The sequence below is a fragment of the Helicobacter canis genome (assembly GCF_008693005.1).
Taxonomy (GTDB): Bacteria; Campylobacterota; Campylobacteria; order Campylobacterales; family Helicobacteraceae; genus Helicobacter_B; species Helicobacter_B canis.
Map to the genome: position 1 here is coordinate 1 of NZ_VXKE01000004.1, position 50,165 is coordinate 50,165.

General features: G+C 45.0%; 51 protein-coding genes. 4 read left to right on the plus strand and 47 right to left on the minus strand.

The genetic code is table 11. The annotated features are described in order from the left end of the window. Nucleotides 1–92: 92 nt before the first annotated feature. The 5 genes from F4V45_RS01150 to F4V45_RS09650 form a co-directional block, all read right to left on the minus strand. Nucleotides 93–2,036 (minus strand): hypothetical protein, encoded by a 1,944-nt coding sequence (locus F4V45_RS01150; protein WP_150336688.1) that lies wholly within the window; start codon nucleotides 2,034–2,036, stop codon nucleotides 93–95. 10 nt (nucleotides 2,037–2,046) lie between these two features. After that, nucleotides 2,047–2,706, minus strand: a complete 660-nt coding sequence (locus F4V45_RS01155) for an HI_1402-related protein (protein WP_150336689.1) — start codon at nucleotides 2,704–2,706, stop codon at nucleotides 2,047–2,049. A gap of 13 nt (nucleotides 2,707–2,719) precedes the next feature. Next, nucleotides 2,720–4,078: a coiled-coil domain-containing protein gene (locus tag F4V45_RS01160; RefSeq protein ID WP_150336690.1), complete on the minus strand. Its 1,359-nt coding sequence runs from the start codon at nucleotides 4,076–4,078 to the stop codon at nucleotides 2,720–2,722. A gap of 245 nt (nucleotides 4,079–4,323) precedes the next feature. Continuing rightward, nucleotides 4,324–5,085 (minus strand): hypothetical protein, encoded by a 762-nt coding sequence (locus F4V45_RS01165; RefSeq protein WP_150336691.1) that lies wholly within the window; start codon nucleotides 5,083–5,085, stop codon nucleotides 4,324–4,326. A 421-nt stretch (nucleotides 5,086–5,506) separates the two neighbouring features. Continuing rightward, on the minus strand, nucleotides 5,507–9,769 hold the full coding sequence (locus F4V45_RS09650) for a putative barnase/colicin E5 family endoribonuclease (protein WP_246144971.1): 4,263 nt from the start codon (nucleotides 9,767–9,769) through the stop codon (nucleotides 5,507–5,509). Between the two features lie 64 nt (nucleotides 9,770–9,833). Between F4V45_RS09650 and F4V45_RS01175 the strand changes: the two genes are divergently transcribed. From F4V45_RS01175 to F4V45_RS01180, 3 genes are all read left to right on the plus strand, one after another. Further along, complete coding sequence (locus tag F4V45_RS01175) at nucleotides 9,834–10,085, plus strand: hypothetical protein (RefSeq protein ID WP_150336692.1); 252 nt, start codon at nucleotides 9,834–9,836, stop codon at nucleotides 10,083–10,085. A 153-nt stretch (nucleotides 10,086–10,238) separates the two neighbouring features. Beyond that, nucleotides 10,239–10,373, plus strand: a complete 135-nt coding sequence (locus F4V45_RS09870; RefSeq protein WP_281292464.1) for a hypothetical protein — start codon at nucleotides 10,239–10,241, stop codon at nucleotides 10,371–10,373. A gap of 160 nt (nucleotides 10,374–10,533) precedes the next feature. Further along, a complete protein-coding gene (locus F4V45_RS01180; protein ID WP_150336693.1) occupies nucleotides 10,534–10,833 on the plus strand; it encodes a hypothetical protein in 300 nt (99 codons plus the stop codon). Between the two features lie 134 nt (nucleotides 10,834–10,967). On the opposite strand, the gene F4V45_RS01185 is transcribed toward F4V45_RS01180, so the two are convergent. The 41 genes from F4V45_RS01185 to F4V45_RS01365 all read right to left on the minus strand — a co-directional run bounded on the left by F4V45_RS01185 (nucleotide 10,968) and on the right by F4V45_RS01365 (nucleotide 49,134). After that, nucleotides 10,968–12,755, minus strand: a complete 1,788-nt coding sequence (locus tag F4V45_RS01185) for a portal protein (protein ID WP_246144972.1) — start codon at nucleotides 12,753–12,755, stop codon at nucleotides 10,968–10,970. Continuing rightward, complete coding sequence (locus tag F4V45_RS09875) at nucleotides 12,752–12,874, minus strand: hypothetical protein (protein WP_281292465.1); 123 nt, start codon at nucleotides 12,872–12,874, stop codon at nucleotides 12,752–12,754. Before F4V45_RS09875 ends, F4V45_RS01185 begins: the two co-directional genes overlap by 4 nt. 208 nt (nucleotides 12,875–13,082) lie before the next feature. Then, nucleotides 13,083–13,349 carry a hypothetical protein gene (locus F4V45_RS01190; RefSeq protein WP_150336694.1) on the minus strand — a complete coding sequence of 89 codons (267 nt, stop codon included), beginning with the start codon at nucleotides 13,347–13,349 and terminating at the stop codon, nucleotides 13,083–13,085. Nucleotides 13,350–13,369: 20 nt separating this feature from the next. After that, a complete protein-coding gene (locus F4V45_RS01195; RefSeq protein WP_150336695.1) occupies nucleotides 13,370–14,416 on the minus strand; it encodes a hypothetical protein in 1,047 nt (348 codons plus the stop codon). Next, nucleotides 14,398–15,381: a hypothetical protein gene (locus F4V45_RS01200; RefSeq protein ID WP_150336696.1), complete on the minus strand. Its 984-nt coding sequence runs from the start codon at nucleotides 15,379–15,381 to the stop codon at nucleotides 14,398–14,400. The genes F4V45_RS01195 and F4V45_RS01200 overlap by 19 nt, the downstream gene beginning before the upstream one ends. A 225-nt stretch (nucleotides 15,382–15,606) precedes the next feature. Continuing rightward, on the minus strand, nucleotides 15,607–16,788 hold the full coding sequence (locus tag F4V45_RS01205; RefSeq protein ID WP_150336697.1) for a phage capsid family protein: 1,182 nt from the start codon (nucleotides 16,786–16,788) through the stop codon (nucleotides 15,607–15,609). A 9-nt stretch (nucleotides 16,789–16,797) separates the two neighbouring features. Next, the gene (locus F4V45_RS01210) at nucleotides 16,798–17,388 is read right to left on the minus strand and encodes a hypothetical protein (RefSeq protein WP_150336698.1); all 591 of its coding nucleotides are present in this window, start codon (nucleotides 17,386–17,388) and stop codon (nucleotides 16,798–16,800) included. A 9-nt stretch (nucleotides 17,389–17,397) separates the two neighbouring features. Further along, on the minus strand, nucleotides 17,398–17,763 hold the full coding sequence (locus F4V45_RS01215; RefSeq protein ID WP_150336699.1) for a hypothetical protein: 366 nt from the start codon (nucleotides 17,761–17,763) through the stop codon (nucleotides 17,398–17,400). 403 nt (nucleotides 17,764–18,166) lie between these two features. Further along, nucleotides 18,167–18,757: a hypothetical protein gene (locus tag F4V45_RS01220; protein WP_150336700.1), complete on the minus strand. Its 591-nt coding sequence runs from the start codon at nucleotides 18,755–18,757 to the stop codon at nucleotides 18,167–18,169. 250 nt (nucleotides 18,758–19,007) lie between these two features. After that, on the minus strand, nucleotides 19,008–20,960 hold the full coding sequence (locus F4V45_RS01225; protein ID WP_150336701.1) for a DNA primase: 1,953 nt from the start codon (nucleotides 20,958–20,960) through the stop codon (nucleotides 19,008–19,010). A 12-nt stretch (nucleotides 20,961–20,972) separates the two neighbouring features. Continuing rightward, nucleotides 20,973–21,167, minus strand: coding sequence for a hypothetical protein (locus F4V45_RS01230; RefSeq protein WP_150336702.1), 195 nt, complete (start codon nucleotides 21,165–21,167; stop codon nucleotides 20,973–20,975). Between the two features lie 199 nt (nucleotides 21,168–21,366). Next, complete coding sequence (locus tag F4V45_RS01235) at nucleotides 21,367–22,545, minus strand: ATPase domain-containing protein (protein WP_150336703.1); 1,179 nt, start codon at nucleotides 22,543–22,545, stop codon at nucleotides 21,367–21,369. Then, nucleotides 22,533–22,868, minus strand: a complete 336-nt coding sequence (locus F4V45_RS01240; protein ID WP_150336704.1) for a hypothetical protein — start codon at nucleotides 22,866–22,868, stop codon at nucleotides 22,533–22,535. Before F4V45_RS01240 ends, F4V45_RS01235 begins: the two co-directional genes overlap by 13 nt. Beyond that, nucleotides 22,865–23,362, minus strand: coding sequence for a DUF3310 domain-containing protein (locus F4V45_RS01245; RefSeq protein ID WP_150336705.1), 498 nt, complete (start codon nucleotides 23,360–23,362; stop codon nucleotides 22,865–22,867). The genes F4V45_RS01240 and F4V45_RS01245 overlap by 4 nt, the downstream gene beginning before the upstream one ends. Further along, nucleotides 23,362–23,691, minus strand: a complete 330-nt coding sequence (locus F4V45_RS01250) for a hypothetical protein (RefSeq protein ID WP_150336706.1) — start codon at nucleotides 23,689–23,691, stop codon at nucleotides 23,362–23,364. The genes F4V45_RS01245 and F4V45_RS01250 overlap by 1 nt, the downstream gene beginning before the upstream one ends. Then, complete coding sequence (locus tag F4V45_RS01255) at nucleotides 23,684–24,088, minus strand: YopX family phage-derived protein (RefSeq protein WP_150336707.1); 405 nt, start codon at nucleotides 24,086–24,088, stop codon at nucleotides 23,684–23,686. The genes F4V45_RS01250 and F4V45_RS01255 overlap by 8 nt, the downstream gene beginning before the upstream one ends. Further along, the gene (locus F4V45_RS01260; protein WP_150336708.1) at nucleotides 24,078–24,365 is read right to left on the minus strand and encodes a hypothetical protein; all 288 of its coding nucleotides are present in this window, start codon (nucleotides 24,363–24,365) and stop codon (nucleotides 24,078–24,080) included. The genes F4V45_RS01255 and F4V45_RS01260 overlap by 11 nt, the downstream gene beginning before the upstream one ends. Nucleotides 24,366–24,558: 193 nt before the next feature. Further along, the gene (locus tag F4V45_RS01265) at nucleotides 24,559–24,855 is read right to left on the minus strand and encodes a hypothetical protein (RefSeq protein WP_150336709.1); all 297 of its coding nucleotides are present in this window, start codon (nucleotides 24,853–24,855) and stop codon (nucleotides 24,559–24,561) included. Next, a complete protein-coding gene (locus F4V45_RS01270) occupies nucleotides 24,848–25,078 on the minus strand; it encodes a hypothetical protein (RefSeq protein WP_150336710.1) in 231 nt (76 codons plus the stop codon). Before F4V45_RS01270 ends, F4V45_RS01265 begins: the two co-directional genes overlap by 8 nt. Continuing rightward, nucleotides 25,071–26,357 carry a phage replication initiator YdaU family protein gene (locus tag F4V45_RS01275; RefSeq protein ID WP_150336711.1) on the minus strand — a complete coding sequence of 429 codons (1,287 nt, stop codon included), beginning with the start codon at nucleotides 26,355–26,357 and terminating at the stop codon, nucleotides 25,071–25,073. Before F4V45_RS01275 ends, F4V45_RS01270 begins: the two co-directional genes overlap by 8 nt. Nucleotides 26,358–26,360: 3 nt before the next feature. Next, a complete protein-coding gene (locus tag F4V45_RS09265; RefSeq protein WP_170235113.1) occupies nucleotides 26,361–26,531 on the minus strand; it encodes a hypothetical protein in 171 nt (56 codons plus the stop codon). Nucleotides 26,532–26,690: 159 nt separating this feature from the next. Further along, nucleotides 26,691–27,785: a tyrosine-type recombinase/integrase gene (locus F4V45_RS01280; RefSeq protein WP_150336712.1), complete on the minus strand. Its 1,095-nt coding sequence runs from the start codon at nucleotides 27,783–27,785 to the stop codon at nucleotides 26,691–26,693. Between the two features lie 234 nt (nucleotides 27,786–28,019). Next, nucleotides 28,020–28,331 (minus strand): hypothetical protein, encoded by a 312-nt coding sequence (locus tag F4V45_RS01285; protein ID WP_150336713.1) that lies wholly within the window; start codon nucleotides 28,329–28,331, stop codon nucleotides 28,020–28,022. A 391-nt stretch (nucleotides 28,332–28,722) separates the two neighbouring features. Beyond that, nucleotides 28,723–28,890 carry a hypothetical protein gene (locus F4V45_RS09270; protein ID WP_170235114.1) on the minus strand — a complete coding sequence of 56 codons (168 nt, stop codon included), beginning with the start codon at nucleotides 28,888–28,890 and terminating at the stop codon, nucleotides 28,723–28,725. Nucleotides 28,891–29,380: 490 nt separating this feature from the next. Next, entirely contained in the window at nucleotides 29,381–29,515 is a 135-nt protein-coding gene (locus F4V45_RS09880) for a hypothetical protein (RefSeq protein WP_281292466.1), read from the minus strand. Nucleotides 29,516–29,836: 321 nt separating this feature from the next. Then, nucleotides 29,837–30,430: a hypothetical protein gene (locus F4V45_RS01290; protein WP_150336714.1), complete on the minus strand. Its 594-nt coding sequence runs from the start codon at nucleotides 30,428–30,430 to the stop codon at nucleotides 29,837–29,839. After that, nucleotides 30,409–30,843, minus strand: a complete 435-nt coding sequence (locus F4V45_RS01295; protein ID WP_150336715.1) for a hypothetical protein — start codon at nucleotides 30,841–30,843, stop codon at nucleotides 30,409–30,411. Before F4V45_RS01295 ends, F4V45_RS01290 begins: the two co-directional genes overlap by 22 nt. Then, nucleotides 30,843–31,685 (minus strand): coiled-coil domain-containing protein, encoded by an 843-nt coding sequence (locus F4V45_RS01300; RefSeq protein ID WP_150336716.1) that lies wholly within the window; start codon nucleotides 31,683–31,685, stop codon nucleotides 30,843–30,845. The genes F4V45_RS01295 and F4V45_RS01300 overlap by 1 nt, the downstream gene beginning before the upstream one ends. 9 nt (nucleotides 31,686–31,694) lie before the next feature. Continuing rightward, nucleotides 31,695–32,423 (minus strand): hypothetical protein, encoded by a 729-nt coding sequence (locus F4V45_RS01305; protein ID WP_150336717.1) that lies wholly within the window; start codon nucleotides 32,421–32,423, stop codon nucleotides 31,695–31,697. A 388-nt stretch (nucleotides 32,424–32,811) separates the two neighbouring features. Continuing rightward, the gene (locus F4V45_RS01310; RefSeq protein ID WP_150336718.1) at nucleotides 32,812–34,416 is read right to left on the minus strand and encodes a terminase family protein; all 1,605 of its coding nucleotides are present in this window, start codon (nucleotides 34,414–34,416) and stop codon (nucleotides 32,812–32,814) included. Further along, on the minus strand, nucleotides 34,409–34,909 hold the full coding sequence (locus F4V45_RS01315) for a hypothetical protein (protein WP_150336719.1): 501 nt from the start codon (nucleotides 34,907–34,909) through the stop codon (nucleotides 34,409–34,411). The genes F4V45_RS01310 and F4V45_RS01315 overlap by 8 nt, the downstream gene beginning before the upstream one ends. After that, nucleotides 34,909–35,097, minus strand: a complete 189-nt coding sequence (locus F4V45_RS01320; RefSeq protein ID WP_150336720.1) for a hypothetical protein — start codon at nucleotides 35,095–35,097, stop codon at nucleotides 34,909–34,911. Before F4V45_RS01320 ends, F4V45_RS01315 begins: the two co-directional genes overlap by 1 nt. A gap of 19 nt (nucleotides 35,098–35,116) precedes the next feature. Further along, on the minus strand, nucleotides 35,117–35,596 hold the full coding sequence (locus F4V45_RS01325; protein ID WP_150336721.1) for a hypothetical protein: 480 nt from the start codon (nucleotides 35,594–35,596) through the stop codon (nucleotides 35,117–35,119). Between the two features lie 67 nt (nucleotides 35,597–35,663). Next, nucleotides 35,664–35,891, minus strand: a complete 228-nt coding sequence (locus F4V45_RS01330; RefSeq protein WP_150336722.1) for a hypothetical protein — start codon at nucleotides 35,889–35,891, stop codon at nucleotides 35,664–35,666. Between the two features lie 182 nt (nucleotides 35,892–36,073). Further along, nucleotides 36,074–36,577 carry a DUF5675 family protein gene (locus tag F4V45_RS01335; protein ID WP_150336723.1) on the minus strand — a complete coding sequence of 168 codons (504 nt, stop codon included), beginning with the start codon at nucleotides 36,575–36,577 and terminating at the stop codon, nucleotides 36,074–36,076. Between the two features lie 167 nt (nucleotides 36,578–36,744). Continuing rightward, nucleotides 36,745–37,491: a hypothetical protein gene (locus F4V45_RS01340; protein ID WP_150336724.1), complete on the minus strand. Its 747-nt coding sequence runs from the start codon at nucleotides 37,489–37,491 to the stop codon at nucleotides 36,745–36,747. Nucleotides 37,492–37,537: 46 nt separating this feature from the next. After that, nucleotides 37,538–37,774 (minus strand): hypothetical protein, encoded by a 237-nt coding sequence (locus F4V45_RS01345; protein ID WP_150336725.1) that lies wholly within the window; start codon nucleotides 37,772–37,774, stop codon nucleotides 37,538–37,540. Between the two features lie 83 nt (nucleotides 37,775–37,857). Continuing rightward, nucleotides 37,858–45,315, minus strand: a complete 7,458-nt coding sequence (locus F4V45_RS01350; RefSeq protein WP_150336726.1) for an LPD3 domain-containing protein — start codon at nucleotides 45,313–45,315, stop codon at nucleotides 37,858–37,860. A 222-nt stretch (nucleotides 45,316–45,537) separates the two neighbouring features. Continuing rightward, nucleotides 45,538–47,640, minus strand: coding sequence for a divalent metal cation transporter (locus F4V45_RS01355; RefSeq protein ID WP_150336727.1), 2,103 nt, complete (start codon nucleotides 47,638–47,640; stop codon nucleotides 45,538–45,540). Continuing rightward, a complete protein-coding gene (locus tag F4V45_RS01360) occupies nucleotides 47,640–48,032 on the minus strand; it encodes a DUF1353 domain-containing protein (RefSeq protein ID WP_150336728.1) in 393 nt (130 codons plus the stop codon). Before F4V45_RS01360 ends, F4V45_RS01355 begins: the two co-directional genes overlap by 1 nt. A 55-nt stretch (nucleotides 48,033–48,087) precedes the next feature. Then, nucleotides 48,088–49,134, minus strand: coding sequence for a reverse transcriptase domain-containing protein (locus F4V45_RS01365; RefSeq protein WP_150336729.1), 1,047 nt, complete (start codon nucleotides 49,132–49,134; stop codon nucleotides 48,088–48,090). Between the two features lie 319 nt (nucleotides 49,135–49,453). Here F4V45_RS01365 and F4V45_RS01370 point away from each other — a divergent pair, with 319 nt between their 5' ends. Continuing rightward, nucleotides 49,454–49,645: a hypothetical protein gene (locus F4V45_RS01370; protein WP_150336730.1), complete on the plus strand. Its 192-nt coding sequence runs from the start codon at nucleotides 49,454–49,456 to the stop codon at nucleotides 49,643–49,645. Between the two features lie 80 nt (nucleotides 49,646–49,725). On the opposite strand, the gene F4V45_RS09275 is transcribed toward F4V45_RS01370, so the two are convergent. Next, entirely contained in the window at nucleotides 49,726–50,061 is a 336-nt protein-coding gene (locus tag F4V45_RS09275) for a hypothetical protein (protein WP_170235112.1), read from the minus strand. Nucleotides 50,062–50,165 lie beyond the last annotated feature (104 nt).

Below are 50,165 nucleotides of genomic sequence, written 5' to 3' on the forward strand. Positions count from 1 at the left end.
TGCGGTTGTCCCAAAATCCACAAAATCACTGCTATGATTACCCAAAGCTGAATCTCTGCGTGGGCGTGCTCGCTCGCGCTTGCACGCAGCCTTTAGGTAGGGTCTTTGAAACAAGGGCGGGAGCCGAGGTCCCAATCCGCGCGAGAAAAGGCATTAGCACCAAGCCAGCACAAAACGCCCGCGTGGGCGGAGTCGCGCAGGCTGCCGCCGTGTAACACTAGCCTAACTCCATCAGCGATCCAGCCTCCGTCCGTGGTGCCATTGGTGCTAGTGCCGCCATCGGTGCTTTTGGGGATCATCGTGCCAGCAAAGACTCTTTTGACCTGCTGTCCAGAAGTGATATTGACCACTTTGCCTGTGTTGGTGTATTTGCTGCTGCTTGTCTCATCGCTGTAGTCTTGCTCGTGGGTGGCAAGGTATAGAAGCTTGTCGTTCAAAAAGCAGCCGTCTAAAAACTCCCAAACATTGCCCGCCAAGTTGCAAATGCCGCGATAGATGTGCGCTTGTGCTCGCTTGTCGCTGTCGCTTACAGGGATTGAAATGGTCTTGTTGCCCTGTCCAAAGTGCGCGGCGGGGTATAAAGAGTTGGCATTTTGCGCGGAAGTGTTCCAGCTGTGGATCGCCCACTTGCTTTGATCTGTGGTTTTAGAGTCGGCAGTGCTGCCCATATAGCCTCTTTCAATGCAGTAGAGCAGTGCGATCGCCTCTCGCTCGTGGTGGTTTTGGATTTTAATGCCCCGTGTGAAGCTCTGCGTGCGAGATCTAAACCACTCGCGAGTTTGGTTGTTTGTGGGTCTTGGGTTTGAGCGGACAAAGAAGCTGCCCTCCATACCCCCTAGGGGTATGCTCTCCCAGCTCCCTAGGTAGAATCCCTCCACTTTCACGCTAGAGACTATGCCAGCTTTGTCTGTGCCGCGCCCTTGTAGGTTGGTGTAGCCTTGGTAGCCTGCTTTGTTTAGATCATAGCTAAAGGGTGCTAGGCTTGTAAGCTTTAGTAAGTAGCTTTGCGCATTAAACTCAAACTCTATATCGATCACATAGTGATCTGGGATTTTGCTTACACATTGATAAGTGGCGTTGTCAAGGTATTTTTGCATAGAGTCGCTCTCTAAAGTCGCGTCCTCTGGGAGTAGCTCTAGAGTGCCGTCATTTTTCAAAGCGTAGCGTTTGATGTGGGAGTGGGGCATATCTGCGCGGTCGAAAAATTTGGTTACAGGATCATCGTTGCTCTTTTCATTGAGTCGCTCTTGCACTTTGTCTAGCCAGAGTGTGTCCTCTGTCGTGCCTGTGTTTATGCGCTTAGATTTGTTGGTGTCGATGTTTTCGATAAAGCCAGCAAACACGGCGGCTTTGATTGTGAGAGTGATCGGCTCGCTCCACGCACTCGCCGCGCCTGTGGGGCTTATGGCGCGCACCTTTATGGTGGCTTGCGTGTCGCGGCTTGCGTCTATGGCTGTGAGTGTGTATGTGCCAGCTTGGAGGTCTTTAGTCTTCTCTGCGCTTAGGTTTTCTAGATTTAGCTCATAGGTGAGATTACTTCCGTGTGTGTCGCTGTGAGATGGGCTTATGGTGATCTCTCCGCTTGCTAGCTTTAGCAGCTCTTTGTGGCTGAAGCTTATGGCTGGTGTGGTTGGGGGGTTTTCCCCTAGGGTTTGGGTGTATTTGCCTAGTAGGTATAAATCGCGTGGGCTTGTGGCAAGGCTTGCTAGCTCTTTTGCCTTTTGAAGCAGGGTGGCTTTGGCTTGGGCGACTCGCTCTAGGCGGTCGGTGTTAAGCTCAAAAAAGCTCTTTAAAATGTAGGCTAGATCCTCTGCGCTCTTTGCACTTGCGCCTAGCTCTTTAAGCTTGTCTAAGATCTCTTGGCGGTGGGTGATGTTGGTCGCACTTGCTTGGGTGTCTTGCTCGCTTGGCACTTGGGGGGTGTCGGTGCTAGATTCTGGTGCGCCCTTTTGCTCTGGGCTTGCTTGCGGGCTGTCGCTGGACTCTGGCGATGAGATCTCGTGGCTGTGCTCTTGTTCGGTGAAATTTGTATCCATTTTTGCTCCTTTAGATTGAGTAGTAAAGCGTGATAGAATCTAGCGTGCTTATGTCGCGTGCGGCTTGGATCTCGTCCTCGCACTTCTGTCTGCGCCCTGTGAGCTTGGCTATCTCTGTGGTGTAGGCTTTTGCCTTATCGAGCACATTGAGTGCTAGGGTGCGCTTCTCTATGCCGCGGCTTTTGGCTAGCTGGGTGAGAAAGGGCGTTTTGGCTTCGTTGTCTGCTTGCCACTCTTTGGCTTCTTTCTCCTGCATACTCCAAGTCTGCGCCTCGCTTGGTGGATATTGGCTTACTAAAATCGCTTGCGCGGTGTTTTCATAGTGTGCGTTGATCTCGGCTTTTTTGATCGCTTTTAGTGTCTCTAGGTCAAAACCTTCAAGCTTTGCTTTAGCATAGATCGTGGCTATAAGAGATTTGATGTTTTGCTCTGCTAAATCTGTGCCATCATAGAGATAGCTTAGGTATTTATACTCCGCTGGGCTTGCTTGCTGGGGTGTGCTTGGCATAACAGGCACGCTAGTCATACCGCTTGAGCCTACTTGTGGGATAAAGTCATAGTCGCTAAAGCTTGGGTCGTATTCTGGTGTGTAGCTTAGTAGGATATTGACGCAGTTGCGTGCTAGGTCTTTGCTCTCTAGGGGGGTGTGGCTTGTTTGGATAAAAATCATTGTGTTGCTCCTTTTAAAGTGTGGCTTCTAGCTCATAGTCTGCTAGCCTTGCATAGAGTCCGCTAGGTCTTTGCTCTGGGCTAGGTGCTGGCGTGGCGTCTTGGATCTGCTCTAGGGCTTCTTGCAGGGCTTGGCTTATGCTGGTTGCACTCTCTTGGGTTTGGGTCTCTATGGATTCTAGGGCTTGGGTTTTGCCCTGCTCTATGGCTTGCAGTGCCTCTGTCTTTGCCTGCTCGATTTCTGGCGTGCTAGGCTGTGTGGTCGGCGGTGTGGTGGTGGGGGGTAGTGTGCCGCCATTATCTTGGATAAGCTGCTCTAGCTCTTGCTTTAGGGCTTGCTGGTGGGTGGTGAGCTCGCCTTTTGATTGTGTGGTGGCTTGCTCTAGCTCTTGCAGGGCTTGCGTCTTTGCCTGCTCGATTTCTTGGCTGGCTTGGCTTTGTGCCTGCTCTAGCTCTTGGAGCTTAGATTCTAGCTCGCCGAGCTTTTGCCTAAAGTCTGCAAGTCTCGTGTCAATCTCGCTTAGGGCTTGACTCTTGTGGCTCTCGATTTCGCGCTCGTATTGCTCTTTATCGCTTAGAAGTTGTGTGCGCATTTCATTTAGGATATTTGGTGCTAGGGCTTCAATCTGCTCTTTCATACTTTGGGCTAGGTTTAGCTGGGCTTGTATCTCTAGCTTGGCACTCTCAAGCTTTGCAAGGTTAGATTCTAGCTCTTGGCTGATTTCTAGCATTTTCTGCACGGCTTCTAGGTCTGCTTTAGCTCCTTGGGCTAGGGCTTTGGCTTCATCAAGCAGGGCTTCTGTGGTAGTAAAAAGCTCTAGGTTGCTCTTGTGTGTGGCGGCGATTTGCTTAAGGCTTTCGTTGATGTAGCTAGTGATCGCCTTTAGGTTTGCTTGCAAATTTTCTAGCTGCTCGCTGCTAAGTTTTATACTCTCTGCATAGTAGCGGTAGAATCTAAAGAGATCATCGCTGATGTTTAGCAGCTCGGCTATGCCTTGTAGGGTGTAGTGGGTGTTAGCGATCACGCCTGCGTTGTCTTTGATCGCTTGGGCGATTTCTTGCTTTAGGGCTTCTAGCTTCTGGCCATCATCTTGGGGGAGCTCTGGGGGCTGGGTGTCGCCTGTGTCAAGCTCGGGCAAAAGTGGGGGTGTGGGTGGGGTCGCTTCTGCGCTTGGGTCGTCTTGGTCGCTTGTGTTTGGTGTGTTTTCTTGTGTGCTTTCTTGGCTCTGCTCTTGCGTGTTGGAGCTGGACTCTGGCTCTGGCATTGGTGCTTGCGCGCTTTCTTGTGCGCTTGTGTCTGGGGTTTGCGCGCTCTCTTGTGCGCTTGGGGTTAGGTCTTTGCTCTCTTCTGCGCTTGGGATTTGGTTTTTCATTTTTTCCCCTTTTTGCTTGGCATTGTGCTACAAACTTCCCGCGATAAAAAAGGGGTAAAATCGCGCGCTTAAAGTTTAAAAGCTAGATTTTGTGTATGGCGTGGTGAAGCCTGCTTGGTCTTGGGTCTTGTGCGCTACGCTTGTTTTCTAAAGAAACATCGGCTAACGCCGAGCGGTGTCCCTTGTTTTCTAAAGAAACATCGGCTAACGCCGAGCGGTGTCCCTTGTTTTCTAAAGAAACTGCGCTACGCTTGTTTTGCTATTTTTTCCTTATAGTTATATGCTCTATAAGTTTTGATTCTGTCGTTTTCATCTTTATACACTTCTAAATCTACTAAAAACTCGTAGTGATATGGATTCTCTAGCATTTCTTGTTTTAGTCGATCATCGTCTATAAAAATATTTTTCGCACTTTTGCTTAGGTTGTAGCAGTAGGCTTTGTAAGCTTTTGGCTTTTGCGTGTTTGTTGTTTGGTAAAATTCTATAAGCATATTTTCAAATATTGTTTTTGCTTCTATTTTTTCATCAAAGCCTTTTATTTTGGCGATACATTCTAAGTTGTCGCTGTATATTTTAAAGGTGTTTTGATTGATTGTTATATGCGTGTTATTGAAATTATTTGTGATTTGCGCGTCTGCTCCTATGTTGTGGAGACTGATGATATTTGCTAAATCTTTTGCCATTGCTTTATCGATATATTTTTCTTGGCTTATTTGCTCTATACTTTGCTGTTTTATGGTTTTTAGATTATGCCATAGCTCAAAATACGCGTTAATCGCGCTTATACATTCATTGGGAGGGAGAAGCGAGCCTATATGCACTAAAAAGTTAAAGACATCGCTGCCCTTCTCCACGCTTTTAAGTTGTAGCTCCACACCGCCCAAGCCCTTATCCATCTCTACAAAGTTACTTAAGCTGTGATGAAGTGATAAAATCGCATTGCTTAAAGTCTCTAAGCGCAAAGCCTGCTGCTTTTGTATTTTTAGTGTTATGATAATCTCTTGCATTTTCCGCTTCCTTGAAAAAATCTTTAGCATTATAAAACCTTTTTTTTATTTATGTGCTATACTTCCACTACTAAAAAGCTAAACGCAGGATTCGTGAGACCTGCCACCACCTGACTGAGCCTTAAGGCGTAGCTAACCTTACCGCTTACCAGAAATGGAAGATGGGCTCTCCTAGCTTTTTAGCATTCTCCACTTTTAAATCCACTTGCTCGGGTTTTGACCTTAAGCGTCCAATACCATAAAGATTTCTTTAAAAAAGTTGTGCTATAATCAAGTTCATCAGCCAAACATAGCACTAAGCTCATAACTTAGGAGGAAGCTGGGAGGCTGAGTATAGGGTATTGATAGAATCTTATCTAAGCAAGTCTTAGCTCATAACTAAGGTGACTTGCGGGCTATGCCTTAAGCGTTCAATACTCTTTTATTTTTTTAGTAGTTTATTAAACTTCTCATCATCTAAAATTCCTCTCTCAAAATACATTGTTTTAAATCCCAGTTCGTTCTGTCCCTTTTGTATCTGCTCTACCACGACATAAAATTCTCCATCTAGCTGTCTTGCGCTTATGCTTGCTGTCTCTTGGCGTTTGCCTATACTTATGCCTTTATGTGTTGCGTTGTCGGCATAGTCTTGGTATTTAGCGATTTCATCAAGCGTTACAGGCTTTTGACCACTAAATTTCACTAAATTAGATTGCTCTCCGTGTCTATTAAGTGTATGTGCGACATTGTTTGGGTCTATGCTTCTGCGGACATCTTGGGGATATTTGAAGCCCAATTCTTTTGCGACTTTTTCATCAAGCTTATTGATTGCAAAGCGTTTATTTCTCGCTAGTGCGTAGGCTAGTGTATCTGCGTTTAGATTCTCCTTGCCGATTAGATTCATCTTGCTACCATACTTCGCGCTAGAATCTATCGCCTTAAAGACATTGTAAAGCTTTTTATTATGTTTCTTTGCTTCCATTCTACGCATTATAGCGTATTTGCCTACTGCCTTGCTTATGGCTATGCTCCCCCCTGTGCCGCCGAGCAGCCCTAGTGCAAACTTTTCAGGGCTAAAGGTGATATTGCCATTTTCATCTTGCTCCACTCCGCTCACGCTCCCCCCTAGCAGCCCAGCCCCTGCGTGTGGATTGCTAGAAAAGATATTGGGACTAGATTCGTTGAAATACTTGCCATCTACGCCTTTATTGTCAATATGCTTTATTTGGCTAGAATCAAATGTTACTATTTCTCTATCATTAAACAATATACCATCATATCCTGCTTTTTTATAAAATGGAGTTAAAGGTTTTGTTCTTGTTGGGTATCCATAAGCGGCTTTAAATCTTGGATTATCTGCCCAATAATCTATTCGCATAGCTACCAATAAATATAATTCTGTTTCATTCTTAAAAAAGTCTTTATAATAATCTCTTGCAAATTTTTCCATTTTTGTTAATGAATTTGGCAAGAGTGCATTAAATTCTTGTAGTTGTTTTAATCTTTCTTTATCGTATTCGCTAAGTTCTTTGAGTTGTTTTATAACTACTATACGCTCCGCAATACCTTTTTTAGTTAAACAAGAGTGGGCTATATCAAATTCCTTACCGCTTTCTTTGTGTTTTAAAAATATTCTTTCTCTCCAAAAATCTAAAAATTCAAAACCATTTAACTCTAATTCTTTTTTAGCTGATTTAAATCTCCTAACCTCTTTTAATGCTTCTTTTTGTTCTTGTTCTGTAAGGTTAAAAATGCGATTGATTTCCGCGATTTTTTCTTTACTTAATTCCTTTTCCATAATAAAAGGCTTTTTAATATTTAAAAAAGTTTTAAATAAAATCCCTTGTCCCTCTTTTACATAATCTTTCGCTAGTTTTTCATCGTTAGAAAACCAATACCCTATATTAAAATTATATTCTTGCGTTTCAAAAGTATCAAACTCGGCACGGCTTCCGTGATAAAACACCTTCGACACTCCGTTTTTATCTTTTGTTAAAGGGTGTGAATCTTTTTGCCACTCTAGCAAGTCTTTTGCCTTTCTCTCATCGTAGTTAAACTTTTTCATAGTGGATTCTAGTAACGCATTAGAATCTTGTGCTATATTTCCTTCATCGGTTTTAGCAATATTAGCGTTTGGGCGCACGACATCTCGGGTTACTTGAGCTTGAACCGCTACTCCTGCTTGTGTGTGCGGCGAGCTTTGTGGGAGTAGAATCAAGCTTTCTAGCTCTAAAGTATAGATTCTATTTTTACCCTCTATCTTTTCAAACAATGTTATTTTCGCCTGTGCTGGCTTGTCGTTTATGTATAAATCTTTAACAAACCTATGCACTTGCGCGATATTTTCTCTCTGCTTATAATCATTGTGGGTTTGTGCTTTTGTGGCATTTTCAAAGAGATTTTTCAAATGCTGTGCCGCTGCAAAATGCTCATCGCGTGTAAAGCCATTAGCTATGCTTTTATCTACTGCTTTTTTGCTACTAATTTTATTGCGCTCGGTATCTGTTACCACGCCTTGCAGCCCTGTTTCTTTGTTGGTGATTGGGGTGGATTTATAAGGCTCTAGGGCTTGCTTTAAATCCTTTCTTAACTCTGCTATGCCCTTTGCTTCCCCTGTGGTGTAGGTGAAATTTATCTTGCTTGGTGGTGCTTCGCTAGAATCCACTTCATCAAAAAGCCCTTTTTGTGTCGGTGGTGTTGGTGCGTCTTTGGGCATTTGGGTTTGTGGTATAATGGTGCTAACAGGGTTTTCTAAAGGTTCTTTAGAAGTAAAAGTGTCGTGGTAGGAAGTCTCGGCACTTTCCTTGTATTTATTGTTTTTATAACTTGTGATAATCCACTTATTTTCCCCTACATTATCCCAGCCCTTAGAGATACCTACCCTATATTCCTGCCCATTTTTGCGTAGCACGATACTATCTACCCCATTTTGAGTAACAACCTTGCCATCTTGTATAATCTCGCTTATCGCATTTATGAGTCCCTGCTCCCCTTCACCAAAGGCTTTAAAATCCCCTGCGTTTAAATGCTTCTCTATAATCTTAGCAAGTCCCCAGCCTTTAGCTTGCTCGCCACTGCCTTGCACTTCTCCCCAGACTAAATCAATATCCCCTAATTCTTTACGATGAAATGCGTTTTCTATATGTCCATATTTAGCATTAAGCAGCAGTCTTATTGCATTTATTCCTTGCACCTTACTCAAGGCATCTTCATCTTTTAAAGTTTGCATAGTCTTACTATCATTAAATACATATCCAAAAGGGTAGCCATTGTCTTTATACAGCTTATCTACATATTTTGTAAAATTTTCTTGTTGTGCCTCCTTATCTTTTCCAAAAAACTTACGCAAAAATAAGTTCGTAAATGGATAGTCGCTAAAATCTAAATCAAAATATTTTCTCAAATAGGATAAAAAGCCATGTCCTTGTGCGTAAATAACATCTTCCTTGCTGCGATTTTGTATAAATGTAAAAAACTCATTATCATTCATTCCGCTTCTTAAACTCTCTGCTAATCTCTGTAATTGTTTTTCTGGCATATTATGATAATATTGAATTAGTTTTTCAGGTTGAATCGCATCTATAAAGTGAGGTGGAGAGAAGTCTTTGTATGGTTTATATGACCTAGCCGCTATGCTTTTTTGTTGTTCTGTAACTCCTTTAATGTATTCATCTTTATTGCTTAAAGCTTTATCGTAACTTTTTTTATCATAATAATACATACTCATTCCATCATACACTATAAAAGAGTCATTGTCTATTTTTACAATTTTATTGCTTGCTTGTTTGTCTAGCTCTAATTGTTTTATAACTTCTTGTTGCCATTGTGAAGTTCTGCCATTAAAATCTAGTTCATTATTTAAATCTTTTTTAGATTCTAACTCTTTTGCCTTTTGTAGTAATTCTTTTGTTTCACCTACACTTTTTTCACTTGCCTTTGCTTGTTTGATTATTTCTTGTGGGGTTTGTGGTATAATCTCATCTCTAGCAAGTGAAATAGCTTCGGTAGGCTTTTGCTCTGCTTTTGGTGGAGTAGTGGTAGCAGGTTCGACTCCTGCCCTTGCTAGTTTTTTGTATTTTGGATTATTGAGTTCTGCGCTATTAACTTTCTTTGCTGTGATGAGAAAATTCCCTTTGCTATCGCTATCAAGTATGATTAAATTTATTTTTTCACTATTGTTTTTATCTGCAAAAGGTAAAATAAATCCGCTTTTATCATCTGTGTAAGCTTGTTTTGCTTGGGCTATCTCTGCTGGGATTTGCTTTTGCTCCTCTAGTGTTAAAGCTTGATCATACTCGCCTTTTCTTGCTTCGCTAATGTGTCCTGCTCTCGCGCGTGTGATAAAAACGCTCGCGCTATGGTTGTTGTTTATAAGCTCTTGTAGGTCGTTATTTAGTGTTGCGATTTTTAAAATCTCTGGCGTGTTTTGGTAGTCTTTTTGCGCGATTTTTTCTAAAAACTCTCCATATTCTTGCGCGGTGGCTATGGGGAGATTGTCTAGCTCATCTTTAGTGAGTTTGCTTGTGGTTTTTGCGCTTAGGGTTGATTCTGCTTGCGCGCTAGGCTCTAGCTTTATAATCTCATCGCCCTTTTGCACTTGGGTGTAGCCTTTGGCTGCTAGGAGATCTTGCACGCGTGGCAGCTCGCGCAAATCCATATCAAAAAAGTAGGCTAGCTCTCCTTGTAGCTTCTCTAGGCAATACATTTTATAACCCCTGTTTTAGTGTGCGTTAGTGTGCTAGAATCTAACTTTTTATAAAAGGGGTAAAATGGATTTTGAAACTATCAATGCGCTTTCACAAAAGGAACTATTGCTGCTTTTGTTTGGATTTTTCTTAGGGGTTAGCACGCGTATTGGCGGCTATGTCTTTACCCTTGCGATCGCGCCGATCAAAGCCTATATCAAGCTCCGCAAAAAACGCGCTAAAAAAATGCGCAAAAAGGCTAAAAAACAAGCCTTTAAAGAGTGGCAGCTAAACAATCTACAAAAGCTCGATACCAAAGACTTAGAGAAGCTCTAGCCTTTAGACTTGATAAGCTCGATAAATCTACTGATGATAACCCACCCAACGACAAATCCAATACATAAAAAAAGCATTGCCACTCCTTTATAAATTACCCCTTAAGATTTATGCGTAGTGTGCTAGAATCTAAGCGTTTATAAAAGGGGTAAAATGGATCTACTAGAGTTTATCCGCAGTGTGGGGCTAGAGTTTTTGCTCGGGTTTTTTTTGTGGGGTGGTTGTGGCTTGTGTGTGGGGGGTTTTTCTACAAAGCAAGGCTTAAAGAGTGGAGCGCGATTATGGTGAGTAGCACTTGCACCTACAAATACACTACTTTATGCACGCTATGACAAAGCCCGCGCACGCTCCTATGATAAAAATCAATGTTCCTGTGGTTATCATCTTGCGCCTTTCTCCTGTTTGGCTGGCAGTATGCTAGAATCTAACTTTTTATAAAAGGGGTAAAATGGATCTAGGGTTTATCTATGAGCTAATCAATAAAGAAAATATTTTTATCTTTATTGCGGGCTTTATGGCTGGGTTTGGGGCTGGTAGTGCTCTTATGCGTTGTGGTGAAAAGCAAGTGCGCTATGAGTCAAAGCAGCGCGGCTGCTTCTATGCGTTTGAAAAAAGGGGATATATCACAATCTATTTATTTTATAAAAATGGTAAGCTAGTGAATATCGGCTGCCCTTATAAGCAAAAGCGGCTTTGCCAAGCTCCTTACTGCTCGCTTTTAGATTCTAGTTGCAAAGAGCTAGAGTAGAAGCTCTATAAAAACCTTGATACTTTGGAGCGTTTAGAATGATTGGCTTTGTGGTGAGTATGTTTGTTTAGCAGCTCTTGGCGTCTCGGTGCTGATGTTTATAAAAATGCTTGAGAGCTGTGATCGCTAGCGTGCTAGCGTAGCATATCGCTGGCTAGCTTTTTGGGATTAAATTGCATAAGTTTATTGGCTCGCTTTTGTGCTTGGTTCTCTTGGGCTTGTGCGCCTGCTAGGTTTTGCTTGGCGGCTTGGGTGAGCTCGGCTCGCAAAGTTTCCGCGCTGGCTTCTTGCACGCTGGCTTGCGCGGTGTATTTATGCGCTTTAGATTCTAGCTCTTGGATTTGGGCTTTGAGCTGTGCGATTTGGAGCTGCTGCTGTGCCTGCTCTAGTGGGGCTGCGGCTTGTGCTTGCTCTTGCGCTTGCTGGTCTGCTTGCTCTAAGATCTCCTCTATATCTGGCACGATTTGTGAGTCGGTATCTTTTAGCATTAAAGGCAGCAATGTTGGCACGATGTCTGGGCGGATATTTGCGATAGTCTTAAATATCTCGCTCCAGTGCGCGAATCGCTCCTCTCGCCCCTGCTGCTTAAGCTGGGTTTTAAACTCTAGGTCAAACGCGCCGATTTTAAGCGTGTTTTCTGCTGTGGTGTTTATGCTGAAGTAGCGATCTGCCTTTTTCTTTTCACTGATTCTAAAGACTTGCTCCTTTGTGAAGTAGTGGGTCATTAGATCAATCACTTTTTCATACAAAAGCCGCTCGGCGTTATCGGCGGTATTTACGAAGTATTGCAGCCCTAGCAGTCCGCTCTCGCGCCTTTGTGCGATCGCTACGCCGCTTTGGCGGTTTGTCGCCATAGCTAGGGCTTCATCGTTTAAGCCGCTTAGGATTTTAGCCATTTGCCTTTTCTGCTCTGTCTTTTGGCTTAGTGCGCTTATGTCTGCGTGGTGCTGGATAAATTGGATCTTGTTTTCTTTCAATGCGCCGCTGCGCACGCCTACTACGGCGTTGTCTTTAGTGATATTCTCGGCAAAGTCGGCGATGTCATCAACGGCGTCAAGCTCATAGAGTGCTTTGGTGGTGGCTAGCATATTGCCCATTTTCATTTCAGCAAAGTTTATGTAGTCTTGGATTGGCTTTATATCCCTAAAGATTCCATAGAAGTTGCTTTTCTCATCGATTTGGTATTTGGCGATCACAAAGGGGTGTGCGTTGTTTTTAAAGGGTCTTAGCTCCTTTTTATAGATTCCGCCTTGGGGGTGCCAAAGGTAGCGATTCCAGCTATATTTTTCTGGTGCGCTCTCATCATACTCTTTAACCCAGCTTTCAATGATAAACACTCTTTGATCGGCTATATCATTGCTCCCTATGAAAATCTCTACCCCCTCGCCTAGTAGGATCTTTGCCTCTGTGTAGGAGATATTTTGCTTTTTATGAAATCTTGTGGCATCTAGGGCAAACTTATCCACGCTATACGCATCGATTAAAAAGCTTTCATTTGGCAGGGTTTTTAGCGTGATGTGCTTGTTGCCAGCGCGATCTTGCTCGACCCATAGCTCTACAATGCTCTGCCCCATAAGCAGCTCAAAGTCGCGCTTATAGATCTCCTTTTCATACTCTTTTTGTGAGTTAAAGACTTTTAAAAGGTCGTTGATCACTTCGGCTATGGGTTTATCCTGCTCCTGCTTGCCACTTACGCGGATTTCTTGGATTGATTGTAGCTTGTAGCCAAGAATCTTATCGCAGATCATTTTGTAGATGTTTTCATAGATTGGCACTTGTCCGCGGGCTTCTAGCTTTGCTCTCTCTAGCTCGCTTAGTTGATGTCCGTGGTAGTAGGCTTTGGCTTCTTGGTATTCTTTGAGCGCGCTAAAGCTTGCGTTAGAGTCGGTGGAGTGGGCTTGGATAAGTTCAGCTAGGGTCATTGCTTTTGCTCCTTTTTATAGTTGCTGGATTCAGCTTTGCGCGATAAATCTTTGATCGCTTCACACTCTCGGCGGTTACGCACCCCAAGTGCGCGCCCTTGAGAGTGCTCGCAAAGCAAAGATTTCTCATCGCAAATCTTAGAATCCTGTGTTGTCGTTTGAAAATCCTGCCGCCTGTTACTTTTTTAGATTCTGGCGTTTAGAAAACTTGCTTTCTTGCGCGGTTGTCCCAAAATCCATAAAATCACGCGCATTGCTCGCCCAAAACCAGCGAAGCGGTGCAAGGCGAAGCCGCAGCAGGTTTCTTTAGTAAAGCTGAATCTCTTTTTACATTCTCTGGGTGGGGAGCTCTTGGCTTTGATTCTCTCTCTCTAGTGCTGCCCCAAAGCTCTGCCCCAGTGCTGCTACACCTTGCTGCTGGTTTTTCATCGTGGTGTTGTAGCGATCGACAGAATCGGTGTATTGCTGCTTTTGAAAAGTTAAGTTTTTGTCCATCATTGCTAGGTTGTCCTTGTGGTGCTTGTTGCTCATAATTAGTGAAGTGATCCCTAGCCCTAGATCTACGCCAGCTTTGCCTAAACTTTCCCATCCCATTTTCGCTCCTTTGTAGTGGTTTAGCTCTCTGCTAGTGGGTTTCGCCACTCTTGCTCGGTGGCTAGTGGCTGTGGTGTAAATGATCCTTTTTGCACAATAAATTGCGCTATACCTTCAGCGTTGTGATTATCAATAAGCTTGATAAATTGATCAATCTCGGCGATTTTTTGCATATCATTTTGCGCATATCCTAGTGCGCCATTTGCTTGGGCTCTTTTGATATTTTGCACAAGCAAATCCCTAGAATCCAGCAAATGCTGCTTATAGAGTTGCGCCTTTTTGCGTATATTTTCTGCTTGTAAAATCTCTTTGCTGTGCATATCGAGCCGCGCCTGACTAAGCTGCGAGCTGCCGCCTGCGCTTTTCATAGCAATCGCTAGTATCGCGCTATTTCTAGCCTTTTGTTCAGTAGCACTCCCTACACCTACGATCCCTTGCAGCTTATCTCGTGTAAATTGACTTAACGCGCCAAAATTATTACTCATATCATTTGCAAGTGCGGTTGCAAATGATCTCATAAAACTATCGCTATAAAACGCTGCCTTTGAGCTAGCATCTGCTACTTTAGAAGCACTATCGACCCTGTGCTTGTTGTCGCTCTTTATGTCAAACTTATGCACTAGGCGATCGGTCTTAAGCCCTAGCTGCTTGGCTATGTAGGCATCAAGTAGGGTTAGATTTGGCTTGTTGTCAAAGTAGCTTATGCCTGTGTTGCGTGCGCCTAGGGTGTAGATAGTTTTATTTGTCTCTGTGGGGGGGTGCTCTAGCTCGCTTGGGTAGTTTGGCTGGGGCTTGTCGTTTATGGCTAAAAGTGTGTCGGTGGTTTTCTCATCGTTAATCTTTGCCGCAGTCTCGTTTGAGTCAAAATCTGTAAAATCCTTATAGTTAAACTCTGGCTGGTTTTGTGCCTGCTCTTTTGCTTTGGCGGCTTCTCGCTCTTTTTCCTGCCATTTGTAGTAGTCTTGCGCGGCTTGCACACCAATGCCGCGTGCGGCTAGGGGGTTTGGCTTTTGGCTTGTAGCTTGTTGCAAGAGTGGGTGAGTGATTGCTAGATCTTGGGCTTGCATTGCTTATCCTTTGTAGGAAGTTTTAGCACTTTTAGGGTGATTTGGGATTTTACCCACTGATCTTTGTTGTTTTTGGCTCTAAAGATCACTTTATGGCTGCCTAGTTGCTCGCTTTTAAAGATGTAGAATTTGCTAGGCTCGATCACTTGGCTCTCTCCACTGCCTACTACAAACTCGCACGCATTATCGCCAAAGGTGCTAATGCCTAGTAGTGTTATAGGCTCATTTGGTGCTAGCGTGGTCTTGGGGGCTAGGATCGCTACTTGCTTGTTGCCTAGCCCTAAGTTTTTCAAATCGCCCGCACGCCCTAGGATTTCTTTGATCACTTCGTCAAACTCGCTAGCAAGCGGGGTGTCGTTGATTTTCTCAATGACCTTTATCACTAAATCGCTGATATTTTTAAGTGCGCTGCCTTCGTTTAGGTTGGTGGCGTTGTTGGCTACGGCGTTCATAGAGACATTGAAGTGATTGACATAGGCGTTTGCCTTGTTGATCGCGGCATTATCCACCACGCTGCGCTTTATGCTCTCGGCTTGCACGCAAGAGGTGATCGCATCGCTTGCTAGCTTGATGTTTGCTAGCCTACTTTGGGCGATGTGGAGCTCTAGCTCTTGTCGTGTTTTCTCCACTTCTACGCCTACTTGCTGCTTTTTTAGGTCTAGCTCTTGGAGTTGGAGGGCAGTTTGGGTAGCGACTTGGGCTAGGCTTACTTGGATTTGGGCTAGCTCGGCGTTGCTAAAATTTACGCGATTGGTGTTTGATAAAAACCCACTAGAAAAAAGACTTCGTGTGATGTAGTCTAGTCTTGCTTGAAACTCTTGGGAGTTCATTTTAAAGTCCTTTTCTAATAAGTTTGTGGATTCAGCTTTTGGGCTAGAATCGTGGATTCCTGCGCCGCACTTGTGCGATAGACACCCAAGTCTTATCTCCGCGCGCGGCTCGAAAAGCCACGATTCTAGCTCCAAAATCTTAGAATCCTGTGGCTTGTTGAAAATTCGTGCTTTTTGTAAAAAGCTCTTGCGATGTTAGAAAAAATAAGTTTTCTATTCTGCGCTTTTCTCTCGCGGCAGTATTTGCCGATGATTTTGTGGGCTGTCGAGCGCAAAACAAGGGCGCGGACTTGGTCGTCCGTAACCGCAGATTTGCGCGATGACTCCCGCAAAAGCGCGGCAAAGACAACGCGCAGCCCCTTACTCCCTAGAGCTAAGTAGCCCTATCACTGCAAAGTCTTGGTTTGAAAACGGGCTCAAGCTCCCACTCTCAAGCGCAAAGCGTCCCTTAGCGATCGCTAGCAGTCGATCTACTCCGCACACCACTTTGCGCCCTGCGTCCTCTGTATCATCGATGTAGAAATTCACCTTTTGACTCCCTGCTAAAACTAGTGCGCTAGCACCGATGAGTGCGCCAAAGCTTACAGGCTGCGCTCCTGCGTATTCACTTGGGGGGGTGATTTTGGGCGTGTTGAGTGCGTTTAGGTTTTTCTTAAACTCATCATCGCTTACGCTACTGCTTGGCATACCTACTTGCATTTTTGTCCATATCCCCATATCTAGCACAGGGCAGCCGTCAATAATGCCTAGTAGTCCTGTAAAAATGCGATTTTTATCGCCGCGGTCGCCCGCGTATTTTTGCATCTCCACCCACTCTCTATCGGCTTTGAGTTGGTTGGCTTGGTAGGAATCTAGCATAATGATATAGCTATGGTGCATTATCGTTAGCCCTCCCTCTGTCTTTGTGTCTGCTTTGATCGGCTTTAGTGGGAATGCCTCGCCCCCGTCAAAGCTAATCCCACTTCGTGCCATAAAAATCGCGCGGCGGATCGCCTTTACATTCATCGTATCGCCTGCTTTGATGGTTTTTGTCTCTGTGGTTATGCTTTTTTTGCTCTTGGTGTCTTTAAATCCATTTGCTTGATCGCAGATTACTGCATTTGTAAAATCATTACACAAAGCGCACACTAAAGCTCTATCGCGCTTATCTTGCGCCCACTCTGCTAGAGAGTCGGTCGCTTCTTTGACAAAGTCGATGTGGCGCATTGTGGAGTATTGATGTATAGGGCTTCTAAGAGCATTTCCCACGACTTTGGGGTAAATGGTTTGGTTCAAAATCTCAAAGTCATCGTAGTTTGTCTCTAGGTCTGCGTTGCCCTCGATCCCATCGCCTGTGAGCTTGCTTTTAAGTCTTGGTCTAAAAGGCTGGTCATTTTGCACATCAAAGGCACGCACGCCGCGATCTCCGCCCTTGCCTGTGAAGTTTTGAAACGGGCTTTTGATCCAGCTTAGTCGCTCGATTTCTTGCGCGATTTTTACGCTGATGTTTGGGTCTGTCTTTAGGCTGTTGTAGTCGATTGTGTTCCATTGTAGTTGGCTCATTGTCTCTCCTTAGTATCGTTGTGTTGGCAGGTCTAGTTCTGGTTCATTTACGCTAGCGGCACTTGGAATCCCACTTAGCTGCTGTGGTAGCTCTCCGCTTGGCGCTCCTTGGGCTGCTCCGCCTTGCAGCTCTTGCAAAGCATAGAAAACCTGCTCAGGTGGTAGGCTCTCGATCTGTGCTTGCTGCTCTGGGCTTAGCTGCATAAAAAACTGCAGCAGCTCATCTGGGTTGGCGTTTGGATTTTGTGCGGCAAACTGCTCTTTTGCAAGGTCTAGGGCTTGCATTTTGTCATCAAGCTCGATCTCTTGCCCTAGGCTATCGATCTCTTGCATTCTAGGTTCTAGCTCTGCTTTGATCTTTTCATTTTGTAGGGCAAAGACTTTTTCAAAAAACGCCTGCTTATCCTCATAGAATAAATCCTCCAAATCCGTATCCCCCTCGCACGCTTTGGCTAAAAAGCCTGCTAAGTCTTGCTCTAGGCTCTGCTGGCTTTGTGCTAGCTCGCTTTGTAGGGCTTGTAGTCTCTCCTGCTTGCTTGGCTCTTGGGGTGGTGTTGCTGGCGCAGGTGCGCCCTCTTGTGCTTGTAGCTCTTGGTTCATTTGCCCCCCTTAGATTTCAAAAGGTCTTTGACTTGCTAAGTAGTAGCCTACACGCACCTTATAAACCCCTTGTGTAGGCTTGCCGCTAGCGATACTTGCGGTGATGATTTCGTTTTTGTTGGGGGTTAGGGCAATGTTGGCAGTTTTCACGCCTGCGGTGGTGATGTCGATGTCGTTGGCTAGGTTTTCTTTATCGCCCCCATAGCCTAGGTCAAGCTTTGCCGTGCCATTTGCTGGCGTGATCACTTCTACACTTAGGTATGTAACTTCGCTATCTTTGGGGATAATCGCTACTTCTTTTGGGCTTTGATCTAGGCTTAGATCGACTTTGGCGGTGGCTAGGTGGTGGATAAAATGCACTTGTTGGCTTGCCATTTTCGTGTCCTTTCGTGGTGGTGTAAAAACTAGCGCGCAGTGTATGGGGTTTAGGCTTTTTAAAAAAGGGGTAAAAGTGCTATAATAAACTATGGCACAAATCGATAAAGTAAAAGAGCAAATAAACTTCCTAAAATTTTGGCTTAGTCTTGTTATGGCAAGCGTGCTAGCATTGTTGGCTTTTGTGTAACAGGCTACACTAAAATCGATGTGTGGTTTTTGCTGCTGTGTCTTGCGTGTATCGTGGTTTTAGGTGTGTGTTCTTGGGCTTTATCTAAGGTGATCGTGCGCAAAATTAACGAGCTAAAGGATTTATAATGCTACAAGAGATTCTAGCTTTTTGTATCGCGCTAGGTGTGTTTATAATCCCTATCCTAGCTTTTAAGGTGTTGCGCGAGCTGCGCTAGTCTAGTGCGTTTATGAGTGCTTCTAGCTCTTGTGTGCTCATATTTTCGTAGCTCTTGGCGTTGTCGTTTGAGATTTGGGCGTCTTTGCCATAGAGCTGGAGCTTCATATCGCTAAAGATCTTTGCCACTTTCTCCGCGCAAGTGATCACTATGGGCGCGTTTTTGGGGTCTTGGGCTAGGGGGCTTTGGGTGAGATTTAGTAGCTGACTCTTTGCTAGCACGGCACAAAGGGTGATGTTTTTTTGTATGTAGTTGAGATTCATCGCTTTAAGCAAAATTTCATCGGTGGAGCTTTGTAAAAGATTATCCAAAATCACAGAATCAAGCTCGCTTACATCGCCTAGATTTTCTTTAATCTGCTTTTTCATTTTCACTTGGGCGATGTCTAGGACTTTGTCGCTATGGTCTTGGATAAGGCTTTGGCGGTGGTGGGTGATGTTTTTAATCGCGCTGGCACTCTCCCAGCCCTCTTGCTTGACCCAGTGCGCTAGCGTTCGGTAGGGGATTTTGTAGTGTGTGGCTACTTCTTTTATGCTGAGATTATGCGTTTTATAAAAAATCTCTATTTCTTTTTTATTCGCTCGCATTTCTTGCCCCTTTGCCTTTCTTGCGTATGTGCGCGGCTTAGTGTGTAGGTTGATCTTACTTTAAGGAGTTTTGCAAGTATGTAAGGATAGTGCCGCGCACGGGTGGAATGCTAGCAAATTGCGCGGCTTTAAAAAGGGGGTAAAGTGTAATAAGGATTCAGCTTTACTAAAGAAACCTGCTGCGGCTGCGCCTTGCACCGCTTCGCTGGTTTTACGCGATAAATCTTAGAATCCTGCTGCTTTCTTAGTGTTAAAACGCCTTTTGGGCTTGTATGTCTTGCTGCACTTGGGCGATTTTCTCGCTTAGTGTTATCACGAGTTTTAAATCCTTTTTTGCCTTTGCTTTTGTTTGCTCGCGTGTTAAATGTGCTAGGTATAAGTCGCAGTAGTGGGTATAAAAGCTATCACTATCAAGCGGCTCAACTTCTATAAATCCGCTTAATTCCTTATTCTCCCCTGTGTGTAAAAATGCTTGCAAATGTTTATGCTGTGGGATAAAGCTTAAGTCTAGCTCGGTTGCGATATACGCACACTCCTCACTATGCAAAATACTAGCAACAAGCTTGCTGTAATCATCTTTGGGCTGTTTTGTAGGGATTTTGTCTTGGGTGAAATACTCGCTAGGCACTCCTGTGAGCTTGCAGGCTGTGTCTAAAAACTCTTGCTTGTCGTAGAAGTTTTGGCACGCGCTAATCGCGGCTTTTATTTCATTAAACGCGCTTTGTTTATCTTTATTTTTATAAAGCCACTTGATGAAAAATTCAAACCCACTAAGGTAGTTAAACTCTAGCTTTGGCGTTGGCTTTGCCGCGCTTTTGGTGGATTCTGCGCGGTGGGCTTGCTCATTATCGCCTAGATAAATCCCTGCGCCCCCCGCTTGAAAGCCCCCAAAATCATCGGCAAATCCTGCCGCCTGCGAGTTGGTTAAATTTTGGGCGTTATTATCGTCATTGCGAGCCGACTTGTCGGCGTGGCAAAGCGTAGCTTCTTTAGAAAACAAGGGATACCGCTCGGCGTTAGCCGATGTTTCTTTAGAATCCATAGCTAAAAGTGCTTCATTTATATCCTTGCACCTTTTGCCTTTACTATCTCTATTTTGCAAAATCGCCACCTTGACCTTGTAAAACCCAGCATTAAAGCACACTTTCACCGCCCTAAAGTTCGCCGCCATACCGCTTTTATCATTATCAAAGCAGAAAATCACCTCACAATCAAGCCTAGTTAAAAGATTTAAATGCTGCACATTAAAGGCTGTGCCCCCTGTGGCAATGGCGTTTTTAAAGCCGTTTTCGTGGAGTAGAATGCTATCGATATAGCCCTCCACTACAAAGGCTGCATTTTGGGCTTGTATGTGTGATTTGGCGTTGCTGTAAAGGTAGAGAATCTGCGTTTTTTTGTAAAAGTAGCTTTCTTTGGAGTTGATGTATTTGGGGGCGTTTGGGGGGAAATTATAGTGCGGGTGGGTTCTGGCTACAAACGCCACCACCTTGTGTTGCGGATTTCTTATGGCGATGCAGATTCTGTGGTGCATAGGGATTGAGATGTTTTGGGCGTTGGCTTGTTTTTCTTGTAGGATTCTAGGGTTTGCGGTGGGGCTAGTGGGGCTTTCTAAAGATTTTGGGGCAGAGCTAGACTGGCGGTCTGCGGTTGTCCCAAAATCTTTAGAATCGCTGCTATGCCTACCCAATGCCGAATACTTATTGGCAAAGCCGCTTTCTACCAAATCCGCCGCGCTAAAGTGCTGTAAAAGCTGGGATTTACTCGGCACGAGTCCTATGTCGTATTTTTCGCATATCTCTTTGCTTATGCCGCGCTTGTGCAAGTATGCTAGAATCTGCGCGTTTTTTGCTAGCTCGCGCTTGGCTAGCTCGTTGATTTTCTCTAGCACTTCGCTAGGGCTCTTACCTACTCTCTGCGCTTTATCATACTCTAGCGCGATCCCTGTAAGCTCGCTTAGTCGTTTTAAAGCTTCGCTAAAGTCGATTTTCTCATACTCTTTGATAAAGCTTAGCGCATCGCCGCACTTGCCGCAGCCAAAGCACTTAAACATTCCCTTTGCTTCGCTGACCACAAAGCTTGGGCTTTTTTCACTATGAAACGGGCAGCACGCGATGAAGTTTGCGCCGTTTTTGCGTAGGGGGATGTAGCGTTCAATCACGCCCACGATACTGCTAGATTTTAGTGTTTCGATATTAGTTACCACTTTTGTCCTTTTCTAGTTTGGGGCGTTGGCTTTTGGGCTAGAATCGGCGATTTCTGCGCCGCGCTTGTGCGATAGACAATCGAGTCTTATCTCCGCGCGCGGCTTGAAAAGCACCGATTCTACCTCCAAAATCCTGCCGCCTAGTTTTGTTTTTAGATGTCTGGCGTTCTCTGTCATTGCGAGATTTGCGCTAGCAAATCGTGGCAATCCACACTAGAATCCGCCTTTTTATGGATTGCTTCGCTACGCTCGCAATGACAGAAAAGAAGCTTTGTATAAACAAGATTCTAAGAATTGCGGTGGGGCTGTGGTTGCTTTGCGCGGTTTTTATGGTAGAGCTAGACTAATGGTCTGCGGTTACCATAAAAACCGCGCAATCAATCGCATCGCTCACCCAAAGCTGAATCTATATCGATACTATTTCTAACACTTTATCCATCTCCACCTCCTCCACAATCTCCCCACCCCCCACTTCTATGCTAGAAAACTTGCGTGTGTCGGGATTAAACGCCACCTTTTCTTTGAAGTGCTTGCCCGTTTGCTTGTTTTTTTTCAAAATCACCATTCGGCTATTTTCGCTAAACTCCCTTAGAGCTTCGATCTCTGCCTTGCAGTGTTCTATGCGGATTATCACGCTGGCTTCGTGTCCGCCCTTTTTGCTCCCCATAGGATTATCGCGATCGCTCTTAGAAGTTTGCACGATTAAAAACACTAAAATCCCCATAGAGTGGCACAGCTTGGCAAGCAGGCTAAATTTTAGCGACTCTTCTTCCTCCATATTTCTGCCTTGTGGGCTGGTGATTCTCATCTGTGAGTCGATCAAAAAGACTTTCACCCCCTGCCGATAGAGATTCTTAATATTCTGCGCTATGGTGTAGAGCTCATAGCCCTCGTTTATGATATACATATTTTCAAGGTTGGGCGGCTTGCGCTCTGCCTTTTTGGCGCGGATATACTGCTCGATCGTAAATTCAAAGCTGAAAAATCCTACCTTTGCATAGTGGGAGATGTTTTCTAAAATTTGCAGTCCTAGCGTGGTCTTGCCTGCTTCTGGGTCTCCGCTGATGAGCACAAGCTGGGCTACTTCTATCCCCCCGTCAAACACGCTGTCTAAAAAGCTAATTTTGCTCTTAAACTTGGGCTGCTCTGGGCGTGTGGCGTAGTAGTCGATCCACTGCGCTAGGTTTTTATACTCGTTAGATTCCACCGCCTTATCAAGCATTGTGAGATCTAAAAGCGTGTTGTTATCGCTTGCCTTTATCATCTTAAGCCCATTTTCTTTTTGCTTTTTTAGCTTATACACAGTGATGAGCTCTTGGGCTAGATTGACAAAGCTTGAGTTTGGAGTCTTGCTAAAAAGCTCAAGCACATATTCATCGCCTTGCTGCTCTGTCGTTAGTGCGTTCATAAGGCTATGGGTGCTAAGAGCCTTTTTGCTCTGCAAGGCTAGGATTTTATCTAGGATTATGCCGCCCTTTTTGCTAAAGACTTGGCGCGGCGTTATGCCTAGAAACTCATCGATATCCTCTTTATAATGCACCATTGAGAGTAAAATCTCTTGCTCTAGGGATTCTAAAGTATCCATTCTAAGCTCCTTTTCTGCACTTCTTGCTTGTAAAAATACATTGAGAGCAAGTATTGCTCCTCATAGCGGCTGCCTTTGTATTTTTCGATTTTACTTTTTGCCGCTCTCTTGCCTGCTTGCTCCCAAAAGAGCATTTTTAGCATTTCTAAAAAGTCTATGTCATTGATAAATCGCTTCTTGCTATGAAGTATCTTGCTACTTAAACTCTCTAGCTCACTCTCTTGTGCGGTGTTTATAAAGCCATTGAGATTCTGGCAGAAAAACTCGCTTAGGGTTATGTTGCTTTGAGATTGTAAGAAGTTGATAAAGTCTTGTTTTTTCATTTTAAAACCTCCTTTCTAGTTTTTGGCGTTGGCTTTTGGGCTAAAAATGGCGATTGCTTCACGCGCCCTGCGGTCATTACCGCTAAAGGTAACTCCCTTGTGCGCGTTCGCAAAGCCCCATTTTTATCTCCAAAATCCTGCCGCCTAGTTGTTGGGGTAGAATTGTTGCTTTGCTCGTTTTTGCTAGAATCCACTTTTGGTGCTTGTGCGTTTGTTTTTCTGTCATTGCGAGCGGACTTGTCCGCGTGGCAATCCACACAATCCTTGCTCTTCTCTTTTGTCTCTAAATGGCAAATCAACCTTTCTAAATACCACTTAGCTTTTTTGCAGTCTTGCACACCACCCTTTGCTTCGTATCGCCAAAGATACTTGATAATATTTGCTACACATACTGCTTCTATGCCTTGCTTGTGTGTGGTAGCAGATTCTAGCGCGTCTATACACTCCACCTTGCCTGCTTTGTAGTGTTTGGGGGTGATTGCGTCTTGTTTCATTACTTACTCCTTGCGTAAAATATTTGTAAAGCTTGCTTAATCGCGCTTAATTGTGCTTCGCAAACCTTATCCTGTGTGCTTGTATTAACATAGCGCGTTATTACTCGCTCCCTTACTTCTTGCGCTTTTGCTTGGTAAGCTTCTAGGTCTAGCTTATCTTGCAGAATCTGCGCGTTTTGTGCTTGTAAAAGTGTGCTTGCGTTTGCTAGCTCGCTCTTAAGCTTGGCTATCTCTTTGCCTTGATTGTGATTCCACACACTAAGCGTTGATATGAAACCTATAAGCGTTATAAATGCTATGCATACGGCTAGAATCGTTGTTTTACTCATTTTTAAGCTCCTTTAATAATTCCGCATTTTCGTGGATATTGCCTAGCACTTGCAAGCACTCTAGCTTTTGGTTTGTGTAGCCATTGCTTCCGTTATCATATATACCTTGTAGGCGTGTGCCACAATCCACTTGCAAATGCTTCTCTATGCTTGTATCCACAATGTAAAATGTGTTTCTCTCAAAAACTACTACTAGTGGGTTTGTCCTTGAATCGTATTTGACTATATCACCCTCGTAAATCTTTGTGCCTTTGCTATCATAAAATCCGCTCCATAGCTCCAAAACTAAGTCATCGCTCTTTCTTGGTATAGCTCTTATGTTATCGCTAATGGTAAATTCTATAAATTTATTTGTGTTGCTGTCCCAAATTCTAAAATCAAAGTCTTTAAGCTTCATTTTGTCTCATTTCTAGCTTTAAGGCTCGCTCTAGGATTCTAAGTAAAGATACTAGCCCCGCTTCGGCTTCAATATTTAAGCGTGGATATTTTGCTACTTGCTCTTTGCCTTTGCGTATAAACTTCTCTAGCTCGGTGCGCTTCATCGCCTTTGCCTTGTAGGCTCTCTGCTCGCCTTGGACTTTGATATAATCAAAGCTTACACCTAGCTTTTTACACCAGCTAACAAAGCTTTGGTTGATGTTGTTGCCTTTGATAAATTCTTGTAGGTTAATCATTTCTACTCCTTTTGGCGTTGGCTTTTTGCGCGCTTTTACTAAAGAAACCAGCGAAGCGGTGCGAGCTCACGCTATCGCAGGTTTTCTCATCAAAAATCCTTCCGCCTATTACTTTTTTAGATTTCTGGCGTTTTGTAAAATTCACTTCTCACTCACAAAAAATAGGTTTGTTGCCCTTAGGTGTTGCTCTAGCCTAGTAAGCTCTTTGATCAAAAAGCTGTTTTGACTTAAGCCCCTCTTGCGTGCTTGGGCTCTTAGCTTTGCTTTGTTGCTTGCGCGCATTTTGAACTTTTTTCTCTGCTTGGCACCTTGCATAGATTCTCCTTGTAGCGATTTTAAAGGCTTTGTCATAAGGGCGTAAGCTTGCGCATATTGCCCACTCTACGACTTCACTGCGGCTGATCCCATAGAAGCTCGCTACGCTAGAGATAAAATCTAGCGTGCTAGAGTCTAGGAACAACTTTGGGCTATGCTCTTTCTCCCTAAGCATTTTCGCCCCCTTTGGCGTTGGCTTTTCTAAAGAAACTGCGCTTTGCTTGTTTTGGGTTGGTGGATTCGGCTTTTTGCGACTTTTGCGCGAGCGTCAAAAAAGCCCTGCGGTCATTACCGCTAAGGTAACTCCCTTGTGCTTTTTCTCGCAGCGCACAAAATTCATCAAAAATCCTAGAATCCTTTGGCGTTTTTAGAATCCACAAAACTACTTTTTTACACATTTTCAACCCTTAAAACGGATTTGCCGCCGATATTTTTGGGCATTTTGGGCTTTACCCCTATCACTTGGGATTCTAAGATTTTGGAGCTAGAATCGTGGCTTTTCGAGCCGTGCGCGGAGATAAGACTTGGGTGTCTATCGCACAAGCGCGGCGATGAAATCCGCGATTCTAGCCCAAAACCAGCGACAGCGGTGCAAGGCGAAGCCGCAGCAGGTTTCTTTAGAAAAGCTAAATCCCTTTGGGGGAATAGTCCTTGCCAGCCCATATCTAAGCTTTTTTCAATCACGGCGCAAATATCCTGCCCCTGCTCTTTTAGTCTTGTTATTTTGCGTAGCTGGAAGTCGATTTGACTCGGTTTAAAGGGCTTTCTAGTAGATTCTTGCTTGTAGCGTATCCAAAGCTTAATGGCTTCTTGTTCGTTTTGACTAAAGCTCTGCAAGTCTAAAAAGCTAGTTAGATCGTTGTTTGATTTTTCGCGCGTGCGTTTAGAACTACTATCTTTAAGAGATTCTTTAGAATCTCTTTTTATAGTGCTCAAATTTTGAGCGTTTTTTGGGTGATTTTTTTCGCTGGTGGATTCGGCTTTGCGCGATAAATCTTTGATTGCTTCGCAAACCCTGCGGTCATTACCACTAAGGTAACTCCCTTGTGCTTGCTCGCAAAGCAAAGATTTCTCATCGCAAATCCTAGAATCCTTTGCGGAGTTGTTTAGATTTTTTGCGATATAACTAGAATCCACTTTTTTATCGTCTTGGGATTCTAGCCCAAAACCAGCGACAGCGGTGCAAGGCGAAGCCGCAGCAGGTTTCTTTAGAAAAGCTGAATCCTTAATACTAAAACATAGATTCAAAAGGTAGCGTTGCTGCTGCGTTTGGATTAGTAGCACTCTTTTGCGATTTGGCTCGCTCACATCTTTTGCCACAGATGAAGTGAAGTTCTCTAGCTCCTCTTTATCGCTAGCGTAGTCATACGCAGTAAAACCCTCTTCAAAGTCATAGGTGTTAATCTCCACTTCCTTGACCTTAAAGACTTCGCGCGCTTTAGGGTTGGTGAAAATCTCTTTGAGATACTTTCTGCAAGTGTTTTTAGACATAGCAAGCTGCTTGCTAAGGTGGGTAACACTTAGCCGCCACTGCTTTGGCAGCGTGTAGAGATAGCCCGCAAGCCCTAGGGCTGGGAGACTTAGCCCACACTGCCACAGCTGGTGAGGGATTAAATGATTTAGCGTTGTAGAGTAATTTAACTCGATTTCTTTACCTTGATAAATTAGTGTTTTCATTTCCTACTCCTTTACGCTTACAATCATCTCTAAATCCACTTCGTTTTCACATTCTGCACACACAATAACTAGCTCCTTGCTCTCATCTTGCTCGATGTAGTCAAACTCATTTTCTAGCTCGATAGCTAGCTCATTTTCTCGCCCACACGATGGGCAGTCAAACACTAGAATCATTTTTCAACTCCTTTATAAAATCTCGCGCAAAAAAAGCGCGTAAATAATCACGCCTAGCACCATAAACACTAGGTGATCACTCACAACCAAAAGCCCTTTTTTTCTTAAGTAGTCAAAGAGTTTTTTCATTCTTGCTCCTTTTTAGTTTTGCCGTTGGCTTTATCCAAGTTTAAAATGGACAAACTCCGCGCGTTGTCTTTTGATAGGTATATACTTCACATAATGCGTAAAAGTCGTATTTAGCGAGCTATGCCCTAGCATTGCAGAGATCCATAGCGGCTCCTCGCCATTGACTAGCATTATCGTGGCAAAGCTATGGCGTGTTTGGTAGAGCACACGCCGCTCAAGCCCACACGCGCCGAGAGCTTCTAGCCATAGACTCATAAGCTCCTTTTCATTGAAGTCAAAGAGCCTGTTATGCTTCTTAGATCGCTTGCTTGCTTGGAGGAGCATTTGCGACTCTAGGGCGATTTTGGCGTTTTCTAGTAGGTCGATATAGCGCGCCTTGCCTGTCTTGGTCGTGCCGATCGTGTTTGTGTATCGCTCTTTAGATTTGCAGATATAGACTTTGTCGTTTTCTAAATCCACATCGTTTGACTCTAGGGCTAGAATCTCGCCAAGCCTAGCACCGCTAAAGATCGCAAAGCCTAGGTAGTTGCGCACTTCTAGCCACCTTTTCTCGCTTTGTGCGCGCATTTCGCAGTAGCGCAGTAGCATTTCTGCTTCTTGCAAGTTTAGGGGCTTTATATCTGGCTCTTTGATGATCGCCTTTCTCTCTTTGCGCAAGATTATGCGCTCTGTGATCACGCCTGCTTCTTTGGCGTAGCTCACCAAGCGGTTGAAAAACACCACGCGCGGCTTTGGCATATCTTTGGTGATTTGATCATAAGCGTTTTGATCTAGTAGCCCAACAAAGTTATAGGTGATCTTACGCTCAAGAGCTCTAAAGTGCATTTTATAGGACTTAATCGTCTGGGGCTTCAAGTGCCCACAGCGCACGCGCAGGTAGTGCTCCCACAGGGTCTTAAAGTCGCTTAAATCCTCTTGCTTTGTCGCTTCTGCTCTTTGGCTTACCTTTTGCCCTTGCAAAAAGGTTATGCAAAGCTCTTTTATACGGCTAGCGATGTCTGCTAGGCTCTCACTTTTATATGCCTCTCCAGCACTGAAGCGCAGGCGTCCTAGGTTGGTATGGCAGTCGATATAGGCGATGCCGTTGCGATTTCTTATGTGCGATTTTTTGATATGTAGTTCCATTTGGTTTTACTCCTTTAGCTAGTTTCTCGCTAGTGGATTCGGCTTTGCGCGATAAATCTTTGATTGCTTCGCACGCGCTGCGGTTACATACACACCAAGTATGCGCCCTTGCACGCGCTCGCAAAGCAAAGATTTACTAAAGAAACCTGCTGCGGCTTCGCCTTGCACCGCTTCGCTTGTTTTCTCATCGCAAATCCTAGAATCCTTTGCAGGTGTTTAATCCTATCCACTTTTTTACACACCCCCATACATCCCCCCTCCATATAGTAAGCTAAACGGACTCGGCTTGATCGCTTCCCAGCATTTCCAGCTAGTCTCTATGGTGATTTTTGGATCTAGCAGGATATACCCCACACACACGCCCACATCATTATCTAGCTTTATTATGATCTTTAGCTTTTCTACGCCTAAGATTTTTAAACTTTCCCTAGCGTTTGGGATTGTCGGCAGCTCTGCTAGATACTCTTTCGCCGCTTGTATGCTAGGGTGCGTAACAAACACACGCCCACACTGATCCACGATTTCCACACAAAAATCTTTTTCCATACTTGCTCCTTTTGGAAGTTTGTATCGGTAAAGATCGTGTTATTTGAAAGCTGGGAGAGTCAAACTAGATGGTGTATTGGGCTTTTCTAAAGAAACCTGCTTCGCCTACGATGAGCGTTCCGAGTCCCCCACACCTTGCTCGCTCATACTTTTGAGAGCTCTTTACATCTCACAAAAGCGCAAGCGCACCACACACGGATTTTTTGTTTCTCACACCTAGCTTAGAGTCCTACTTCTAAACCTATAAGCGAGTGAGTGGGTCCCCCAAAGCGTGCTATGTTTTGAGAGTGCTAGCTTCTAAACTCTACAAGCAAGCAAAGCGCGCGAGTAGGTTATAAACCATTTGAGAAAAGAAAGCTTGAAATTTGCAGGCTTTTTTGCACATTTTACGCTAGTTTGACATCTTTGGCACAGAGTTGGCACAGGGCGGTGGGGCTTTGACCCCCCCAAATCCCCCAGAATTTCCTAAAATCCTAAAGGCTCTCCCCACGATTTTAAGGGTATTTGCTACCTTTGTCCCTACCTTTACCCCGCCTTTCCACTTGCCCAAAATTTTCATTTTTTCCTAGAAAGTAGATTCTAGGGGTGAAAAGGGGGAGCGGAATAGTGATGGATTAAGGCGTAAAGCGAGCAAGTGCTGGCGTAGCGCAAAAGCCAACCCACGCGCATTGTGAGAGACTTTGTTCAAGAGCAGCACTTCGCAGCGCAAAAGCCAAGCAACGCGCTTAAAGCACGCACGCAAAGCCTCTTAAGCTCCGTAGAACCGCAAAGCCCCACGCGCAAACCTACCACCTTCAAACATTGGCGCACTGCATTGGCACACGCCCAAGCCTTAAACATTTGGCACAATCTGGCACAGCTTTCAAATAACACGACCTAAACCGATCGGCGCAAATTGTAGCGCAAAAGCACTCTATTTTTGCATAAATTTTGCAAAATCTTTGCAAGCCCCCAGAAATCAAAGCTTCTAAAACCTCTTGCAAAGCCCCTACGCACGCAAACCCGCTAAAACTAAACAAACCCAAACCCCCACCCCTTACAAAACCTAGCTAGAATCTAGCACGCGGATTCCACGCGACAAGCCTGCGGACAAACTCAGCCCAAGCACGCACCAAGCGCACTTCCACGCGCTCGCGCCGCCTACCCAAACACGCGCGATACTCTAGGCTTTTGCATTTTTGCATTTGCACTCCACGCCCACGCTCCGCAAAAAGCGCGCCATTTTTACACAAATTAGCCCTATTTTAAACTATTTGCCTCTCTCCCCTTTTGTCAAGCTCGCTTCAAATCTCCCCTGCGCACGCTTTTTAATGTGGGGCTTTTAATGTGTTGGGCTTGAAAAAGGGGCTCTGTCAAAGTGTGGGCGGGTTCAAAAATGTGTGGGTCGGCTTTGAAAACGGCTTTGAAAGTGGTCGGTGTATGGCTTTGACGGGGGGTTTGAATGTGTGGGCTCGCGAGTCAAACCAAGAGCGCACGCAAACCAAGCCAAGCAAACCACAAAGCCCCTACGCCTGTGCCCTTGTGTAGAGTGTGGGCGGGTTCATCGCGCGATTTTTCCCAGCGCGTAGAGTTCCCTTAGCTCTCTCATACTCCGCGCGGTAGAATTGTAGCTTCTGCAAGTTCTGCGGGTGGGTCTCTATGAGTAAAAACTCGCATAAAACCCCTAAAGCCAAAGCCCTAGCATAGCTCTCCCCAAGTGCTAGTGTGTCGCTAGCTCCGCGCAAAGCCCCAGCATAGAGACTAGCGCATATTTTTAGCTCTCGCTCGCGCACGCCATTAAGCCCTAGCACGCCGTAGCGGTTGCTTCCGTAGTGGGTGAATCGCGCGCCTTGCATTTCCCACGCCTTAGCGAAAATTGCCGTGGGTATCTCGCGCCCATCTAAAGTTATGCTATAGATTCTAGCGATTTCAGCTTCTAGCTCAAACTGCTCGCTCGCTTCAAGCTCCAAAATATGGATATTCTCGCCAAACTCGGCTATAAGGTCGTTTTGCACGACACTAAGTCGCTCTAAAATAGCACGATCGCTTATGTGCAAGCTCTCATACTCATCATCGCGCAAAAGTGCTCGAATGTGTGTTATAGCTTTATTAGCTTGCATTTTCTCCCCCCTAGCTCTAGTAGCTCTCTCCATAGCTCTAAATACCTTGGCGGCGTGAGTATGTCTCTGCCAGCTTGCAAGTTGATTTCACTTAAAGTCTTAAAGTCTAAATACTTCTGCCTGCTCTTGCTTGGCAGTAGATCCGCCCTGCCACTTTGCAAAAACTCATCAAGCCTTCCCGCTTCTATGCCCTCAAAGTCCCACTCTCTATAGCAGCTCTCAATCCCTATTTCCCCCTCGCCGCCATAGATGTATAGTGCTCTATCGCAGCTCTCAAAGCACATTAGCTCTCCTGTGCTTAAAGGCATCAGCGTGCTTTGGCTTGGCTCTAGGGTAAAGCTCTTTACACAGATCCCATAGCTGTTGTATATGCTTATCTCGCGCGTCTGCTCGCTGTTTCTTACCTCTCTCATCAGCGCACCACTACGATGTTGTTTTTAATCGCGCCTTGTGGCTTCTCGGGCTTGCCTTGGGCTAGCTCCCAAAGCCTTGTAGATTCTAGTAAAATATTTTCTACTAGCTCTTGTGTGCCAAAGATTTTTAGGCAAAGTAAGCGTAGCTTGCTCTCATAGCGATCTTTTATAATCTCATCACTGCCTAAAGCTTGCTTATAGATCTGCTTGGCGTGCTTTTCTAGGGTCTGCACTAGCTCGCTGCTTGGGTCTGCTAGGTATTGTTCTGTGCTCTGCTTTGCGCTTTGCTTGATTAGCTCTTGTGTGCTTGGCTCTTTTGCTAGCTCTTTGGCGATTGGCTCGGCTTGGATTTTGGTGTAGTCTAGTAGGCTTTGGTAGTCTATCGTGTTTGCTACTTGCTCCGCGGCTTTTTGCGCGTGCTCTTGCAAGCTCTCTAGTAAAACTTCATTCTCTTGCAGGCTTTGGGCTAGCGTGCTTGCTAGGCTAGATTCTAGCGTTTGTATGGCTTCTCTCTCAAAGCGTGTGATATGCTCTTGCAGGCGTGAGTCTAGCTCGCCTGTAAAGCTTGCTTCAAACTCGCTCTTAAGTTTTGCTATCTCCCTTGCTATGCTTCTTTGCGTATCTAGCACGCTTTGCTCTAGCTTTTCTGCGATGTGGGCTTGTAGCTTTGCTTGCGTGGCTTTTAGGGTTTGTGTGCTGCTAGATTCTAGCTCTTGCTTGCTCTCTTGCAAGCTTTGCGCTAAGCTTTGCTCTAGGCTCTCTCGCGCTTCTTGCACGATAGCTTGTAGCTTAGATTCTAGCTCGTTTAGCTTTTGTAGCTTTTCTTGTAGTAGTTGTGCCATTCTCTCTCCTTATTTGAGTAGGGGGGTGGTGGTGTCGTGCAGTGATGAGAGTCCGCCTGTGTAGCCTGTGAAGCTGCCATAGCCTTTGGGTGTGCCTTGTGGGTTTGGCATTTGGGCTAGGGCTTTTTGGCTTAGTGCTTGCGTGTTTGGTGGGGTGGTTAGATTCTGTGTAAGCTTGCTAGCTTTGGTGGGTTTGGGCTTAAGTGCGCTTGGGGTTGTATCTGCGCCGCTAAAATTTGCGCCGATTTGTTGCCCCAGCTCACTTTGGCTAGCCTTTTTGCTTTGGTAGTTTGCTATCGCGCCTTTGGTCTTATCCCACGCCCATTTTCCAGCCTTAGCAGTTCCTACGACCGCTGCTGGCACTCCTCCTACTGCTAGGTCACTTAGGCTTGTTCTCTGCGGGGCGTTTGCCGCTCTCTGCGCTCTTGCTTGCTCGGTTTGGGCATTGACTATCTCCATAGCTTTTGCTGGGTCGCCGACTTTATCCGTTAGGGCTATAACTTTTAGAAACTTCCCCTCCTCCTCTGCCCTTTGCGTGGCTAGCTCTCTTTCAGTATCAAGCTTTTGCTGCTCTAGCTTCATCTGCTCGCTTTTATCAAAACTCTCTTTGATCCCTGCTAGTGCTGCTTGGCTTGCTCTTGCGCCCTCTGCTTGCACTTGGGCTTGGGCGGCGTAGGCATTTTGGACATTGTTGGCGGCGTGGGCGATGTTTTGGGCGTATTGGGCTAAAATACTCATTTACTACTCCTTTGAGTTTTGGCATTTTTAAAAACACAATTTGTGCATTTTCTCCACTTTTGCGGGGGTTTTAGATCTGGCACAAATACTTCCACACTATGCTAGAATCTAAGCATTTATAAAAGGGGTAAAATGTTAGAGTTACTAGTATTTGGCACGATATTTGGTAGCATTGCTTTTGTCTTGTGTATAGGGATAAAAACCGCACTTGATATGTAAGCTTTAAAGTTTCACGCGCTATTTCCCTTTAAGGTTAGTCGTTCGCGCTTGGATTTGCCGATGATTTTGCTAGCTTTCAAGGTAGTGGCAAGGGAGTTACCTTAGTGGTAATGACCGCAGGCACTGCCGTAGAATCTAGCAAAAGCGCGGCAAAGCAAAGTGCGCCTAGTTATATATTCCACGCGACTCTACGCCCCGCGCTAAACCTCCGCCCCCTAGATTCTAGCGGCTTTTGCGCTCTTGGGCTTGGGGCTTTGACACTTGCGTGGTTGATCGCACTTGCAAGCGCGTCTATGCAGTCATCTTTCCTAAAGGGCTTTTCTGGATTGAAGCTAAAAAGCTCCCTTTTCATCTGCCCTAGCCCCTGCGCACTCGCGCTAAAGCATAAATACCCCGTGTTGTAAAATGGCTTTATCGCCTTAATCTTATCGACCTTTGCTAGCTTGCGGCTTGGTGTATAGACTTCTATGCTATTTGTCATTAGCGGTTGTGCTCGCGCCTTTAGCTTTGTGTTTGCCTTGATGATTTCTTGGTGTAAAATCCGCTCTAGTGCTATGCCCCCGCCATCACTTTCTATAAAGATTCTAGCTTTTGGATACTTTAGCCCTATGTCGATGATGTGGCTTGCCGTTTGGCTCTCCTCCCAAATCCCATAGATACAATCACGCACGCAGTAGCGGTTCGCGCTCTCTACGCTCTCCACGCTCACTACGACTATGGCGCGGTTGTCTGCTTTGGTGTTGGTGCTGGTGGCATTATCGACAAAGATGTATTCTAAGCTCTCTCCTAGTTCGTAGTTATGCACGAGTTTAAACAAAGCAGGATCAAAGTAGCCGCTCTCGCTGACCATTGGCTCTTGTAAATACTGCGTGCTAAACTCATCATTGCCCATTTGCAAGCGCAGGGCTTCTAGCTCTTTGGCGTTGTGCCGCTTCTCAAAGAGTGGCTCTTTTGGCTTGCGCTCATAGCTGTAGTCGCATATCGTGTAGGTTTGGGCTTGCTCTTGCGTGGCTTTTAGTGTCTCTACTCGCCACTGCGCGATCGTGGCTTCATCGAAGTTTTTAGGGTTTAGTAAAAATCCGCATAGATCATCATCGCCTAGGCGTTGCATTAGGATTGTGATATTGCTCCTGTTGTCTTGCAAGCGAGAGAGCACGCTTTCTTTGAAGTTTTGATTGACTAGGTCGCGTGCGGCTTTAGAGCTCATCTCGCTTACTTTTATGGGGTCATCGATCAAAATTTGGTGCGCGTGGAAGCCTGTAATTGCGGCTTTCAAAGTCGTTACAAAAAGTCCGCCGCCCTCTTTTAGCACAAACTCGCTGGCATTATCTTGCAAAAAGAGCGTTTCCCCAAAGATCTGCTGGTAGAATCTACTTTTCATTAAGTCTCGCACTTGGTTTGAGATCTTGCGGCAGAGATCATCGCTGTAAGAGATGTAGATAAACTTTTTTTGCTTATTTCTGCCCAGACTCCAAGCGATATAAGTGCGTGCTAGTAGCTCTGTCTTGCCATAGCTTGGGGGCATATTGAGCATTAAACGCGTGATATTTTCTGCGCCCTTGTCTTTGGCGTAGTGGTAGTCGGTATGGCTTAGAATCTCACTTAGGTAGATGAAGTGCCAGTTTTCCAAAAAGGGGGCTAGATTGTATCGCTCCCACTTTAAGCGCAGGAAATTATAAAGACTCTCCCGCGCGCTTACGCGTGTTTTTATCTCTTGCAAGGCTTGCTTTTTTTGCGGTGTTAGCTTTAGGGATTCTAGCTTCTCTCTAATCATTCTTATGCTCGCATACTTCTTGTCCGCAAGTCTCGCAGATTTTAATCTCTGGCTCTTTTGGGGCTAGGTCCTCCACTTTCACGCTTTCATCATAAGCCTTTTTCACATCTTTGTTTAAAGCCCCCTCCATACTAGGCAGCGTAGTATTATCTCCATATCGCTCTTTTAGCCATTTATTTATCTCTTTGTTATAGATTGTGATACCTGTGGCTACTGCAATGTGTGGGATACTAGAGAGTAGGTAAGCCGCTGTGAGTGCGCTCCAGTCATCATTTGGAATGACTTCTGGCAGAAATCCACTTCTAAAGCCTATCATCACCCCTAAGAAAACCCCTAGAGATAAAATCACTTGCACGCTTAGAGCTAGTAAAATTAGGGCGCGAGGCATACCGATAAGCTTGATATGCTGCGCGGTAATTGCAATCGCTACGCCAAAGACACCAGCACTTAAGGCTATAAGCACTTTGTAAATTAACTCTACTTTATCATCCATTAGATTTTACTCCCAATATCCCAGATAATCAAAGCCCCCACCAAAGCAAAGACTAGATAAATTATCCCCACCATAATCCCTTGCCCATAAAAGTCTATAAACACCCTTATGGCTATAATCACATCGCTAAAGGTATCGCATATGCCTTGCTTTATGCGCTTTAGCTTCCATATTGCCCATTCTCTCATCTAGCACCCCCCCCAAACACTATCTGCTACCTGCTGGGGCATCTTTAGCTTGTGCATAGTCTAAAAAAAACTCTTTTGTATAGAGTGTATCAAGGCGCACTTTTAAATCCGCATCGGTTATGCTATTTTTATCCCTGCTAGCTCTAGCGGCATAAGTTGGCATACCACCAGCGCGCGTGCGCTCATTGCCATTTCTCACTATTTGTATCGCTTCACTTACGCTGATTTTACGCAAAGGCAAGGCATTATCCAAAGTGCTATGACATTGTGCGCACCCTGTCCCTGCCCATACATCTTGGTTCTTTTGTAGTTTGTAAAAAAGGGCTTTTTCTTTTTCATCACTTTGGAGCTGCGTGCCTATGGCTTGAGCTTCCGCGCGTAGCTTCATAAGTGTATCTGTGTTTTTATTGATAGCAGCATTGACAGACTCTATCATAGAGTTACCGAAGTAAATCACAGCTAAGATTCCAGCTAGATACCAAATATTCCAATTTTTCATCGACACACTCCTAAAGCTGGTTTGCGTCTTGCGCGCAAGCCGATAGATTTGAAGCCTTGCCCTCTCACTACTCCCCCCTGCAAAAGGCTAGGTCTCTCTCTAGCAGCTCTGTATATTGCAAAATCTCTGCGACATCTTGGCTTATGCTAGAGTCTTTGCTAGGCGTGGGCTTGGGGAGTGGCTTTGTCTTGCATTTAGTTGGTATATAAACTGCCTCGCGCTTTGTGCTAGCACAGCCTGTGAGCACTGCTATAATCACGGCGATTAAAACAAAAAACATTTTTAGCTTTCTCATCAAAAATCCTACCACCTAGTTATTTTTTAGATTTCTGGCATTTTGTAAAAAAGTCTGCAAAGGATTCTAGGATTTTGGAGATAAAAACGGGGCTTTGCAAGGTGAGTCAAGGGAGTTACCTAAAGTGGTAATGACCGCAGGCTCGCCGTAGCAATCGCCGTTTTTAGCCCAAAAGCCGAATCCTAAGCCTGAATCTCCCTTACTTCTAGTCTAAAATTCTCTACACCGTGCTTTTGCACCAAGTCATAAAAGTTTTTCACCGCGTCAGTGCTACTGCCTATTGTGCCATTGCCATTATCCGCATAGCCTAGCAAAATACACCCCTCCGTGTCTTGCGGATAATTGCCGATGTGAATGTGAATCCTGCGACCTTTGTGTTCCTTGCGCTCATCGCTGTAAGTGCTTAAGCATTTGGGCTTAAACTCTTTAGGGAGTGCTACGCTTGACTCTGTCCAGTAAAGTTGGTAGGTTCTCGCTACTATGCGCTTATCTTGGTTTGGTGTGTCGGTGCTTGGTCCGCCATTCTCGCAAGTAAAGCATTTAAATAATTGCGCCCCGCTCTCATCGGTAACTACTAGCTCGCCGATTGTGCTAGGCTCTGTTTTATATACGCGCCCTGTTTTTGCATTTGGTGGTTTCTGTATGTTGTTATACTCTTTCTTTCTTTGTAGTATGATTGTTAGCATTGCGTGTCCTTAAAAATATAGATGAAAAACCCAAAGCTAAAGCCGATCATCGCGCTTGTGATAAAAAGCATTTTGCCCCTTTTGCGTAGGTTTGTCGCTATGGTAGATTCTTTGCTAGACTAAAAAAAAGGGGTAAAAGTGGAGATTTTTGCAGTGGTTGTTAAAAATTACTTTGAGTTTTTGAGTCTTAAAATATCTTGCGCTATATTTTCATATTCATCAAAAATTGTCTTTTTATTACCATCGTTTCCAATATTTTGGTATTCCATTTTTCGAAGTTTTCTTATACGATCAACTTCTAGCTTTTTACTTTCATCGCTTAAAAGATGGTAGTAATCTTTAATAAGTGCCTTGTATGAGTCTAAAGCCCCTCGTATAAAATGGTTTTTCGCTCTTGTCTTGTTTGCTTCGCCAGAATATAAAATCACAGCGTGAAGGTGCGATATAGCATTATGAAATTCAATCAATGTTTGTTTTAAGATTTGATTATTTTGCATAGTGGTTGTTTCGCAGGATTCCACAAGTTCATCAATTTTTTCAAGAGAATTGTTTGCATAGTATGCGTGTCGCTCTTTTGTATTTGCTATATAGATTTTCTTTATTTCTTCTTTGCTTAGAGATTTTCTCCATTTTTGGTAGTATTCCACTGCTTTTGCTAAATGTAAAAATTCTTGCGTGAGACTTGGATCATTTTCAAAAGTAGGTAAATAGTTTGAATGTCTAGTGGTATTTTCAAAAAAAGGCACCTTGCAATGCCCTCTTAATTTTACATACTCTTTCCAATCATTTTTTAGCCTAGCTCTGTCATCTGGATTAACTTTTTTATTTGCCATTTTAAGATAAAAATCAAAAAAACTTTTAATCAAAAACCTATTGCGTCCATAAACTATCGAAGCAACAGAGTCAATCTGCATAAAAATCCCATAGAGTTTGTAAAAAATGTAATATCGTGCCGATCTTTTACCACTCTCTAAAATCCTTTGGATCTATGTCGCACTCAAGTAAAAAGCTATCAAACTCCTTTTCACTCATCTTTTTGCCCTGCATATTATCCTCAAAAAATACATCACCATTTGACTCTAAACCACTATCCGCTATGCCTGATGATATAATAGCGTCCATAAAAGTTGTGTCAAATCTATCAGCTTCGTCAAAGACAACGCCGATACTAACTACCCGCTCGTTTGCCTTGTTCATGCCGAGCTCCTTGAGTTGATAAAGTAAAAGAAAGTAGCCATTTTGCCACAAAGAGTATAAAAGGTCAATGGTGGGGGTAAAGCCTAGCACCTAAGCTTCTCTAGGTTTGTGAGTATGTGCTTGTGCGCACTCTCTAGCTCTTGTGGGCTAAGATTCTCAAAGCCTGCGAGCCTTGCATAGCTTGCAAAGTCGTCTAAAGATTCTAGCTTTATGTCAGCTTGGTTAAATGTTTTTGTGGTAGAATCGCTGCGGTTTGATGAGGGAGGCGATTTTGCTAGCGGCTCATCTGTAAAGCTATCACCGACTCGCGTCTGCATAGCTTCCATTCTCTTTCCATTTCGCCGATCAATAAGCTCGGTAATGATAAACTTCCTTTCATCTCTCTTGCCTATGACTAGCGTGTATTTATCTGTGATTATCTCCACTTTATCCGCACTATCCTTGTAGATTTGTCCCTCTAAAATCTGCGGTATTTTGTCTAAAAGGTCTTTTACTGCTCGCTCTGCTTGCTCGCGGCTCATTCCTTGATTGATAAAATCTTGCATTCTGCGTTCTATAATATGCTCTAGCCCCTTGCTAGAATCTCCCCAGACTAAATCAATATCCCCCAGCTCTTTGCGGTGGAATGCGCCTTGTATATGCCCCATTTTTGCGACAAGTAAAGTTTCTATCGCTCCCTTATTTTTAACCTTATATAATTCTTTATCTTTAGCTAAACGCTGCAGCGTTTTTTTATTATTTATCAAAAAACCAAAAGGGTGTCCATTGTCTTTAAAAAGTTTGTCAATATAGCGACCTAAATTATCCTTTGCTACCTCTAGTTTCCTTTGACCTAAGCTCATACTTGTAAAAGGCTCTTTGCTATCTGCAAAATGCTTGTGTATAAAAAACTCTGTGAAGTATTCCCCATTAAAAGATGATATGCCAAAAAATTTGTCTAAGGTTGGAATAAAAGCTATTCTTTCGCTCCCTATATTCACAGGCTCTTTTTCTAAAAATTCTAAAAGCTCTTTTTCTTTACCTTTAAATCCATTATCCAGAAAGCTTTTTCGTTTCTGTGCTTCTTGTCGTGTAATAAATTTACCTAAATATGTTGTAAAAAGTTCCCCATTCTCTCCTTTGGTGATGCTTATAAGGTCTAAATCCTTATCATTTATTTTTCTCTCTATCACCAAAGCCTCGCCCTGTGTATAATGTCCTAAAATCTCACCTGACTCATCATTTTTTATTTTTTCTATAAATTCTTTTTGCCACGCATTTGTGTTATTTTCTGCTGTTTCTTTTACACTTTTGCCTTGCTCTTTTGCTTGTTTTATGATTTCTTGCGGTGTTTGTGGTATAATGTCGTCTTGATTTGCTTCGCTATTCAACGCTTTAGCGGTTAAATCGGGCTTAGCGATTATTGGAAGCTCGGGCAAGTCGCTGTATAACACTTCTCCGCCCTCTTTAATTTTATTGTGTAAATTATTGAGATTCTTTGGCGCGTTGCTAGAGATTATCCACTGTCCTTGATCGTTTTTACTCACGCTGGCAAAAAACTTCCCTAGCTTTTCATCTCTAAAATCTTTGGCAAAAATTATCGCGCCATCGACTTGCTTTACCACTGCGTTGGGTGCTTCTAAAGTCTCTTTGATATAGGGCAAAAACTCTAGCCTGTCTCGTTGCATAAGCTTCACCAAACTATTTGCGCTTAAACTTATTTGCTCCCCTTGCAAAATCGGCTCTAAGGCTTGTGCTACTTGCTCGCTAAATTGTGGTGTGTAGGATTCTTGCAAGTCTTTAAGCCCAAAGGTCTCTAGCCACTGCTGTGCGATGTCGGTGGGGATTTGGTGGGTGTGTCCTTTTGTATCAGTGTAGGCTAGGCTAGAATCCACTTCATCAAAAAGCCCTTTTTGCGCTGGAGATTGCGTGGGTTGTGGTATAATGTCGCTAGGATTCTCAAATAGCCGAGCGGCTTTGGTAGCTCCTGCATCATCGTGATGAGAGTTCTCCACCCCTTTAGATTTTGGGCTACGATCTACGCTGCTGGGGTGGGCTAATCCTTCCAACTCTACACTATAAATCCTATTTCCATTTTCTACACTTTCTTTTAGTGTTATAAGTGCTTGGGCGTTTTGGTCTTGCAAGTCTTGGCTGTTTATGTATCTATGTATGCCTACGATGTCTGCGCTTTGATTTTTGGGGGCTTCAGTGCGTAGAAAATCGCTATTTTTAAAGAGATTTTCTATATTTGCCACTGCGTTAAAATGCTGTTCTTTAGTGAATCCATTATTTACGCTTTTTTGTATCGCCTTATCGCTTAGCATTTTATCAATGCCTGTGCTGCTTAGTCTTGCTACTATGCCACTTTTATGGGTTATGTCTATGTTTTTAATACTTTGTAGCTGTTGCTTTACTTGCTCTCGTTGGGATTTTTTGGGCATATCTACACTAGAATCCACCTTTTGCGCTGGGGTCTGTGCTGGGGTTGGTGTGCTTGGTGCTTCTGTGCTGGCTTCTTTGCCTGCTTGGGATTCTAGCGTGTTCTTTGGTGGTGTGGGTGGTGTCGGTGGTGTAGGGGTGTTTGGCGGTGGTGTGCTAGCTTTGAAAGCATTATATTTCTCTCGTAGTTTTGGTAGCAGCTCCACTGCTTCTGCGACTTCTTTGCCCTTATCTCCTTCGCGGATCATATATTCGATAAAGTCAAAAATGTCGGCTTGCTCGATATTTCTCCCCGCCGTGAAGCCTATCTCAAAGTCTAGTCTAGGGGCTAGCTGCTCTCTTATGCCGTGATTTGCTCCCTTTAGTGCTTCATAGAGATTACTGCTAGGATTCTCAAGCCGCATAAATCGCGCCAAGCTCGCCCCTAGTAAATCGGCTATTAAATTATCATAAGTGTTTGGCATTATCTCTAGCATCATATTGATACCACTAGCGTCTGTCGTGTCTAAAATATGCTTAATCTGCGCGTTAAGCTCTTTAAAGTTTGCCGCTCGCGTGGTGTGCTGGCTTGTGGCACTTTTATACATCGCGCCGAGCAAGTAGGGGCGCAAGTCAAGCTGCTTTAGCCCATACTCTACGGCGTTATTGCTTAGGATATGCCATAGCCCTGCGGTGTCGGTAAAGGTGTTTAGCGTCCTAGCTGCGTCCTCTTTGTCAAGCTTACTAAAGGCGTTAAGCATTTCGGTGATATTGGCGTTTTTATCGGCTTTTATGGTGTTTGCTAGTAGGGCTAAGTTGGCATCGTTTTCGTTGGGGTAGGGGCTAGGATCTAGGATTCTAGCGATTTTGCTCTTTAGCTCTTGCACGCTAGTGGATTCTAGCTGGCGTGGGAGCTTGGCAAAGTTTGGCGCGTATCGCCCTAGCACGCTGTAAATATGGTCGCCCAAGTTTTTAATGTCTTCTTTGTTGGAGTTGTAGGCTATGCTTAAAAGCTCTTTTATGCTTAGATCATCGCTTGGGGTTCGTAGTAGTAGTTCATCGCTGGCTAGCTCGATATTGAAGCGCTCTTTTATCGCCTTTTCATACGCGGCGCGGCTCTCTGGGCTAAAGTCTTTAAAGCCTTGCACGCGGTGGTTGCCTGTGATGACTTGCCCATCTTTTGCGATTATGGGGAGATCTTTATAGCCGCCTCGCCCTAGCACCATCTCTGGCTTAAAGTTTTGCGCTATGGATTCTATGGTTTTATGCTCTTTTTGTGTGCGTGGCTGGAGTCCATCGGCGTTGAAGTTGGGCTTGACATCGCGAGCTTTGACGATTACAAAGTCTAGCTGGTAGATATTATTATCATCAGTGGCTATGCTGGTGGGGGGGTTCTCTGTGTGCTTCATCGCTATGGGCTGCCCTAGTGTTACTTCCCTTTCCATTTCGCTCTTGCCTGCGCGGCTGTCTTTTAGTCTTTGGATTTGGTCGTTTTTATCTTTAATCGCTTGGGCGGTGGCTTCATATTTGGCGGCTTGGGCTGCTTGGGCTGCTTCTTGGGCTTCTTGCGTGGCTTGCTTTTGCGCTTGGGCTTGCTCTATGGGGGATAGTGTGGTAGAATTGCCGTTATCAGCTTTAGTAATAGTCGGCGAGTCTTGCCCGCCTTGTCCATTTAGTGAGCTTGAGCTGCCCTTGCTAGCTTCTGTGTCTGTCGGGCGCGCAGGAGTGTTGAAGCGGGGGGTTAATTCTAACTCTACACTATAAATCCTGTTTTTATCTTTATCTAGGCTTTCTTTTGTTGTGATGAGTGCGTTTGCATTGTTAAAAGGTGCGTTTAGTCTGTGGATTATCACGCTTGGATTGTCGCCTTTGTGGTTATGTGTCGCGGCTTCTTGTGATATGCTAAAGAGTCTCTCTATATCTCCCACTGCTTCTAAATGCTCTTGCTTGCTAAATCCATTTTCTACGCTTTTTGCTATGGCTTTATCGCTTAGCATTTTATCTATCGAAGCGTGGTTTATATAAGCTTGCACGCCTTGTGCGTTTGTCAAAGGCTTATTTAAAATCGGCTCTAATCGTTGTAAAAGCTCTTGTTTTATCTCGCTTGTTTTTAGGCTGGAGTCTAGCGTCTTTGGTGTCGTGCTTGGCGTTATGGCTCTCTCTAGGCTCTCTTGTGCGCTATCGACCTGCCCCAAAATCTTAGCGATCTGCTCGCGTGTAGCGTTTGTGAAGTCGCCTTTGATCGCTCGCGCTTGCAGCTCTAGTTTAAACTCCCCGACACTTAGGCTAGAATCTAGTGCCTTTTTTAGGTGAAATCTTAGTGCTGCGCCCTGCACCTTTTCATTCAATCCTTTGGCAAAGGGAATATGTGGTAAAAGTCGCACGACATTGGCAAAGAGAGCTTTTATCGCTTGAAACTTTATCGCGCCCTCCAGTGTGGTGGCGATAGAGCTGCCCATTTTCTCTGTCGTGGTAGGGGCTAGCGAGCTTAAAATCTTGGCATCATTGCGGAAAAGTGTGTGAAAATCTTGGGCTATGGCGATAAAGTCCTGCGCACTCTTGCTTTGGAAGTGCGCTTTCAAAGGATCTAGCCGCTTAAAAAACGCGCTAGAGTCTAGCGCACTGCTCTCTCCATAGCGCACTAGGCTTATCTCTAGCATATCTTGGAGCAGCTTTAGCTCCACTTGCTCGCGTGCGCTCTTTGGTAGAGAGCCTAGCAGGGCTTCAAAGTTTGGGATACTATCGCCTTGCGCTAGGAAAAATCGGCTAAGAGAGTTTGCCACTTGCTCATAGCTCTTGGCTCTATCACGCACTTTGAGCTTATCGACTAGCTTTAGGGTCTCTTTCATCTTGGCATAGTCGCTTAGGGCTGTGTCAAAAAGTGTGCGCGCATCGTTGTAGAGTGCTTTGTTTTGCGCAAAAATCGCTTCTATGCCTGCTTGTATATCGCGCTTGATAAAGCCATTTACCGCGTCTTTGACAAAGCTTCTAAAGTTTGGGTCGGTGGCTTGCTTGTGGTAGGCGTTAATCGTTTTAAGCGCGTTGTTTAGGCTCTCAAAGGTTACGCCCTTGGGGTTGTAAATGCTCGATTCTACAAAGTGCAAAAACTTCGCGCTATCCTCTACCATAACCCCTGAATCTAGCAGCTTTTGCTTAAAGCCCTCAAAGCTTTGGGTGTTAAACTTACTCACTTCGCCTAGCTCTAAGTGCTCTGGCGTGTTTGGCTCATCGCGCTTCAAAACTACGCGGTAGCTATCATCATAAACCCCTTGCAAGATGTCCTCTATGGCTTGCTTATAAGAATCTTTTGTGCCTTTTTCAAAGTTGTTAAAGACATCTTTGATCGTGTTTGGTGCTAGCTCAAATCGCTCTAGCTGGTGTGCTAGCTTCTGGCTTGTTTGGTCTAAAATGTTCAAAAGATTTTTCTGTATCACAGGGCTAGCGTTTGCCGCTTCGCTTAAAAACGCGCTTAGATTCCCGCTCTCATCAGCGCGGATCGCTCGTATAAAGTCCTTTTGCGCTTGCTTTTGTGAAGTAAAGGCAAAGGTATCATAAAGCGATTTCGCGCCCTTGACTATGTAGCTATCACTTCCTAGCTTGGATTCTAGGGAGTTGAGTGCGCTTTGTGCTTGGCTTGTCTTGGTCGTGCCGATTTGCACCTCCGCGCCAAAAATGGATTCTAGCTCTTTTAGCTCTGCTTGGACTTCTTTTGGCAGGGTGGTGTTGATGAGCTTTTGCGCGGCGGCTTTGTTGCCATCGTGGGCGCGGGAGATAAAGCCTAGCACGGGGGTGTAGTCGATCGCTGTGCCTGCGATATTTTTAAGCTTCTCTGGGTTTAGGGTTTTGATCGCTGTGCCTGCGACTTTAAGCACGGCATCTGCTGCGATATTGAGTGCGCCCTCTTGTGCGCCGTGTAGTAAAGCTTGGGCTAGATCTATCTTTTTATTTGCTAGCACATCTGCGATCATCGAGTCTGTAACCCCCCCGCCAAACGCCCCCGCCGCGCCATAGGCTATCATACCTTTAAGCTTACCCTTTTTATAGCCATACTCCGCCCCTGCGATCGCCCCTGCTAGGCTGCCTATGTTGTCTTTAAACACGCCTTTAATCTCGTCCCATAGTCCTTGCTCGACTTTGTAGGCTTTCTCATCTTTGATGAAGTAAAGCCCCGTTTTGTTGTAGGCTAGGGTGTCAAAGCCTAGCTCCTTTGCCACTATGGCATAGTCATCAATCATCGCTTTTTGCTTTTTGTCAAACTCTTTGCCGTGTTTTAGTGCGCTGATAAGTCCTAGGAACTGCTCGTTACTATTGACATTTTCTAGGCGTTTTTGCGCGGAGACAAAGTTGCTAGCACTTTCTTTGGCGTTTTCTCGGTCTAGGTAGTAATCTACTAGCTCTTTGTCGCTGTTATTTCTCAACCAAGAGCTAATCGCGCCCACGCGCTGCTCTATGATCTCGCGCTCTTGCGGGGTGAGCTTGTAGTAGTTGCTAGGGTTATCTAGCTTTCTTTGCGCTAGGGTTTTATAGGTGTTGTAAGATTCTAGCTCGAAGTCATAAGCCTTAGCCTGCGCGTTTTTGCCGCCAAAGAGTGCCGCGCTTGCATCGTGGCTTAGGTCAAAAATATTGCTAAAAATATCTTGGTTTTCAAAGTAAGCTTCGCGTAAAAACGGCGAGTCTCCATACTCTTTAGCAAATTGCTCGCTTGTAACGCCTGATCTTTTAAGGTGGTTTAGGATCTCTTGGGCTTTGTGGCGGCGTGTTTCTAGCTCTTTTTGGCGGAATGGTGTGGGGTTGATTTGGTCGAGCACTTGCGTGGCTCGCATTGCTAGATCTTTGTAAAAGGGCTGGTTTTTTAGCTCATCATCAAGGGCTTTTAGCTCTCTGTAGGTCTGCTCGCGGCGTGGTCGGTAGTTTAGGGGTTTTGCTGGGTTGTTAGGATTGACTTTGATCTCTTTTTGCCCGCTCTCCATAAGGTTTGTAAAAATTGCTTGATCATCAAGTCCTTCAAACTTGCTAAAGTCTAGCTCGCTCTCGACATTGCGCAGGTAATCTACAAACTGCCCTTGTAGGTCTGTGCTGTTGCCATAGAGAGTTTTTACCTTTTCAAGGTTGATACTAGCCATTTTTTTACCCTTTGTCATTGCGAGCCTTGCAGGGCAAGGCGTGGCAATCCATAGAATCTACTTTATGCGTGCAAATATGCTAGAATCTAGGCATTTATAAAAGGGGTAAAATGCCAGAATCTATAAAAATCGTGCTTTTTGTGTTTGTCGCGTTTGTGGTTATTTGCTTAGTAAAAGTTGCTTTTGGTTAAAAATATTCGGCTTTGTCATTGCGAGCGGATTTATCCGCGTGGCAATCCACTATTTCGCACTAGATTCTAGCTTTTTAATCTCTTGGGCTAGTGCGCTAGAAAAAAACTCCCCTATAGGTGCGTCTTGCAAGTAGCTTTCTAGGTCTTTATCTAGGTTTGGGTTAAATCGTATGCTATAAGGGTCGCTAGTGCCTCCTAGTCGCCCGTGGTCTAAGTTTCCTAGCTCTAGGGTTTGGTATGGGTCGCTATCGCCCCCACTTTGCCAGCGTAAAATCTCGTGCCAGCTCAAGGCTAGCTCTTGGGCTTTTGCGTAGGGGAGTGTGTCTTGGTGGTAGAAGTAGCGTGCGCACTCGTGGGAGCTTGGGCGTGGGAGCTTTGGCGTGCGTCTTATGTGGTGCTCGCACCAAAATTTCCCAATATCGCTCCAAAATCCAGCATTACAGGCTAAATGCTCTCGCTTCATTTCTCCATTTTTATACACAAACACATCACTACCACAAAGGCTCTCTTTCATCTGCGCCCAAACTTCGCGCGTGTTAAAGTCGCTAGCGTGTAAAGTCTCGCCCTGCTCTGCTAGCACTTGGTGTGCTAAAAACTCGCTATAGCCTTGTGTGTAGAGATTTTGGAGCTTGGTAGCTATATTTTTTTTGTAGGTTCGATCATTCATAGCGATATATGTCGCATAGTTTATAAGCAAATCATAAGCCTTGATAGCCTTGGTGGCTTTGGTAGAATCTAGGGCTTTAAGGTGTTTGATTTTGGCTTGCTTGTAGGCTTGCTCTCTGGCGTCTTGCTGCTGCTCGCTCTCCTGCTCGCTCCCCCAAACTAGCTGGGATACTTGCTCATCATCTAGCCCTTGGGCTTTTAGGCTAGATTCTAGCTCTAGTTTGATGATGTTTTCTTGGATTTTGCTAGGGGGTTGTGGGCGTGAATTTTGGTCGCTTGGGGTTTGGGGGTGTAAAGAGCTGTAAGGATTCTCCAAAGCTTGGCTGTCTTTGTGCGCGGCTTTTTTGGCTAGGTGCTTTGAGTAGGCTAGCTCGCTTGCTCGTAAAGCGTGGTTATAGCGGCGGTTTTGGGCTAGGAAATCGCGGCTTTGTGCGTAGGTGTGGAACTGCTCCTCTTTTAGGTTGAAGTTGAAGTCATAGACTGCTTGGAGGTAGTCGCTAGAGCTGTATTGCTCCGTGCTGCCTAGGTAGATAGCTAGCTCGCTAAGGACTTTGCGCAGGTCTTGGGAGTTGTTGTTTAGGGTGTTTTGGCGGTAGGCTAGGTCGTTTTCTGGCTCTTTGGCTTGGGCTTGGGGGGTGTGTGGGCTGATCTTTTGCATAAAGCCTTCATTCCCTGCTAGATCGTAGTGCGCTCGCCCTTGGGTTTGCTCATCAAGCTGCTTTAGATTCTGGTCCTGCTGGCTTGGCTCGGGCTTGGTTTGTAGGTGGCTTGGGGTGTAGGGCTGGCTTGGCTGGTAGGTCTCACTGCCTGCGCTGTAGTTTTTGTAGCGGAATCCGTTGGCATAGTTGCTATAGCCTTGGTAGATCTCAAGTGCGCCCTCTTGTAGAGCCTTTCTGCCCCCTAGGGTTTGCAGGCGGCTTTGGGCGTGGGTGGCTTGCACGCTTTGGGTGTAGGTGATGTAGGTGAGTGATTGCTCGGCGGCGGTGTTACCTATGCTTTGGATTTGGACGAGCATTGTTGTGATCGTGGCTAGCGCGCTTGTAAGCACTGCTACCCAAACAGGCAGCCCAGTGAGTGCGTTAAGTGCTATGCCTATGACAAACTCCGCCACCCAGGAAGCTATTTGCGCCCCACTTACTAGATCCATAGCGTAGTTGCTCTCAAAGCGTGCTTTATGCTCTGCCAAAGTGTCTGTGAAGTAGCGTAGTCCCTTGCGGTGTAGGTAGATCTGCTCGCCTGCTGTCCATAGCTCCCCTAGCGTGCCTGCTAGGTAGTGCTTCTCAAGTGTTTTTAGCCAGTCTTTGGCAGTGGCTATGGTGTGTCTATCGCTAGGGCTTAGGGGTAGCACTCTATCGCTAGTTTCTAAATCTATCACAATATCGGCTTTAAGCACGATCGCACTAGCTTTGTCAAAAAGCTCGCTTCTATACTTCGCCCTTAGTCTATAAAACTTGCTCCCATCAAAAAGCCCCCAGAATCGCTCCACTACTTATAGCCCTTACACTTTGCATAGATTCTAACGCCTAGATAAATCACGCGTGCTTTAAAGGGGCTAAAGCTCCTAGTCTCTAGCATTGCTTCTAAAAATATCTCATCGCACTCTTTGCGCGAGATTTTGCCCGCGTGGGCTTGCTCGCATAGATAGTCGTGCAAAATCGCGCATTTTAGTCCTCTGCCGTAGCGTTTGACGATAAAATGCAGTCCAAAGTTGCTAAAGCCATCGCTAATAAAGCCTGCTGGGACTTCTACGCGGCTCTCTTGTGCGCCTTTGCGGTAGTAGAAAAAGCCTTGCAAAAGTGTCAAACTCTTACCATCGTTGCTAAACTCCGCCCTTATAGGCTCTGTAAATCTCGCTAGCTCTTTTTGCTTGTCTTTCATCGTTGCTCCTTTTTGCCAAAGTATGCACTAAAGAGCCGCGACAAAAAAGGGGTAGCTAAAAGTGAAAAAGCCTAGGCTCACGGCGGTAAAAGCATAGCCCTTTTAGTGGGTAGGCTATGCGTGATTTCTTGCAGTAGGCTTTGATCTTTGGCTTAAGCTTTCTAAAGACTTTGCTAAAGAGATTGAAGCAGCAAGCTCTTTGGTAGAATCCATAAAAGCTAAAAATCCTTGCAAACTCTTTGCCCCCTACGCGCTTGATCTTTGCTAGGGCTTTGATCTTTCTGGCATTTCTAGCACGCAGCAGGGCAAAATCTGCATAGAGCTTCACGCCCAAAAAGTCTAGCCCTTGTGCGATTGGCTTTAGCTTGATTTTGTGCAGCTCTAGCCCTAGGGCTTGGGTCTTTGCTTGCAGGGTGTGAAAATGCTGCCACAAAGCCTGCTTTGAGTTGCTAAAAGCTACGATGTCATCAGCATAGCGCAAAACTTTCACACCTTTGCACGCTGGGTAGTCTAGCTCTCTTAGGTAGAAATTCCCCAAAATCGCGCTTAAGTAGCTCCCTAGGCTTAAGCCTTTGGGTTGTGGGCTGTGTAGGAGTGCGTGCAGCAGCTCTAGGGCTTGCTTGTCTGCGATCTTGCGCGAGATTTGCGCTAGCAAAAGCTCTCTATCGATATTGGCATAAAATTTTCTAATATCCACTTGCAAGTAGTGCGTATAGATTCTAGCATATCGCTTCGCGCGTTTAAGGGTATAATCCACCCCGCGCCCCTTGATACAGGCGGCACTCTGTGTGCTTAGGCTTTTTAGTAGTAGTGGCTCGATGATGTTGGCGCAGGCGTGGTGGGCGATTTGGTTGGGATAAAAGGGGGCGATCTCTAGCTCTCTGTCTTTGCCATTTTCGTGCTTGATTTTGCGCGTGGTGGGCTCTAGCAGTGGCTTTTGCCCTAAGAGTCGCTGCTGCACACTTTTGGCATAGTAGGCTCTATTTTGTAGCACTTTTTGCACGCTTTTTCTGTGCTTTTTGCCGCGTGCTGCCTTGTCTATGGCTTGGTTGATATTCTCTAGGCTTATGATTTGTGTGTATAAGTTTTTATATCTTTTCATTGTCGCGCTTCCTTATCTTTGCGCAAGCGCAAAAGTCGCTTTTCACCGCTTGGGCAGCAGAGCCGCCCTACGCTCCTAAAGCTGGCTTGCGTCTTGCGCGCAAGCCGAGAGATTGTTGTTTCTTATAAAATATTGTTTCTTTTCTCCCCGTAGTGTTCGAGCTTGAAGCCTACTAGCCACTTGCCCGAGCTTGCGCTCTTTGGGGGCTTTCTTTTCGTTTTGGCGTGGCGACTTTTAAAAAGTCGCGCATTTATCGCTCAAGGCTTAAAAGAGTAAAGTTTTTATTTTGGATTGCCGCGCCTTGCAAGCAAGGCTCGCAATGACAGAGGTAAGTTTCTCAACAAGCCGCTGGATTCTAGGATTTTTGATGAATTTTGTGCGTTGCGAGAAAAAGCACAAGGGAGTTACCTTGAGTGGTAATGACCGCAGGGCTTTTTTGACGCTCGCGCAAAAGTCGCAAAACAAGCGCAGCGAAGTTTCTTTAGAAAAAGCCGAATCCTTTAAGAAATAGGCGGGAGCCGATGTTCCAATTCGCGTTAGAAAAGGCATTATTACCATTCCAGCACAAAACGCCCGCGTGGGCGGAGTTGTTCAGGCTGCCGCTGCTCTTTTAAGCCTACGGCTGCTTACAAGACAGCCGTTAAGGTGGATTCGGCTTTGCGCGCTTTTGGTGGATTCTGCGCGGTGGGCTTGCTCATTACCGACTAGGTAAATCCCTGCGCCCACCGCTTGAAAGCCCCCAAAACCAGCGAAGCGGTGCAAGCGCAGCGCAGCAGGTTTCTTTAGAAAATCATCGCAAAATCCTAGAATCCTTTGCAGGGTTTTATCAAAAAAAGATTCTAAGATTTGCGGTGTTGCTAGTGGTGCTTTTTGTGGATTTTGGGGCAGAGCTAGACTTGGGGTCTGCGGTTGTCCCAAAATCCACAAAATCACTGCTATGATTACCCAAAGCTGAATCTCTGCGTGGGCGTGCTCGCTCGCGCTTGCACGCAGCCTTTAGGTAGGGTCTTTGAAACAAGGGCGGGAGCCGA

Coding starts and splice junctions, on each gene's coding strand:
- F4V45_RS01265 (WP_150336709.1), bottom strand. CDS start 24,855: ATGCTTAGGGAGAAAGAGCATAGCCCAAAGTTGTTCCTAGACTCTAGC.
- F4V45_RS01370 (WP_150336730.1), top strand. CDS start 49,454: ATGACAGAGGTAAGTTTCTCAACAAGCCGCTGGATTCTAGGATTTTTG.
- F4V45_RS01240 (WP_150336704.1), bottom strand. CDS start 22,868: ATGAAAAAACAAGACTTTATCAACTTCTTACAATCTCAAAGCAACATA.
- F4V45_RS01180 (WP_150336693.1), top strand. CDS start 10,534: ATGGATCTAGGGTTTATCTATGAGCTAATCAATAAAGAAAATATTTTT.
- F4V45_RS01340 (WP_150336724.1), bottom strand. CDS start 37,491: ATGCAGATTGACTCTGTTGCTTCGATAGTTTATGGACGCAATAGGTTT.
- F4V45_RS01220 (WP_150336700.1), bottom strand. CDS start 18,757: ATGCGAGCGAATAAAAAAGAAATAGAGATTTTTTATAAAACGCATAAT.
- F4V45_RS01235 (WP_150336703.1), bottom strand. CDS start 22,545: ATGGATACTTTAGAATCCCTAGAGCAAGAGATTTTACTCTCAATGGTG.
- F4V45_RS01215 (WP_150336699.1), bottom strand. CDS start 17,763: ATGGCAAGCCAACAAGTGCATTTTATCCACCACCTAGCCACCGCCAAA.
- F4V45_RS01300 (WP_150336716.1), bottom strand. CDS start 31,685: ATGGCACAACTACTACAAGAAAAGCTACAAAAGCTAAACGAGCTAGAA.
- F4V45_RS01290 (WP_150336714.1), bottom strand. CDS start 30,430: ATGCAAGCTAATAAAGCTATAACACACATTCGAGCACTTTTGCGCGAT.
- F4V45_RS01325 (WP_150336721.1), bottom strand. CDS start 35,596: ATGAAAAATTGGAATATTTGGTATCTAGCTGGAATCTTAGCTGTGATT.
- F4V45_RS01210 (WP_150336698.1), bottom strand. CDS start 17,388: ATGAACCAAGAGCTACAAGCACAAGAGGGCGCACCTGCGCCAGCAACA.
- F4V45_RS01255 (WP_150336707.1), bottom strand. CDS start 24,088: ATGAAGCTTAAAGACTTTGATTTTAGAATTTGGGACAGCAACACAAAT.
- F4V45_RS01365 (WP_150336729.1), bottom strand. CDS start 49,134: ATGAAAAGATATAAAAACTTATACACACAAATCATAAGCCTAGAGAAT.
- F4V45_RS09650 (WP_246144971.1), bottom strand. CDS start 9,769: ATGTATTGCCTAGAGAAGCTACAAGGAGAGCTAGCCTACTTTTTTGAT.
- F4V45_RS09265 (WP_170235113.1), bottom strand. CDS start 26,531: ATGATTCTAGTGTTTGACTGCCCATCGTGTGGGCGAGAAAATGAGCTA.
- F4V45_RS01165 (WP_150336691.1), bottom strand. CDS start 5,085: ATGCAAGAGATTATCATAACACTAAAAATACAAAAGCAGCAGGCTTTG.
- F4V45_RS01245 (WP_150336705.1), bottom strand. CDS start 23,362: ATGAAACAAGACGCAATCACCCCCAAACACTACAAAGCAGGCAAGGTG.
- F4V45_RS01315 (WP_150336719.1), bottom strand. CDS start 34,909: ATGGATGATAAAGTAGAGTTAATTTACAAAGTGCTTATAGCCTTAAGT.
- F4V45_RS01155 (WP_150336689.1), bottom strand. CDS start 2,706: ATGATTTTTATCCAAACAAGCCACACCCCCCTAGAGAGCAAAGACCTA.
- F4V45_RS01335 (WP_150336723.1), bottom strand. CDS start 36,577: ATGCTAACAATCATACTACAAAGAAAGAAAGAGTATAACAACATACAG.
- F4V45_RS01305 (WP_150336717.1), bottom strand. CDS start 32,423: ATGAGTATTTTAGCCCAATACGCCCAAAACATCGCCCACGCCGCCAAC.
- F4V45_RS01285 (WP_150336713.1), bottom strand. CDS start 28,331: ATGGAAAAAGATTTTTGTGTGGAAATCGTGGATCAGTGTGGGCGTGTG.
- F4V45_RS01345 (WP_150336725.1), bottom strand. CDS start 37,774: ATGAACAAGGCAAACGAGCGGGTAGTTAGTATCGGCGTTGTCTTTGAC.
- F4V45_RS09870 (WP_281292464.1), top strand. CDS start 10,239: ATGGATCTACTAGAGTTTATCCGCAGTGTGGGGCTAGAGTTTTTGCTC.
- F4V45_RS01360 (WP_150336728.1), bottom strand. CDS start 48,032: ATGAAAGACAAGCAAAAAGAGCTAGCGAGATTTACAGAGCCTATAAGG.
- F4V45_RS01175 (WP_150336692.1), top strand. CDS start 9,834: ATGGATTTTGAAACTATCAATGCGCTTTCACAAAAGGAACTATTGCTG.
- F4V45_RS01310 (WP_150336718.1), bottom strand. CDS start 34,416: ATGATTAGAGAGAAGCTAGAATCCCTAAAGCTAACACCGCAAAAAAAG.
- F4V45_RS01195 (WP_150336695.1), bottom strand. CDS start 14,416: ATGCAAGCCCAAGATCTAGCAATCACTCACCCACTCTTGCAACAAGCT.
- F4V45_RS01350 (WP_150336726.1), bottom strand. CDS start 45,315: ATGACAAAGGGTAAAAAAATGGCTAGTATCAACCTTGAAAAGGTAAAA.
- F4V45_RS01150 (WP_150336688.1), bottom strand. CDS start 2,036: ATGGATACAAATTTCACCGAACAAGAGCACAGCCACGAGATCTCATCG.
- F4V45_RS01260 (WP_150336708.1), bottom strand. CDS start 24,365: ATGATTAACCTACAAGAATTTATCAAAGGCAACAACATCAACCAAAGC.
- F4V45_RS09270 (WP_170235114.1), bottom strand. CDS start 28,890: ATGAAAATTTTGGGCAAGTGGAAAGGCGGGGTAAAGGTAGGGACAAAG.
- F4V45_RS01330 (WP_150336722.1), bottom strand. CDS start 35,891: ATGAGAAAGCTAAAAATGTTTTTTGTTTTAATCGCCGTGATTATAGCA.
- F4V45_RS01160 (WP_150336690.1), bottom strand. CDS start 4,078: ATGAAAAACCAAATCCCAAGCGCAGAAGAGAGCAAAGACCTAACCCCA.
- F4V45_RS01280 (WP_150336712.1), bottom strand. CDS start 27,785: ATGGAACTACATATCAAAAAATCGCACATAAGAAATCGCAACGGCATC.
- F4V45_RS01275 (WP_150336711.1), bottom strand. CDS start 26,357: ATGAAAACACTAATTTATCAAGGTAAAGAAATCGAGTTAAATTACTCT.
- F4V45_RS01185 (WP_246144972.1), bottom strand. CDS start 12,755: ATGACCCTAGCTGAACTTATCCAAGCCCACTCCACCGACTCTAACGCA.
- F4V45_RS01250 (WP_150336706.1), bottom strand. CDS start 23,691: ATGAGTAAAACAACGATTCTAGCCGTATGCATAGCATTTATAACGCTT.
- F4V45_RS01190 (WP_150336694.1), bottom strand. CDS start 13,349: ATGGGATGGGAAAGTTTAGGCAAAGCTGGCGTAGATCTAGGGCTAGGG.
- F4V45_RS01270 (WP_150336710.1), bottom strand. CDS start 25,078: ATGTGTAAAAAAGTAGTTTTGTGGATTCTAAAAACGCCAAAGGATTCT.
- F4V45_RS01205 (WP_150336697.1), bottom strand. CDS start 16,788: ATGAGCCAACTACAATGGAACACAATCGACTACAACAGCCTAAAGACA.
- F4V45_RS01295 (WP_150336715.1), bottom strand. CDS start 30,843: ATGAGAGAGGTAAGAAACAGCGAGCAGACGCGCGAGATAAGCATATAC.
- F4V45_RS09880 (WP_281292466.1), bottom strand. CDS start 29,515: ATGCAAAAATGCAAAAGCCTAGAGTATCGCGCGTGTTTGGGTAGGCGG.
- F4V45_RS01320 (WP_150336720.1), bottom strand. CDS start 35,097: ATGAGAGAATGGGCAATATGGAAGCTAAAGCGCATAAAGCAAGGCATA.